Raw genomic sequence first — 56753 nt, forward strand, 5'->3', positions numbered from 1 at the left:
CAGGCTGAACATTTGCGCGCGTTGGAATGCGCTCATTTTGCCTTCCGGAGACAGCATGAAGACATTGACACCTTTTTTACCACGCAGGGCGTATTCGGCGGCAGAGCCAGTATCGCCGCTGGTGGCGCCCAAGATATTGAGCTCTTTGCCTTCTTTGTTCAATACATATTCAAACGCATTGCCCAAGAATTGCATGGCCATGTCTTTGAATGCCAAAGTCGGGCCGTTGGAGAGGGCTTGAATTTTGATGCCGTCTGAAAGTGTACGCACCGGAGTAATGGCTTTGGTGCCGAATACTTCTTCGGTGTAGGTGCGGTTGATGATATCGCGTAAATCATCAGCAGGGATGTCGGTGGCAAACAGGCTTATGACTTCAAACGCCAGCTCAGGATAGCTGAGTGTGCGCCATTGGTCTAAGGTAGCACGGTCGATTTGAGGGTATTGCTCAGGCAGCATCAAGCCGCCGTCTGGAGCCAAGCCCATCAATAAAACTTCGCTGAATTGCTTGCGTGCGGTTGCACCGCGGGTGCTGATGTATTTCATGGTTTCTTCTCTATATATTTAAAATTCAAATAGAAAGTCAAAACGAATTCAGACGGCCTCGATATTAAAAAAGGCCGTCTGAACGATTATTTGTAGAGTCGTTTGAAGCAGGCGGTAACCGTTTTCGCAGTAACGGAAGCAATGGCCTGTTCGCGGGTTGCCGGGCTCAATACCTGCATCATTTCGGTTGCAGTCAATTGATTTGGCGCTTCTTCGCTGGCGCAGCCGCAGATTTTATTTTCCCATTCGGCTTGTTTTTCCGCACTCATTGCCAAAGCAATGACACGCCATTCGTTACGTTTGTTCAATTCGGTACGGCATTGGCTGTCTACCGCCATTTTCACTACGCTGCTGCCGATACCTGTACCGCTGCCCAAACCGCTGAAAGATTCGCCGCCGGTAGCGCATGCACCCAATAAGAAAACTGATGTAACAGCTGCTAAAAGAGTTTTTGAAGTCATGATGTTTCCTGTAAGCAAGGCCGTCTGAAACGCCCGAAGAGTTCTCAAAATAGCATGTATTATACCGTAATGCGGCCCGATATGTGAGTTTGCGAAACTGCCGTATAATGCTAGCGAGTTTTCTTTTCAATCAGCCAGCACGAAAGCCACTATGTCCGACCTTTTCGCCCGTCAACCCGAAGCCCCTTTAGCCGAACGCCTGCGTCCGCATTCCCTGGACGATGTCATTGGGCAGCAGCACTTAATCGGCGAAGGTAAACCTTTGCGTGTGGCGGTTGAGGGTGGAAAGCCGCATTCTATGTTGCTGTGGGGGCCGCCGGGCGTGGGCAAGACGACGTTGGCGCGGATTTTGGCGCAGAGTTTCAACGCCCAGTTTCTGCCTGTTTCCGCCGTATTTTCCGGCGTAAAAGACATACGCGAGGCCATCGAGAAAGCTGAAATTGCCTTGCAACAAGGGCGTGCGACGATTTTGTTTGTTGACGAGGTACACCGCTTCAACAAAGCGCAACAGGACGCATTTTTGCCTTATGTCGAAAGTGGCTTGTTAACCTTTATCGGTGCTACCACGGAAAACCCGTCTTTTGAAGTCAATCCGGCATTACTCAGCAGGGCGCAAGTTTATGTCTTGCAATCCTTGTCTTCAGACGACCTGAAGAAGCTGATTGCCAAAGTATTGGCTTTGCCTGAATACCAAGAGTTTACAATTGAAGCGGATGCGCAAGAATTGCTCGTGAATACCGCCGATGGTGATGCGCGCAGATTGTTGAACTTGATCGAGCAGCTTTTACGCGCTGCTAATACACGCCGTCTGAAAACCCTGACTGCTGAATTTCTCGCCGACAGCTTGGGCGCGCAAATCCGCCGTTTCGACAAAGGCGGTGAGAGTTTCTACAACCAAATTTCTGCGCTGCATAAATCCGTGCGCGGTTCGCATCCCAATGCGGCATTGTATTGGTTCTGCCGTATGCTCGACGGTGGCACCGACCCGCGCTATCTCGCCCGCCGCATTGTCCGCATGGCATGGGAAGACATCGGTTTGGCCGATCCGCGTGCTTTAACGATTGCCAATGATGCCGCCGCGACTTATGAGCGCTTAGGCTCGCCCGAAGGCGAACTCGCGCTGGCGCAAGCCGTGCTGTACCTTGCCGCCGCCGCCAAATCCAACGCAGGCTACAAGGCATACAACCAAATGCGCCGCTTCGTCAAAGAAAACGCCAGCGACGAAGTGCCCGTCCACCTGCGCAACGCCCCGACCAAATTGATGAAGGAATTAGGCTACGGACGCGAATACCGCTATGCCCACGACGAACCGAATGCCTACGCCGCTGGCGAAAGCTATATGCCCGACGGCTTGGACGAACCCGATTTCTATCAACCTGTCCCGCGCGGGCTGGAAATCAAAATCGGCGAAAAGCTGAAATGGTTGAAATCCTTGGATGAAGATGCGCTGGATGATTAAAACAGTAAATGTGTCTCAAGTTTCAGACGGCCTTTGGCCATTCTGAGCGTAATAAATTGTTTAATATTGGCATTATATCTTTAATTTCGCTATAATTTTGTCATCCTATTTTCTTGCCGAATAATCGAATACATAAAAAATCGCGGCTGCTGAACCCGATTTCCGAAACAAAATTAGAAAGCAGATAATGGACAATTTAGATCAAAGTCGTAGCCGTGCATGGCGACGACACCAAGAGCAACGCCCCAGTCATCGTGTACATGGCAAAAATCCTTTGAAATATAAACCCGAAAAAAAGTGGGATTTGATGTATCTCCGCAGCAATAAAATCAAACGTGCACAAAAACTGGGTTTTATTTATCCGTTCAGACAGCATGAATTTGATGCTGAATGGTTTGACTAACTCAAAAGATACATTTTCGATTCAATCGAGATGGTTTTCACAAGGCGGATATTTTCCGCCTTTTTTAATTTTTATGAATGCACTTTTTATTTGTAGTCGTAACCAATGGCGCAGTCCTACCGCTGAAACCGTATTTCGACGTTATCCAAATGTACAGGCACGTTCTGCAGGGACCAGCCCCAATGCGCGGCATACTGTTTCCATAGACGACATCGCATGGGCGGATAAGATTTTCGTGATGGAACAAAAACATAAGAGCCGTCTGCTGGCACAGTTTCCTCGTGCTTTGCAATATAAGGAAATGATTGTTTTAGATATTCCTGATGATTACAGATACATGGATGAAGAGTTGATAGAAATATTGAAGGAAAGTGTCGTGCCTTATCTGTCTAGATAATGAGGTTTTCCTCAAGATTATCTGAAAAAAATATGACTTACTTCTAAGTAAAATTTATTCCAAAACATCATTTACTTCACGCATCACTGACAAATAAAACGCAAATCTAAGATCAAATTGAATTTTTCAGACGGCCTTTGCTGTTTGAATATTTTTAACCTATACCATACACACACTTTTTCATGAATATTTTTGAAGCCTTACTATTATTGTGCCTGCTGATTATCATTAGCGCGTTTGTATCCTGTTCCGAACTCGCGCTTGCCTCGGCACGCAAAATCAAATTGCAGGTCATGGCGAAAGACGGCGGCGATACGCGTGCGCTTGACGTAATCAATATGCAGCAGCAGCCGGGCAGTTTTATTACCGTTGTCCAAATCGGTTTGAACGCCGTCGCCATTCTTGCCGGTATCGTCGGCGAGGCGGCAATACGTCCGTATTTTGGCAAGCTGTTGGAGAACGCAGGCAGTTGGGGCAGCACAGTTGCCTCTTTGCTGACTTTCTCGCTGGTTACAGGCAGCTTTATTTTAATTGCTGACCTGATGCCTAAGCGCATGGCGATGACCCATCCCGAAGCGGTGGCGGTACGCATTGTGCGTCCGATGATGTTTCTGATTTTTATCTTAAAACCCCTTGTCTGGGTTTTTGACGGGTTGGCAAACGCAATATTCAAACTCTTCAAAATTTCAACCGTCCGTCAGGAGCAGCTCACCTCGGAAGATATTTATGCCGTCGTTGATGCAGGTGCGCAGGCTGGTGTATTGAAAGAACAAGAACACTATCTAATTGAAAACATTTTCGATATGCAGGAGCGCACGGTCACTTCCACCATGAGTACGCGCGAATATATCGCCTATTTTGACAAACATGACGACAGCGATACCGTGTTGGAAATAATGTCGGAAAAACCACACAATAAATTCCTCGTGTGCGACGGCGACTTGGAACGCGTTATCGGCTATATCGAATCGCATACGCTGCTGACTTTATTTTTAAAAGAAAAAGACGTCCGCCTGACCGACAAGCGTGTATTGCGTAAAGCCTTGTTCATTCCCGACACGCTGTCGCTTTATGATGTATTGGAGACCTTCAAAACTTCAGGAGAAGACTTTGCCGTGGTGGTGAACGAATACGCGCTGGTGGTTGGCGTGGTAACGCTGAAAGATGTGATGAGCATTGTAATGGGCGAGCTGGTCAATACTGAAGAAGAGCCGCAAATTATCCGCCGTACAGAAGACACATGGTTGGTGGACGGTGCCACGCCGCTTACCGATGTCATGCGTGCGCTGGATATCGAAGAGTTTCCCAATTCGGAAAATTACGAAACCATCGCCGGCTTTATGATGTATTCACTGCGCAAAATCCCGAAGCGTACGGATTTTCTGGTTTATGCCGGTTATAAGTTTGAAATCATCGATACCGAAAATTTGAAAATAGACCAACTTTTGGTTTCTAAACAAGGAAATATGGCGGGGAAAATATAACAAGTCGCTGGGAATACTTGAAAAGAAAATTAAAAAATGAATAAAAAGGAAAAAATATTATGACGACAACCGAACCTCAAAAATACGCCCGCAGCCTGCACGCGCCCATCAGCCTCGGCACGACTTCAGACGACCGCTTTATGCCGCGCGGCTTTCTTTCATATTTTGCCTCATTGCCAAAATTGGTTTTAACCGAAAAATTAGATGGGCAAAACAACTGCTTTGCTGCGCACGGCCTCTATGCCCGTAGTCATGCTGCACCTACTCAGCATCCTTGGGATAAACCTTTGCTACAACGATGGCAGCAAATTAAAGATGATTTAGGCGATCTCGAACTTTTTGGCGAGAATATGTATGGCATTCATTCAATTGCCTATTCTCAACTGGAAAGCTATTTTTACCTGTTTGCAGTCCGCCGTAGTGGACATTGGCTTTCATGGGAAGAGGTTAAATTTTATGCGCAGCTGTTTGATTTTCCGACTGTGCCGGAAATACCCATTGTCCAGCCGCTTGCAGATTTCACTCAAAAATACTCCAATGAAGATATTGCTTTAGCGCAATGGCTTGCCGCTAATTTGGAAGAGCCGTGGACAGACAGCGTACAAACTGCCGGTAAGCTTGGCGGCTACGATCCGAAAACAGGAGCAGCATGCAGTGAAGGTTTCGTTATCCGGAACGCCGCTGATTTTGCCACCAACAACGGCAACCTGCCTGTTCAATTCAATGAATTTGATAATCTTTTCAAATTGGTGCGAGCCAAACACGTTAAAACCGACGTTCATTGGACGAAAACTTGGAAGCCTGCCCATCTTATCGATTACGACAAATATCATTGGCAAAGCTGGCAGTTTCAGACGGCCTGAAGTCCAATTATCCAATAATAAGAAAGACAATTATGTGGACATTCCCATATTACATACCCGGTCAACTTCCTGATTGGCAAGCCTTAGAACGTCGTTTCAGCTGGTTTACCGATATGAAGGACGTTCCGCAAGACCCTGAGTGGCATGCCGAAGGCGATGTATTTACGCATACCAAAATGGTGTGCGAAGCCCTTTTACAACTGCCCGAGTTTCAAGTGCTTGATGAACAGGAGCAGCATATTTTGTTTGCTGCCGCCATGCTGCATGATGTGGAAAAACGCAGTACGACCAAGCGTGAAATAGAAAACGGCAAAGAGCGTATCGTTTCGCCGCATCACGCAAAAAAAGGTGAGCATACCGCCCGTACTTTGCTGTATACCGAACTTGCCGCTCCATTTGCCGTAAGAGAAGCAATCGCCAAACTCGTGCGCTTGCACGGATTGCCCTTATGGGCGATTAACAAACCTAATCCTGAGCGAGCCGTCATAGCGGCCAGTTTGCAGGTCAATACGGCGCATCTTGCCATGCTTGCTAAAGCCGATGTACTGGGTCGTATATGTTGCGATCAACAGGATATTTTACTGCGCATTGATTTGTTTCGTGAACTCTGTGAAGAAAATGCTTGTTGGGGTAAGGCACGTACTTTTGCCAGCGATTACGGACGCTATCTCTATCTTAACGGCCGTAGCGAAATGCCGGATTATCAGCCATTTGATGATCAAACCTTTGATGTGTACGCCATGTGTGCCATAGCAGGTAGCGGTAAAGACAGTTACATCAGGCAATATCTTGCCCATCTTCCTATGCTGTCGCTGGATGAGATTCGCCGTGAGCGTAAACTCAATCCCGCAGATTCCAAACATACCGCCGAAGCAGTGCGTTTGGGTAAAGAGCAGGCAAAAGAATACCTGCGTGCCCGTACGTCATTTGTCTTTAATGCGACCAATCTTAACCGCGACCTGCGCAGCAAATGGCTGCCGATGTTTGCCGATTACGGCGCACGCGTGCATCTCATTTATTTAGAAGTGCCTTACACGCAATTACTATCGCAAAACCGTAACCGCGAACATTCTGTTCCGAATGATGTGTTGCACCGCATGATAGAAAAGCTGGAAATCCCTGATTATAGTGAAGCGCATACGGTAGATTTTGTGGTCTCTTCTTAAAAAGTAAAGGGTTTTTGTAAGTAGGCCGTCTGAAACAATCCAATGTTTCAGACGGCCTTTTTATAAAATCAAAAATTGCTAGAGCTAAGACAGAAGTCTTTATTCGCAGCTCAAGTTTTTTGTTTTTTCGGCGAATGTATCCATGGCAATTTGGCACATACGTTCACGTTGGCCTACGTCGGCGGCAGGCAGGATTTGGCGCAGGTATTTTGTGTTGTCGCGTTGGAATGATGCTTTATCGCCTGCTTTTTGATAACACGCATCCGCGCGGGTAAAGTATTGCTGGCAGATTTTTGGCAATTCTTCAAAGGACAAGGGTTTGCTTTTGTGCATGCCGTGTGCGGAGACGGATAGGGAGGAAAGGGCACACAGTGCGATGATTAAGGTTTTTGAAATGGTTTTCATGGTAAGCCTGTTTATTGAAGTTGTTTAAATCAATTGTTCGCCCCAGTGCAGCTTTTGACGTAGGGTTTTGAAGTATTGGTAATCGGTGGGATGGAGGACGCGCAAGGGATTGTGATAGCGGCGGATGATGATGCGGTCGAAGTTTTGCACGTCGATATGGGATTGCCCGTCAAAGTGTGCGCGTGCGTCGCCGCTTTTGGTGATGAGGATTTCGATCACGCTGGTGTCGGGGATGGCAATCGGACGGTTGGTCATGGATTGCGGGCAGATAGGCACGAGTGTGAAGGCGTGCAGGCCGGCCTGCATGATGGGGCCGCCGGCGGCAAGCGCGTAGGCGGTTGAACCTGTCGGTGTGGAAATAATCAGGCCGTCCGAACGTTGGGTATAGACAAATTCTTGATTGATAAATACTTCAAATTCAATCATTTGGCCTGCACCGCCACGAGACAGTACGGTGTCGTTGAGGGCGAGGGCGCGTTCGATGGTTTCGCCGTCACGAATGATGCTGGCTTCGATGAGGATGCGTTCTTCAGGCAGATATTTGCCTTCCAGTACGGGGCGGATGCCCTCAACCATGGTGTCGCGTGAGATTTGGGTAAGAAAGCCCAAGTGGCCTTGATTGATGCCGATGATGGGGACGGCGCGCGGGGCGACTTCGCGGGCGGCGGAGAGGAAGGTGCCGTCGCCGCCGAGCACAACGACGAGGTCGCAATATTTGCCCAGCTGGGCTTTGTTTACGGTTTCGCAGTAGGCGGAATCTTGGATATAGACGCAGTGTTCTTCTACGCTCAATTCATCCAGATAGATGGTGAAGCCGTTTTCGCGCAGAAAAGAAACCAATGTGTGGACGGTATCTTGAATTTCGAGCGTATTGGGACGTGTAACGATACCGATGTTTTTAAATGGGCTTTTCATGATAGTAGGCCGTCTGAAATTAAGTGTCTAATCTATCCAGATATCGCGCTCGAGGCGGTCGAGGCGTTCGTTTAGGCGGGCAACGTCGTCACGCAGTTTGTCCACTTCTTCCAACCATGCGGCAAGCGTGGCTTGGTCGATAACAGGGGATTCGGGTTCGCGTGAAAAATCGCTGATTTGCTCGGCAATACTTTTGCCGATTTTTTTCATGGTGCGGCCGATGTCGCCGGCGCGCGAGCTGATGCTTTCTGCGGCCACATGACCGAATACACGCGCCAAATCTTCGCTCGGATAATAGCGCAGTCCACCCAAAATAGGAAGGACGGACATGCCCAATACCAAGTCGCCTTCGAGGCTGATGTCGCCCACGCCGGGCTGACCGCCTTGGAGGATTTTTTGGATGGCGCTGTTGTGGAATGTGATGTTGGTGTCGGCGGTTTCATTTGCGGTTTCAAGAAAACCTTGTTCGCTGATGCGTCCGGTCAGTCTGAAACCGGTCAGGCTGATGCAGATGATGCTGCCTGCAAATTCAGACAGCTCGCGCTGTTGCTCTGGATTTTGCTGTATCAGGTGGTTGATAAGGGGAAATAGGGCGGACATGGTTTACTCTAAATGCCGTCTGAAACGGATTAATGGGTTGAGTCGCAATTTTACAGGCTTAGCCCGTCTGCGCAAACGGTATTTACAATTTTGCCGTTGCTTTTGTCATCAATGATGAAATCAGGAGCCGGTAGGCCGAGTTTGGCTGCTTCGGCAGTATAAAATTCAGCCCGGCTTGGGTGGCGGGGTTCGACAATATTGCGGATACGCTTGCCGTCAGCTTGGCAGGCCGTCTGAAAAAGGATTTGGACGGCCAAGTCTTTATGAAGAATATTGACGGGTTGATTGCCGTCTTGAATGCGTGTTTTTTGAACCAGCTTGGTAACGGGATGACGGTCGGCAGAATAAAGTCCGCCCAGTCGCAGTATGTCGATATGGGGGACGGCGCTTTCAAACAAGGCTTGTTCAACCGCGAGGATTTGACGGGCGGATTCGGTTTGCGGATCGGGCGGCGTGGTTTCATCGCATATGCGTGCTTGGTCGCCATACACGCTGGTACTGCTGGTAAAGATGATGTGTTTTACCTTGGACTGCTCGGTAAGTTGAATCCATTTTTTCAGGGTATCGGCGTAATGGTTTAATGACGAAGGCGGAAGCAGGCAAAACCATGTCGGCTTGTTGATATGGTTTTGCCACAAGGCCGAACTGTGAAAAATATCGTCTTGATTTAAATCGATGATGTCGAGTTCAATCGGCAGATTGATGTCGTCAGAGGTCAGGGTGCGTTTGATGGCGGCAACCTGACTGCCTTGCTCATAACATTTTTGCGCCAGCGACAGGCCGAGATAGCCTAAGCCGAGAATGGAAATATCAGGAAGGTGCATAAATAAAGCATCCGAAAATTAACAGGCCGTCTGAAAATAGCTTTAACTTGGTTAAAGCTATTTTCAGACGGCCTTTGTATGGAAAAATTAATGGTTGCTGCCGATTTTTTGGTCGAATTCGGCACGGTGTTCCGGCAGGAGGTAAGGGCGCAACAGGCTGAGTGTGCGGCTGATGCCACGTACTTTGGAATCTTCGGTCAACTTGGCGCGACCTCGCAGGGAGCTGTCGAAGTCGAACCAGTATTTCGTCACCATCCACATATTGACGGCAAGGTCGTTCATGGCGGTTTGGTCTGCGCTGATGATGTTCAGGCCGTTGAGCTGGGTCAGCAGGTTAACCAACAGCGGGGAAACTTTGGCTTGGGTAAAGGTATTGTGTTCGCCCAATAATTCGGCACTGCGGGCAAGCAGGGTGTTCACATCACTGAAAAGGAAACGGTATTCCCACATCACATCATAAATACCGGCCATGTAGTTGATGGAGTCTTCCACATTAGACGGCAACACGGCTTCGTTGAGGTAGGCAAGCAGGGCTTCGCTGTAACGCTTGAATAATTGGACGATGATTTCGTCTTTGTTGCGGAAATGGTAGTAGAGGTTGCCCGGGCTGATGCCCAAGTGGGCGGCAATGTGGTTGGTACTGATATTGCGCTCGCCTTCTTCGTTGAACAAGGCGAGGCTGGCATTGATGATTCGTGTGTAAGTGTTGACTTTAGCAATGCGCGGCATGGGATACACTCCTTTGTTTTATAGGCTGTATGAAGTCGGCAGCCAGTTGGGTTCTGCGTGTAATTCTACCTGAAATTGAGTAAATACTGTATTACAAACATATTGCGCCAGCTGGTGGACATCTTGAGCGGACGCATTGTTTTTATTCACCAAAACTAAAGCCTGTCTGTCATGCACAGCCGCACCGCCGATCTGATGGCCTTTCAGACGGCATTGGTCAATCAGCCAGCCGGCCGCGAGTTTGACCGAACCGTCAGGCTGCGGATAGCGTGGCATATTAGGGTATTGCTGCAACAAATCGGCAGCTTTTTCAGCGCTGACAACAGGGTTTTTAAAGAAACTTCCGACATTACCAAGTATGTTAGGATTAGGCAGTTTACTGTTGCGGATTGAACACACTGCATCGGAAACATCTTTGGCCGTTGCTTCTCGGCCTTGGCTTAGTTCGGCAACCGCAGCCGCCAAATCGCCATAGCCCAAGTTCGGTACAAAATGCTCTTTCAGCGCAAATACAACTGAAACAATTACATAACGTCCCTTGCCTTCCTGTTTGAACAGGCTTTCACGATAAGCAAAATCGCAATCGGCATTGGAAAGCTCGACAAAGGTTTCCGTATCCAAATCGAAGCAGCGCACGCTATGGATAACATCTTTCGCTTCAACACCATATGCACCGATATTTTGTACCGGAGACGCGCCGACCGTACCCGGAATCAGGCTGAGGTTTTCCAGCCCGCTTAAACCCAGTCCAACCGTATGCAAAACAAAATCATGCCAAATTTCCCCGGCCTGCGCTTCGATATAAACCAGGCCGTCTGAACGCTCAATTTCGCGTATTCCCTTGTTTTCCATATGCACAACCAGACCGGCATAGTCTTTCATCAAAAGGATATTGCTGCCGCCGCCGAGCCATAAAACAGTATCTCGGTTGAACTCGGGCAGCCGGACGATGTCGCACAACTCGTCGGCATGTTTGAGTGCAACAAATGCTTTGGCTTGGGCTTTCAGGCCGAAAGTGTTGTAAGGGGTAAGGTCGGTTTGGTATTGGATGGGTTGCATGGGTTTAACTTTAGGAATAGAGGAGTGGGTAATGGGGTTCTTATTCACTATTTATTGAAAATAATAAATATTAGATAGGATTTATAAATTATTTCAATGATCTAGTAGCAATAGTTCCAATTAATACATTCCTATTGGTTTCCGCTTTTCTATTGGTAAAGTGAACTGCTCTGTAATAATTTTTCCTGTTTTTTTGTCAATGAGGTGTAGTGAGCAACCAGCAAAAAGGGAAGGAACTTTTTTCTTAGCAAACAATAATTTGGTTTCTGTTGGTTCAAATTCTGTTTCCGCCTTTAAGATATATTCCTCGTTTGATTTAAGGGTCACGTTAATAGAGTTTTCGCACCAGATAGGCCAATCATCAAACAAATCTCTTAATGAGAGATGGTTATATATAAGTGTTATGGATTGATTTGCAGGAAGTTTATTAATTTCTTTTAACACCCGATCTTTAAATTGCATAGAAATAGTATGCGACTTGGGAGACGAACTATCTTTTATATAAATATCGATTCTCTCAGAAAAGCCTTTTTCCGAACCATTATATGGATCAGAAAATGATGTTGGATTTATATCATAGGTTAAGGTGGCAGTAGGGGCTCCCTCAGGAGGTTGGTAAGGTTTTTCAATCGTGGCTATGCTACATCCACTTGCGATCAATAAAACGCTACTATAGGTAAGTAAAGGTTTAAGCAAAGACAGTTTCATGGTTTTCTCCAATAATATAGTTACGAATATATTTAATTAAATTTTCAGACGGCCTTATATGATTTGACCATCTCTTTACTGCAAAGCTCCAAGCACCATACCAATGCGATGGCAGCAATCGTCAGTGAAACGGTCAGCGCGGTCCAGAAGCCGTAAATGCCCATATCGACATGATAGGCAAGCAGGTAGCCGGGCAACAGGCCGCAACCCCAGAAAGCCACGGCATGGATGAACATTGGCATTTTGGTCACTTTATAGCCGCGCAGCGCATATGAAGCGATACATTGGGTGGCGTCTGCCAGTTGGAATAGGGAGGCGAAAAATAAAACGGTCGCGGCAATGCCTAATACTGCCGCATCGTTGGTGTACATACCGGCCAACTGAAAGCGAAAGATGACCAAGAGCAGTGCGGTGCAGGTGGCAAGTACCCATCCCAACACCAGCGACACGCCTGAAATATAACGCGCCCGCAAAAACTCGCGGCGTCCGAGCGAAAAGCCTACGCGTACCGTACTTGCTGAGCCGACGCTTTGCGGAACCATATACAAAATGCCCGACAGGCTGATGACGACTTGTTGCGCGGCGACATAATCTTCGCCGAATGGCGCCACCAAAAAGACGATAAACGAAAACGCGCTGGCTTCTAGAAAATAAGACAAGCCGATTGGGGCGCCGATTTTCCAAATCTGTTTGAAAGCCGCCAAATCGGGTCTGCCGATTTTTGCTGTCAAGCCAAACGGACGGAAGAATTTTTCTTTGGCGATATAAAGCCACAAAGCCAATGCGCTGAACCAAAATACCGCCGCCGTTGCCACGCCGCAACCTGCGCCGCCCAAAGCAGGCATACCGAATTTGCCGTAAACGAACACATAGTTCAGTGGCACATTCAACACAAATGCCGCGAAGCTGACCAACATAATTGCGCGTGGGCGGTTCAAGCTGGAGGCATAAGCGTGCAGGGCGCGGTGTATCATGGCAGCCGCCATAGCCAAGCTGGTAAAGAACATATATTGCGCCATCGTGTCTTCGACATAATCGTTCAATGTTAGCCAATGACGGAAAGGCGTAATCATCGCCCACATCAACAACATGCCGAATACGCCCAAACACAAGCCAAACCAAATGCCCTGCATTCCTGTTTTGCCGACTTCTTCGGTTTTACCTGCGCCGTACAACTGGGCAATCATCGGGTTCAACGCCGCCATTACGCCCATAAAGGTAATGTAAATCGTGGAAAACGCGCTGCTGCCCAAAGCCACCGCGGCCAAATCTTCCTTACCTGCGCCACCGGCCATCACCGTATCGACAAAACCAATGCCCACTTGCGCCACTTGCGCCAATAGCATAGGCAGGGTGAGGGCGGTAAGCAGGCGGGTTTCTTTTAAGAAAACAGGAAAGGCAAAGCGGTTGAGGTTCAGTAGCATAGGTGTGTGTGGATTGAGGATAAAGGCTGTCTGAAACGGAAACGTAAAATTATAAAGGGTGATGCTGATAAGCAGGCAATATGTTGTTTAATCGCTAAATTTTTCAGACGGCCTTAAAAGTCGGATGTCTTTTTACTGCTTCCAACCAGCTGTCCGGCGTTTGAAACTGCATTAGGCCGTCTGAAAGCGACACTGCGGCTTGGGTAGTCGAGGCGCGGGTCAGTTTTTCATTGGTTTCGGCATCGTAAATGGTGTAATCGATACGCAGGCAGCTTTCGATCTCGACGATGTCCATATCAACGCGGATTTTTTGGCCGAAACGGGCAGGGCGGATGTATTTGAGGTTCATCTGCACGATCGGCCAGCTGTACCCCTGCCGTCCCATTTCGTTGTAGTCGTAACCGATGGAAGACAAAAAAGCACAACGTGCGGTTTCAAGGTATTTGACATAGTTGCCGTGCCACACGATGTGCATGGCATCTACGTCAAAAAAAGGAACTTCGGTTTCAAAGCTGTGTTGGCAGTAGATGTGTTTTTTCATGGTTTAAAAGAGTAAGTGTGATGGTTTCGGACGGAGTCTTCGCCCCAAAAATCATAAAAATTGAACCATTGTAGCGGATTTTGCGCACATTCTTGCGCCAAAATGTCGGCAAAACGCTGCATTGCGTCTTTGACGGCAGCCTCGCGGTTGCCGCGTTTCCAGCTGGAAGTATCGGTAAAGCGGCGCAGTTTCAAATGATAGCGGCCGTTTTGTTTGACGCAAAACAGCGTGTTTACCTGTGTTCTTAAAAGCGAAGCCAATAGCCATGCGCCTTGCGGCATAGGGGCCGTGTGGCCTAAGAAATTAATGTCGGCGGTTTTCTCGCCGCGTACAGGCACGCGGTCGGCTGCGATGGCAATCCATTCGCCGTTTTCGATACGGCTGTTCAATTCCATCATCAGGGTGGTGTCCAAATCCGTCACCTGAATCAGACGGATATGATCTGCGCCGGCTTTTTGCAATGCCTCGTTAAATGCCTGCGCGTGTTTGCTGTGTACCAATACATTGAGTCTGAAATCTTTATGGTGCGACACCAGCGCACGGCAAACTTCGGTATTGCCCAAGTGCGAACAGGCAAAAATCTGGCCGCGTTCGTTACGCTTGACTTGCGAATAGATGTCGTCTGGATCTTCAATCACCAAATCTTCATAACGGATTTTGCGTTGCCACACGGCAAAACGGTCGCAAACCGCTTCGCCAAATGCGACGAATTGTTTGAATACGCTGTGTTTCGGCAGGACGGTATGGGGAAAGGCCGTCTGAAGACGGATTTGGTAGCGTAAGACATGACAGCGCGGTTTGGGCGCGGTTGCATAAAAATACAGCACCACAAACCAAATGCACGGCCTCATGAAAAAAGCCGGCAGATAGCGCACCATCAATGTGGTCAGGGCAAGAAACAGGCGGCTGCCGCGTTCGGGCTGCGCCGCCCAATGGGTTTGTTTATTGTCGGTCATGGTTTCAGACGGCCTTTCCAAAAACTTTACCCAATCGGTGTTTCAACATACCGAAAAACAGCCGTGTGTGCATTTTGCTGATGCGGACATTGTCGGCAAAGGCATCGAAATGGGACACGCCGTCGGCGGCGTATTGGACGGGCGTTTTAATCCAAACCGGCTTGACGTCGCGCCAGTACAGACGGATAAGGATTTCTGTATCGAAGTCCATACGGTCGCCTACGGTTTCTTCGCGGACAACGGATAGCGCGGGTGCAAGCGGATAGAGGCGGAAGCCGCACATGCCGTCTTTGATGTCGCATGACCAAGTGTGCAGCATATTCCAAAAGTCGGTAATTTTTCGTCCGTAAAGTCGTGCTTTGGGCGCGTCATCGCCGTATTGCGGCCAGCCGCAAACAACGGCTTCGGGATTTTGTTCTGCTGCGGCGAGGAGTTTGGGAGTGTCGTTCAAGCAGTGTTGGCCGTCTGCATCGACCTGCAAAACGTGGGTATAGCCATGTTCTTCGGCGTATTCCAAACCGGTTTTGACTGCCGATCCTTTGCCGCCGTTGATGGGGCGGTAAAGGACATCAATGCCGTCTGAAACCAAAGCCTGCAATACAGGTTTGCATTCTTCGCGTGAACCGTCGTCCACGATTAAAACGTTTAAACCAAAGCCACGCATGGTTTGGGCAACGTGGCTGATGGTGGTCGGATGGTTGTAATGTGGAATAAGGGCCAGGGTATTCATAAATATTTTTTAGACGACGTTAACACAATGCAGAGTATAGCAAATAAACATGCCATGGCGTTTGAAAAGGCCGTCTGAAACGGTGAGGACAAAATCGTTTGATTTCGTTTCTCACTGTTTCAGACGGCCTTTTATATGCCATTAATTCAGCATTGTACATGACCGACATCGAGGCATAAATCATGGAATTCGTTGAGTGTGCTGCGGTGGCCGATACTGATGATGATGCTGTTGGGCAGTTTGTGCTTTAAGGAGCGGTAGAGCATGGCTTCGGTCGGTTCGTCCAAGGCGGCGGTGGCTTCGTCGAGCAGGATGACTTTGGGCTGCGAGAGCAGGGCACGGACGAAGGCGACGCGTTGCAGTTCGCCTGGGGAGAGTTTGTGTTGCCAGTCGTCGGGTTTATCCAATTTATCAACGAGATAACCTAAGCGGCAAGTATTCATGGCTTCGGCTAACTCGGGATGCTGTTTGTCGATGTCGGGGTAACAAATCGCATCGCGCAGGCTGCCTTGCGCTGTGTACGGGCGTTGCGGCAGAAATAGGATGTCTTGAAGCGGCGGATGGCTGACTTTACCGCTGCTGCCGAAAGGCCAAAGCCCTGCCAGCGCGCGCAGCAACGAAGTTTTGCCGCAACCGCTTGGGCCGCGTATCAGCAGGGAATTGCCGCTTTTGAGGTTGATATTGATACCGTCTAATAAAACTTCGCCGTTATGGCGGTATAGGGCAACGTTTTCCAAGATCAGGCCGTCTGAAACTTCGGTAAGGTCGGGTTGTCGCGCAGTGTGTTTTTCTTCCGTACTCAGCAAAAAGCCGTACAAACGCTCCAATCGGGCGCGGTAGGCGGTGAATTTGTTGTAGAACATCCGGAAGAAAGACAGCGCGTTTTGCAGTCGTGCGAAGGCTTGGACGGTCTGCTGGATGTCGCCGATTTTGATTTGTCCGGCAAACAGGCGCGGAGCTTGCAAAATAATCGGGAAGAGTTTGATGCCGTTGGTGAACATATCGTTAAAGCCGCTCAGGCAGACGCTTTGCCGCGCAATGCGCCAACGGTTGCGGATAATGGCTTTAAAGCGGTCGGAAAGCTGGTCGTGTTCGTGTTTTTCGCCGCTGTAAAACGCCACGCTTTCGGCGTGGTCACGCACGCGGATAAGGGAATAACGATAGTCGCCGTTGAGCTTTTCGTTTTCATAGTTGTAACGAATCAAAGGGTTGCCTATCCACATGGCGATAAAGGTCGCCAAAATCACAAACATATAGACAAACCAAACGATGCCGTGCGGAATGTCGAAACCGAACACGGTCAGGATGCCTGCCAAGCCCCACAAAACAACGGCAAATTCCAAAGAGGTAACGACCGAATTGACCATGCCGCGCACAAATTCTATGGTCGAGGCGATGAAATCCTGCGCGTCTTGTTGGATACGCTGGTCGATGTTGTCCGGCGCGTGGCGGCGCATTTGCAGGCGGTAGTAGTTTTTGTCGGCAAGCCAGCGTGTCGTCAGCACTTCATTGAGCCGTTCCGACCATTTAATCGCCAAGCCTTGATCGAGAAAGTCGTTGACGACATTGTTAAACGCCCGTATCAACACCACGCCTGCATTCATCGCTGCAAACATCCAAAACGCGGAGGCATTCAAATCCTGCATCGAGTCGTAAAGCCCTTTGGACATAAAGGTACTCAACACATTCAGCCGTACTTCGGTTAACAGCAGCGTAATCATCGCCGTAATCAGCAGCAATACTTTAACTGCACTTTTCGGTGTCAAACACAGCCGCAGGATATAGCTAAACTCGCGCCCGAAGCGTGTGTTGCGTGCAAAAAACAGAATGACCGCTGAGGCTGCAGCGACCATCAATAAGGTCTGCAACAGCCAAGACGGCGTGGAATAAAGCTCGATTTGCCATTTTTGCATGGGGTGTTCTCTGAAAGGAAGTAAAGGCCGTCTGAAAGGACGGCAAATTTATTTGACTATGGTAACTGTAATAATAGTTTTCTGAACTGTTGTATTTTTTGTGTTTACAAACGGTTCTTATTTGTTTTTGTGGAAAGCGGAAATCTTATCAAATATAATCGCAAAACCAAATTACTTTGTAATTTTTTACCCGATATAAGAATTATTAATATTTCAAATCAGAAGGTATTTTATGAACAGCAAATTAGCCCTGATGCCGCTTTTGATTATGAGCGCATTTTCTTATGCCGCCGATGAAGCGACACCCGAAACCCCCGTGCAACAGCAGTTGCAGGAAGTCAATGTCCGCGCTGACGCCAAACGCGTCAAAGCCGCCCGTTCTTATTCCATCGCCAGCGACGGCGACTTGCGCGACCGTGTGAATTTGGGTGTGTTGGGTAAAGCGAATGCCTTTACCGCTCCGATTACTGTGGTCAATTACGACGAACAAGCCCTCAACAACACCGAAGCGCGTACTTTGGTGGATGCCGTAGCGAAAAAAGACGCTTCCGTTTGGCAGTTCGGCGGCGAAAGCAACACATTGACCGGCCTGTATTTCCGCGGTTACCAACTTGATGCGCGCCAATTCAGCGTCAACGGTTTGGCAGGTATGTACGGCACACAAGGTACGGCCAGCGTGCAAGTCGGCTCCGCGCAACTGATTAAAGGCGCATCCACTGCCGTAAACGGCATGGACCCTGAAGGCGCGGTATCCGGTTCCGTCAATATCGAAACCAAAAAAGCCGCCGATGAAGGCAACCGCAAAATCGGTTTGGGCTGGTTCAGCAACAACCGCGCCCAAGGTACGTTCGATTTAGGTCAACGCTTCGGCGAAAACAAAGAATTCGGCGTGCGCGCCAACGGCAAACTGCGCCACGGCGACACCCCGCGCCACGGTTACAGCGAAGACAACAAAGAATTTGCCTTGAATGCCGACTATCGAGGCGAAAAACTGCGCGTGGCGTTCGATTCCATCTACGCGAAACGCAAAACCAACGGCGGCCGCGCGCGTATGCAGGACATTCAAAACGCCAACGGCCACTTGTTTGACGCACCTGAAGGCAAAGTGAATTTGGCGCCGAGCTGGCAGGCTCAAAACACGCGCGGTCAAACGAATATGCTGACCTTCGAATGGGATGCATTTGAAAATGCCCAAATTACAGGCGGCATCGGCTACAACAATGCACGTTATTACGGTAATTTCGCCTCTCCTACAGTTACAAGCAGCGGTTTGACCTACAATTCAGGTCGCGCGCGTTTGACTGACCAGCGTTTCAAAACACTCAGTATGAATCTGACTGCGCGTGGAGAATTTGAAACCGGTCCGGTAAGCCACAACTGGAGTACCGCATTTGACCGCATCGACCGCAAACGCACTACTTATCAAGGCGCACGTCAAACAAGAAGTAGCGTTATCGATCCGAGCATCGACATTCCTACTCAATTGGCAAAATTGGATTCCAACTTAGGCAGCGCATGGAATACAACACCTTCATTGGATACCGTGATCAAAGTAAACAGTTTGGTAGTTTCCGACACGCTTGGTTTTGCCGACAACAAATACCGCCTCACTTTGGGCGGACGTTTCCAAGCCGTCGAGCAGAAAAACAAATTAAACGGCCGCAAAGCGGATGCGAACCGTTTCAGCCCGATGTTGATGGCGGCATGGGTTCCGCAGCCTGATTTGGTGGTTTACGGAAACTATATGGAAGATTTGGAGCCGTCCGACATCCGTACCGATGACGATGGTCATGTAACGATGGCAGATCCGCGCGTCAGCCGCCAATTTGAAGTCGGCGTACGCAAAAACTGGGGCGACTTTGTCACCACTTTAAACGCGTTCCAAATCAAACGCCCGGGCTACTGGCGCGGCAACACGACTTCAGGAACTGATTTCGCAGCGCGCAAAAATGCAGGCTTGGCTTATAGCGGTTCGGAGCAAGGCATAGAACGCAGCCGCGGTATCGAATTCAATACCTATGCCAACTTGTTGAATAAAACCCTGCGTCCGACGTTTGGTCTGATGTATCTGCAATCAACCGTAAAAGATTATCCGAATTTTGCCGACAATTTGGTTAACGGCGTACAAGTCGCCAACCCGCGCGTGATTGCCAAAGCAGGCGTGGAATGGGACACACCGTTTGCCAAAGGTTTGACTTTAAACGGAAACGTTTCGTATTTCGGCAAGTCTTACCAAGACACGCAAAAACAATACGCCTTCCCGTCCTATACCTTGGTTGACGTAGGCGCGCGCTACAAAACCAAGCTCGGCAAAAACACTCTGACCGTCAGCAGCTCGGTAGAAAACCTGTTCAACAAAAACTACTGGCAGGTGCAACGCGGCCAATACGACCGCAGCTTCGCCGTTGTCGGCATGCCGCGTACTTATTGGCTGAAAGCGGAGTTGGATTTCTAATCTGATTTCGGTTTGACCGTAATAGCAGGCCGTCTGAAAGGGAATGATAAAGAGCAAGAATCCCTTTTCAGACGGCCTAATTTGATTGCCTTATGTTTTTTGCTTGAAAAATCTTACATGTTTTTTATGGATTTCACGCGAAACAAGGTTAATATTCCATTTTCACAATACATCATTCGAGAAGACATATGAAAAAATCAATCAAACTGACTCTGTGCGCCCTCGCACTCTCACTTTCCGTGCAAGCGCAAGCGGTTACCCATGCCGTGATTGAAACCAATATGGGCAACATCCAACTGGAGCTGGATGAAGTCAAAGCGCCGAAAACCGTGGCAAACTTTGTTAATTACGCCAAAAAAGGTTTTTACGACAACACAATTTTCCACCGCGTTATCGACAATTTTATGATTCAAGGCGGCGGATTTACCGAGAAAATGGTTCAAAAATCCACCGATAAAGCCATCACCAATGAAGCATACAACGGCTTGAAAAATAACGTCGGCACCATAGCCATGGCGCGTACCGGCGATCCAAATTCAGCAACCAGCCAGTTCTTTATCAATACGGCCGACAACGACTTTTTGAATTTCAAAAGCAAAACCCCTCAAGGCTACGGCTATGCCGTTTTCGGTAAAGTCACTTCCGGCATGGACGTCGTTCGTAAAATCAGCAAAGTGAAAACGGCGACACGCGGCTATCATCAAGACGTTCCAACCGAAGCCGTGATTATCCGTAAAGTCAGCATCAAATAATTTTGATTGCTTGAATCCAAACAACAGGCCGTCTGAAACATTCAGACGGCCTGAATTTATTTATTTGATAATAAGCGGCAATTTGGGTGATAATTCAGCATCCACAATTTAAGGAGTCGATTATGCAAACCCGCCTGCCTTTTTTCGGCGTTGTCCGTGTCAGCGGCGAAGACAGAGCTTCATTTCTTCATGGTCAATTATCCAACGATATTAATAATTTAGCTATCGGTCAGGCATGTTATGCCACATACAATACGCCTAAAGGCCGTGTGTTGGCGAATATGCTGGTCGTCAATCGCGGAGAAGATCTACTGTTGGTCATGGCGCAAGATTTGACCGAAGCCATCGTCAAACGCCTGAGAATGTTTGTCTTGCGTGCAAAAGTCGTCTTCGAGCTTATGCCTGATTTGGCAGTCAGTGGCAAGTTGGCAGACAATGCAGAACCTCATCCTGCTACCGAACCGCAACTGTCTTTCCCAGTTCAAATTCAAGAAAACACCGTAGAAATTGCCTTGCCGCACACAGGCCGTCTGAAAATTTCAGCAGCCAAAAACGCAGCCGAATATCAAGCAGAAGCCGAAAACGCGTGGAACCTGCACGAAATCCGCAGTGGCTATCCGTGGATTTGCGCCGCAACCAAAGAAGCAGCTGTTGCCCAAATGCTCAACCAACACATCATCGGCGCCGTCCATTTCCGTAAAGGCTGCTACCCCGGCCAAGAAATCATCGCCCGCGCCCAATACCGAGGCCAAGTCAAACGCGGTCTGGCCGTATTAAGCGGTGATTCTTTAGAAGCCGCCGGTATTGCCGTCAAAGTCGGCGAAGAAGAAGCAGGCGTCATCCTTAACACTGCACTCACAGAACAAGGCAGCCTCAGCCTCGCCGTTATCAAGTTTTCCGTAACAGAAGCAGCATTGACCGATGCAGACGGTAATGCTTTGAAACAGGAAGAACTGTTTTTTACGGTTGAGAAAGATTGATGTTAGATGATTGAATAAAAAGATTAAATTTAAGGATTAATCAGCTTGAAATGAAAACAGAAAGGCCGTCTGAAATTCAGACGGTCTTTGATATTGAGTTTTGTTGGTACATGACCCAAGCTACGGCTTGCTACACCTTAATCTTAAGGTTTGCGTCACCCACAGGTAGGGTGTGTGGCGTAGCCACGCACGCGGTTAGAGGAAATGCAGGCTACGGCTTGCTACACCACAATCTTAAGGTTTGCGTAGCTCATAGTGGTAGGGTGTGTGGCGTAGCCTCGCACGCGGTTGATCAGGATGCATGCTACGACTTGTTAGTTTTTATCGATGAATGAGTTAAATATAAATCATTTTTATTTTTGTTATTTTCATCAGTTTTATTTTTCAATACTTCGTTTTTAATTTCATCACTTATATCCGTATCCCTACCGACAGATTGCTGAATAAAATCTTCAGTTTTTTCTTTAGTTTCGCTAAATGAACTGTCTAATCCTTTTACAAATTCATTATACTCACCTTTAAAATCATCAACTTTACTGTTTAACTTCTCCCGTTTTTCATCTATTACACTCAGTTTTTCATCTACTTCCCTCAGTTTTTCATCTACTACTTTCCTCAGTTCGTTATCTATTTCCTTCAGTCTTTCATCTAATGTATTATATTGTTGATTTATTGTACTATCTAATTTTTCTTTAAAATTATTAATATCATCCAACGCCTTATCAATTCTTTGAGATTCTCGCAATGAGAAAAATATAGAAATTACAGTTATTAATACAGCGTATAAAGAAACTGAAAATGTTAGAGAGTTAATTATTTTATCTTGGTTATCTATTTTTAGTTGTATCTTTTCTATATCTCCCCTATAAATATCATCCTTAATTTGCTGAAATTTTCGTTCTATAGCCCCGCATTCTTTTCTGTTTTTGCAAGAAATTGTTGTATTTTCGAGTAAGTTTTTATCTAAATAGTTTTTACTACTGCTTTGTATATTACTTGATTGATCAGATAATTTGGGGATTATAAACATGGTAATAGATATGGTAACAAATAAACCGAATATGATTAGTAACCAAAAACCATTCCAAATAATGTTCCAATTATTCTTCCCAGTTTTTTTATCATCTTGAGATGCGGTATTAGTATTTTTAGACATAATTAAACACCACTATTCAAAAGAGAATAAATCTGATAATGCAACAATACTGCTTTGTATGATCTGCAATGCACGCTCAATTTGATTATGTGAAATTTCTTCTTTATAATCAATCAATATATCAACTGAACAAACAACATTCTTTTCTTCATCAGCACTCCATTTAATTAACTTTTTCTCTAGATTTTCTTTAAGTAATCTTTGTTGAAAGTCAGGGACATTTGGTTTTAATTTTAATAAGGAAAAAAATTGTATAAAATCACCACCTTCTTGAATAGAGATTGCTAGTTTAAATTTCATATCCTGCTGCACTTTAACCGAAAAACCTAATATAAAACCATTAACTTCTTCATCATATTGATATTTTAATGAGTTTTTAATTAAATATGCTGTAATTTCTTTCTTTGTTGATTCAGTATTGGCTGCCATAATAATTTCCTTGCTTGTTAAGATTGTTTTTAAATTTAAAACCGAATATAGAATAATTCTTCTACATAACTTTCCAATGTATTAAAGGAAAGCTTAAGTGAAAATAACTTTCTGACAAGGAATCGTCTGAAAAATTTTCAGACGACCTTCTCTACTTAACTTAATACATCACTTATCAAACCAGCTTGCTGTTTACCCAACCTTCCACGCTTACCAGCATTTCAGGCAATTTGTCGGCATCGCTGCCGCCGGCTTGCGCCAAGTCAGGACGGCCGCCGCCTTTACCGCCGACTTGTTCGGCTGCAAATTTAACCAGATCGCCTGCTTTGACTTTGCCAGTCAACGGTTTGGATACGCCGGCGCACAGGGAGACTTTGCCGTCGTTTACTGCGGCGAGCAATACGATGGCTTGTTCTGATTTTCCAGTCAAGTCGGTCACGATTTCGCGCAGGGCTGCGGCATCGGCTTCGATTTGTGCGGCAACGAGTTTGGCTGCGCCCAGGTCTTTTGCATCGTCCAAGAGTTTGGCGCCTGCGTGGACGGCGAGTTCGGCTTTGGCGCGTGCCAATTCTTTTTCCAATGCTTTGGCGTGTGTTGCGCCTGCTTGGATTTTCGCCAGTACGTCTTTTTCGGTTTGGGCTTTGGTTTCGGCAATAATGTCTTTCACCAAACGCTCTTGTTCTTGCGCCCATTTGAGTGCGTTCAGGCCGGTGATGGCTTCGATACGGCGCACGCCTGCGGCAATACCGCCTTCGCTGATGATTTTGAAGAGGCCGATGTCGCCGGTGCGTGAAACGTGTGTACCGCCGCACAATTCGGTAGAGAAACCGCCCATTTGCAATACGCGCACTTCGTCGCCGTATTTTTCGCCGAAGAGCATCATGGCGCCGGTTTTTTGGGCATCTTCCATGCTCATAATGGCTGCGTTGACGGCAACGTTGGCCAAAATGGCTTCGTTGACGCGGCGTTCTACTTCGGCGATTTCTTCGGCAGTTACCGCTTGAGGATGGGAAATATCGAAACGGGTGGATTCAGCGGTAACCAAAGAGCCTTTTTGTTCAACGTGTTCGCCCAATACATCGCGCAGGGCTTTGTGCATCAAGTGGGTCGCGCTGTGGTTGCGCATATTGGCATTGCGGATTTCGTCATCCACTTTGGCGGTGACGCTGTCGCCGACTTTCAGACGGCCTGAAGTTTGTACGCCGAATTGGCCGAATACGGCCGCTTTGATTTTTTGGGTATCGTGTACTTCAAAGCGGTTTTCGCCTGCAAAGATATAGCCGACGTCGCCGACTTGACCGCCGGATTCTGCGTAGAATGGGGTAAAGTCGATTACGATGGCACCTTCGTCGCCTTCGTTCAATTCGTTGACTTGCTCGCCGTCTTTGTAGAGGGCGAGGACTTTGGATTCGGTTTGGCGTTCGCTATAACCTTTAAACTCGGTATCTTGACCGTCGTAAGGCAGTTGGGCGTTGGCTTTGAAGCTTTGTGCGGCGCGTGCGCGTGCACGTTGGGCTTCCATTTCGCGGTTGAAGCCTGCTTCGTCCAGTTCGATATTGCGTTCGCGGCAGATGTCGGCAGTCAAGTCGTATGGGAAACCGTAGGTATCGTAGAGTTTGAAGATGATTTCGCCGTCGAGTTTTTTGCTGCCTTTAGCCAACGCGTTTTCCAACAAAGCCATACCGGTTTCCAGAGTTTGGGCAAAACGGCTTTCTTCGTTTTTCAACGCTTCTTCGATTTGAGCTTGTTTTTCTTTCAATTCAGGGTAGGCATCGCCCATCTCTTTGACCAAATCGGCCACCAGTTTGTGGAAGAATGGTTTGCTTTGACCCAGTTTGTAACCGTGGCGCACGGCGCGGCGGATAATGCGGCGCAATACGTAGCCGCGGCCTTCGTTGGAAGGCAATACGCCGTCTGCGATCAGGAATGAGCAGGAGCGGATGTGGTCGGCGATGACTTTCAGGCTTGGTTCTTCCATGCTGAAAGCTGCGCCGGTTTCGCGGGCAACGGCTTTGAGCAGGTCTTGGAACAAGTCAATTTCGTAGTTGCTGTGAACATGCTGCATGACGGCGGCCATACGTTCCAAGCCCATGCCGGTATCAACGGATGGTTTAGGCAGCGGATTCATATTGCCTTGTTCGTCGCGGTTGAACTGCATGAATACGCAGTTCCAAATTTCAATCCAGCGGTCGCCGTCTTCTTCAGGGCTGCCTGGAATGCCGCCCCAGATTTCTTCGCCGTGGTCGTAGAAAATTTCGGAGCAAGGGCCGCAAGGACCGGTGTCGCCCATTTGCCAGAAGTTGTCGGATGCGTATTTCGCGCCTTTGTTGTCACCGATGCGGACGATGCGCTCGGCAGGCATACCGATTTCGTTCAACCAGATGTTGTAGGCTTCGTCGTCTTCTGCGTAAACGGTCGCCAAGAGTTTGTCTTTAGGGATGTTCAACCATTCAGGGGAAGTCAGGAATTCCCAAGCGAAGTGGATCGCGTCGCGCTTGAAGTAGTCGCCGAAAGAGAAGTTGCCCATCATTTCGAAGAAGGTGTGGTGACGGGCGGTATAGCCTACGTTTTCCAAGTCGTTGTGTTTGCCGCCTGCGCGTACGCATTTTTGCGCGGTCGTAGCGCGGTTGTAGGGGCGTTTGTCAAAGCCGAGGAATACGTCTTTAAATTGGTTCATGCCTGCGTTGGTAAACAGCAGGGTCGGGTCGTCGTGTGGTACGAGCGAGGAGGAGCGGACGATGGTGTGGCCTTTAGATTCAAAGAATTTTAAGAATTTTTGGCGTAGTTCGGTGGTTTTCATAATGTCTCGATAAATTTTTTACAAGGATTTCAGACGGCCCAGACGGCGCGTTGTGATTAAAAACGAATGGGTGTTATCTTACCGCAAAACCATATTTCAAGCTATCGGCAGAAAGGTTTTAAGTTGGCTGCAATCTGTCTTTCAGACGGCCTCAAGCGGGGCGATATCTTTTAACAATGAAGCCTATCCGCTCGGGCTTGCCTGCTTTATAATGCCTCTCTATTTTCAACCGGATACGCAAGGAATGATAATGACCAAACATCTGCCCCTCATCGTACTGACTGCGCTGGCACTGGCCGGCTGCGGCGGCTCGGACAAAACTTCTACCGACAAGGCGGCTCAAACCGATAATCAAAAGGTATTGAGCATTTACAATTGGTCGGAATATGTTGATCCCGAGACGGTTGCCGCGTTTGAGAAAAAACACGGTATCGCAGTAACTTATGATGTATATGACAGCGATGAAACGCTGGAGAGCAAGGTATTGACCGGCAAGTCGGGTTACGACATCGTAGGTCCTTCCAATGCGTTTGTCGGTAGACAGATTAAGGCAGGTGCGTATCAGAAAATCGACAAATCCCTGATTCCCAACTATAAAAACCTGAATCCTCAGTTGATGAAACTGATGGAAGGTGTCGATCCGAATCACGAATACGCCGTTCCATTTTATTGGGGAACTAATACTTTCGCCATCAATACCGAGCGTGTGAAAAAGGCTTTGGGTACGGACAAACTACCGGACAATCAATGGGATTTGGTGTTTAACCCCGAATATACGTCCAAACTCAAGCAATGCGGCATCAGCTATTTGGACAGCGCAGCAGAGATTTATCCTATGGTATTGAACTATATGGGTAAAAATCCAAACAGCAGCGAAACGGCGGATATTAAGGCGGCTACGGAAGTTTTGAAGAAAAACCGTCCGTACATCAAGCGTTTTACCTCGTCTGGTTTTATCGATGATTTGGCGCGCGGCGATACTTGCGTAACGATTGGCTTTGGCGGCGATTTGAATATTGCCAAACGTCGTGCCGAAGAAGCGGGCGGCAAGGAAAAAATCCGTGTGATGATGCCGAAAGAAGGCGTGGGGATTTGGGTAGATTCGTTTGTGATTCCGAAAGATGCCAAGCATGTGGCCAATGCCCATGCGTATATCAATGATTTCTTAGATCCTGAAGTTGCGGCTAAAAACGGCAATTTTGTTACTTATGCGCCGTCCAGTAAACCGGCTCAAGAGCTGATGGATGAAGAGTTTAGAAACGACAATACGATTTTCCCGACTGATGAGGATTTGAAAAACAGCTTTATCATGGTACCTATCCAACCGGCGGCGTTGAAATTTATGGTGCGTCAATGGCAAAGCGTGAAAGCAGGGACATAAGCTGATTTAAACGTATTAAGGCCGTCTGAATGGTGTAATCGAAATCCTTGATTTCGTTTTACGTCTGTTCAGACGGCCTTTGTTTTGTGTCAGATTGGCTTGGAAGATTTAAAAACAAAGGGCGTGTGTATCAATCACGCCCTTTGTGTTTGTTTCAGACGGCCTTAGAATTTCACGCCTTTATGCAAGGCAACAATGCCTGCGCTCATGTTGTGGTAATCCACGCTGTCGAAGCCTGCATCCAGCATCATTTGTTTCAAGGTTTCTTGGTCGGGGTGCATACGGATGGACTCGGCGAGGTATTGGTAGCTGTCGGCATCTTTGGCAATCAGTTTGCCCATAATCGGCAACAGTTTGAAAGAGTAGAGGTCGTACACGCCTTCCAAAGGTTTGTACACTTTGGAGAATTCCAACACCAGCAAGGTGCCGCCCGGTTTCAACACGCGGTACATCTCTTTCAGCGCGGCATCTTTGTGCGTCATGTTGCGCAGGCCGAACGCGACGGAAACCAGATTGAAATAGTTGTCGGGGAATGGCAATTTTTCAGCGTCTGCCAACGATACGGGCAGAATCATGCCTTCGTTGAGCAGGCGGTCGCGGCCGACCGTCAGCATGGAGGAATTGATGTCTGTCAGCCAAACTTCGCCTTCTTTGCCCACACGTTTCGCCCAGCCTCGGGACAAATCGCCTGTACCGCCGGCGATATCCAATACTTTGTCGCCTTTTTTCAGGCGGGCGGTATTGATGGTGAAATGTTTCCAAACACGGTGCAGACCGCCGGACATTACGTCATTCATAATGTCGTAGTTTTTTGCCACGGAGTGGAAGACTTCGGCAACTTTGCCTGCTTTTTCGTCTTCGTCAACGGTAGAGAAGCCGAAATGGGTTTTGTGGTCGCTCATAGTGTCTGCCTTCTTAAAAAATACGGATTCAGATATCGAATACGTCGAAATCGCCAACCACTTTCGACGCGGGAAATATAGTTTGTGCCTGCCGCTCCAGCATCAGGCATTGCTCTTCTTCGGTATAACGTGCGCTGATGTGGGTCAGGTAAAGTTGTTTCACATTGGCTTGCAAGGCCAGCTTGGCGGCATTGGATACGGTTGAACGGAACACTCGTTCCGCTGTCTCTTCATCGCCTGCCGCAAAGGTTGCTTCATGCACCAAAACGTCTGCGTTTTGCGCGGCGCGCATTGCCTGCGGACAGGCTTTGGTATCGCCGAATATGGCCGCTACCCATCCTTTTTTGGGCGGGGAAAGGAACGCTTTGCCGTCAATAATCCTGCCGTCGTCCAATGTTACGGACTCGCCTTTTTTTCAGACGGCCTTTCCACTGCAACCGCCGCTACCGCAGGAATGCGTGTGTTTGGGTTTCAAATCTTCGGCACTTGGCGTTCTGGACGCGCCTGCTTTCTCGAGGCGGTCGAGATAGTCTTGCCAAAGCGCGTCTTGATTGTGCGCCAGTCGGTAGAGATAGTCCCAATCGTAAAGGCCGCTGTCGTGGCCATCTGAAAAAGTAATTTTCAAGGCGTATTGGCCGACGGGGTCTAAATCGGTAATGCTGACTTCGGCTTTGCCTGTTTGCAAAACATCTTGGCCGGCACCGTGTCCGCGCACTTCCGCGCTGGGCGAGTACACGCGCAGGTATTCGGCAGGAAGGCTCTTGGCACCGTCAACATAGACCAAAGTCAGTACGCGCCGCTCTTGCTGGAGGCGGATTTCTTGTGGGATTTTATCGGCTTGGGTCATGTCATGCTCCGTTCTTTTTACGCAAATAGGCAACGCGTACAGAAAAAATACCGCCAAGTACGGCAAACAGCACGATTGTGTAGAGTGAAAACCGTATCAGGCTTACTTGCGTGTCCGCCGTCAGCCCCAAAGGCAGCAACATCACGGCAACGAACAGTAAAAACGCGGCCAACATGGCGGCAATGCTGGCAAAGGCATAGCGGGTATTGGCTGCTGTTTGCGGATGTTTGGTCATATTGGATAGCTTGCCGTAGGGTGGTGAGGCGGTATTTTATCAGCTTTTTGGTGCTTCATGCCGTCTGAAAACGGCTTTATTTCCATAAATAAAGTGTAATGGCGCGCCTGTCTTCGCCTTCGGGCATTAAGCGGATGCTGCTGCCTTTGCTTCCGTTGACACGGATAATGATGCCGCCGGCCTGCCGCTCGATAATGTCGATTTGGGTGTCGCGGTTCATGCGGTAGTTGTAGCGTTCGCATTGCTTCAAGCACCAAAAATCCTGCCAATGGATAAAATATTTTTGTCCGGATTCAATGGCCAGCGTTTCGCCGCCTTTGACGATGAAATAAGGATAATCGGGTTTTTGCGTGCTGAATGTCCATTCGGCCGTTCTGTCTTTTCCGTTTTGACGGTATTCGAACACGGCACGGTAGTCGGTGTCGTATTCCAATGGCTGTAAAGGAAACAGCGCAAATTGGCGTTCGGTCAGGAGGCGGTTTGGGTCATTATCTTTATCTAAGATTTTGACGTCTCTGATTTCTTTTGTGTCCTGATACAGTTTGAACGAGCGCATTTTGACCGGAGGCGATTGTTCTGAGAACGCGATGCTGACAGGATTGCCGGTCATTTCATAATGCGGCATAGGGTCGGGACGTTCGCCATGGAAAACCGGCGAAGCGAAGTTGCCTTGCGGATAGGTGATGTAAGGCTGGAATTTGCGGTTGGAGATTTCATCCGCATAAACAATGGCATGACCATGGCAGGCATCTTGATAAAACGAGCGGCTGAGGTCGGAGAGGGGGCGGTTTTTTTGGCAGAGGCTGTTGAATCTGCTGTCGCCCTGATTGATGCTCAGCGCGATTTGTTTGCCTTGTGATTCAAACGCCGCTCCGGCCTCGTCGATATTTTGATCGAGTAGGGAGAGACGGTGGTAAATCGCCGTCATCAGATTGTCCAGTTGATGTTGGGCAGGTAGATGGTCGTTGATTTTTTCGTTTGGCGGATGCTGGCCGGTGCTGACGTTTTCGTGCACGCCTTTATAGGCATAACCGGCTTTGCGCGTGCGGTCTGATGGGCGTGGGCCTGTATAAAAGGGATTGCGTGTATTTTTTTCGTCATGTCCGTCGTCAGGGTTTTGCAGCAGATAGCGGGCATGATTGCGCGCGGCGCGTTCGAGTGTGGCTGAGTGCGCCAGTGCGGGCAGATTGGCTGAGGAGCGGAGGAAGTTTAAATACGCCAAGGCATCAAAATCGGCAACGGCAGTACGATTTTGCGGCGGTTGGGCGTAGATAAGCTGGTCTTCGGAATAGCGATGGGTTTCGTAGTATTGGAATATGCCGAGGGCGATGGCAAAACCACCCAGCCAGTAAAGAATGTGTTTCATTATATGTACTGCGTTCAGACGGCCTTGAGTATGTAGATGTTTCCCCTTGAAACTCATGCTGTTAAATGATTATTTTGATAGCGGCTTGACTTGGAATGCTTCAGGATGGGATTTGAAATATTCGACAGCGATAAATCCGCCGCCAATAATAATCAAGAGGGCAATGGCCATGCCGATCATCGCTAAAATGAATTTGTCCATATGTGTCCGTTTGAATGAAGGCCGTCTGAAACACTTGAAAGCGTTCAGACGGCCTTAAAGTCAGGTTAATTAACGTTCGATTTGCGATACGTCGCGTACTGCGCCTTTGTCGGCGGAAGTCGCCATCGCGCCGTAGGCACGCAGGGCTGCGGAGACGTAGCGGTCGCGGTTTTCCGGTTTCCAAGCTTTGCTGCCGCGTGCTTCCATTTCGGCACGGCGTGCGGCAAGCTCTTCATCGGAAATGACAAGGTGGATGCTGCGGTTTGGAATGTCGATTTCGATGGTGTCACCTTCGTGTACCAAACCGATTGCGCCGCCTTCTGCCGCTTCAGGCGAAGCATGGCCGATGGACAGGCCGGAAGTACCGCCAGAGAAGCGGCCGTCGGTCAGCAGGGCGCAGGCTTTGCCCAAACCTTTGGATTTCAGGTAAGAAGTCGGGTACAGCATTTCTTGCATGCCCGGGCCGCCTTTAGGGCCTTCGTAGCGGATGATGACGATATCGCCAGCCACAATTTGATTGCCCAAAATGCCTTCTACTGCGTCTTCTTGGCTTTCAAATACGCGGGCGCGACCGGTAAATTTGAGGATACTCTCGTCCACGCCTGCGGTTTTCACTACGCAACCGCGTTCTGCGATGTTGCCGAACAATACTGCCAAGCCGCCGTCTTGCGAGTAGGCATGTTCAACATCGCGGATACAGCCTTTTTCGCGGTCGAGGTCGAGGGTTTTCCACATACGGTTTTGCGAGAACGCCTGAGTAGTGCGCACGCCGCCTGGAGCCGCTTTGAAACGCTCGATGGCATGGGTGTTTTCAGGGTTGGTCACGTCCCATTTTTCAATCGCGTCTTTCAGTGTCGGCGCGTGGATGGTGTACACGTCGGTGTGCAGTTTGCCTGCTTTGTCCAATTCTTTCAGGATGGCAAAAATGCCGCCTGCGCGATGCACGTCTTCCATATAGTAGTCGTGGTTGTTGGGCGCGGTTTTGCAGATGCAAGGCACAACGCGGCTCAGGCGGTCGATGTCGGCCATTTTGAAATCGACACCGGCTTCGTTGGCAACGGCGAGCAAGTGCAAGATGGTATTGGTAGAGCCGCCCATGGCAATGTCCATGGTCATGGCGTTTTCAAACGCTTTTTTAGTGGCAATGCTGCGCGGCAATACGGTTTCGTCGTCTTGCTCGTAGTAGCGTTTGGTGATTTCGACGATCATGCGGCCGGCTTCGAGGAACAATTCTTTACGGCCTGCGTGGGTCGCCAAGTATGAACCGTTGCCCGGCAGGGAAAGGCCGAGTGCTTCGGTCAGACAGTTCATGGAGTTGGCGGTAAACATGCCGGAGCAGGAGCCGCAAGTCGGGCAGGCGTTTTGTTCGACTTCTTCGACTTGTTTGTCGCTGATATTGTCGTCTGCCGATTCGATCATGGCGTCAATCAAGTCCAAACGGCGTTCGGGTTGAATGTTGGCTACACCGATAACTTTACCGGCTTCCATAGGGCCGCCGGAAACGAAGATGGTCGGAATGTTCAGGCGCATGGCGGCAATCAGCATGCCCGGGGTGATTTTGTCACAGTTGGAAATGCACACCAGCGCGTCGGCGCAGTGGGCATTGACCATGTATTCGATGGAGTCGGCAATCAGGTCGCGGCTGGGCAGGGAGTAGAGCATACCGCTGTGGCCCATGGCGATACCGTCATCAATGGCGATGGTGTTGAATTCTTTGGCAATGCCGCCGGCTTTTTCGATTTCACGGGCAACCAGTTGACCCATATTGTGCAGGTGCACATGGCCTGGGACGAATTGTGTGAAGGAGTTGGCAATGGCGATAATCGGTTTGCCGAAGTCGGTTTCCATGACGCCGGTCGCACGCCACAATGCGCGCGCGCCTGCCATATTGCGGCCGTGGGTAGAGGTTTTGGAGCGGTATTCAGGCATTTTTGTTCCTTTATTTTATGCTGAGGCCGTCTGAAATAGGCTGAATATTGTGGCGGCCCGTTGTAGAAATAACTCGGTATTTTATACCAATTACGAGCGATGAAGCACGCTATTTTGTAATAAAACTAAACTGTGTTTGCTTCACCTGAATTTACCGCTCACTTCTTCAGACGGCCCGAAGTTTTCTTAGGATGAAACGTTATCTTTCTCATTTGCAAAAGATGTTGGCATCAAAAAGTGATATGATAGGGAACTTCTCACATTTCTAAGGATAAGACGATGAAAAAAATCATGTTTGCATTGTGTTCGGCCATGTTGGCTTCTGCTGCGTCTGCCGCTGTTTATAAAGTGGACGAATTTCATGCCAATGCCCGCTTTGCCATCGACCATTTCAACACCAGCACCAACGTCGGCGGTATTTATGGTTTGACCGGCAATTTGGAATTTGATCGTGCCAAACGCCAAGGCTCTATCGATATCGTATTGCCTTTGTCCAAACTGCAAACCGGTTCTGATCACTTTACTCAACATTTGAAATCTGCCGATATTTTCAATGCAGACAAATACCCTGAAATCCGTTTTGTATCCACCAAATTCAATTTCAACGGCAAAAAACTGCTTTCCGTTGACGGCAATCTGACCATGAACGGCAAAACTGCGCCGGTAAAACTCAAAGCCGATAAATTCAACTGCTACCAAAGCCCGATGTTAAAAGCAGAAGTATGCGGCGGCGACTTCAGTACCACCATCGACCGTACCAAATGGGGCTTGGATTATTTAGTGAGTGCCGGTATGAGCAAAAAAGTAAACATCAATATCCAAATCGAAGCAGCCAAACAATAATCCTGCTTGATTTCAAAATAAAGGCCGTCTAAACAGGTAAGGCAGAAATCGTTGATTTCGTTTATCCCTGTTCAGACGGCTTTATGATTAAAGACGTTTAGGATTCTTTATTTTTATCGGCTTTGGCTGCCCAATAAGTTGCCAGGAGCGAGCCGGAGATATTGTGCCACACGCTGAACAATGCGCTGGGAACGGCAACAATCGGCGCGGCGGCAAAGTGTGCGGCAGCAAGGGCGGCGCCTAAGCCTGAGTTTTGCATACCGACTTCGATGGCCAGCGTTTTTTGTGCATCATAAGGCAGACCGGTCCATTTGGCGGCAAAGAAGCCGAGCAGATAGCCGATGCCGTTGTGAAGTACGACAACTGCGAAAATCAGTAGGCCGCTTTCAATAATCTTGCCTTTGCTGGCGCCGACTACCGCGCCGATAATCAGCACGATGGCGGCAACGGAAACCAGCGGCAGCGCATCGGTCAGTTTTTCAGTTTTGTTGCCCAATACCTTATGGACAATCAAGCCCAAAACGATGGGGAGCAAAACTATTTTGACGATGGACATCAACATGCCGCCCGCTTGGATTTCCAGCATTTCACCGGCAAGCATCAAGAAGATGGCAGGAGTCAACAATGGGGAAATCAGGGTGGAAACCGACGTAACGGCAACCGACAAAGCCACATTGCCGCGCGCCAAATAGGTTATTACATTAGAGGCCGTACCGCCCGGGCAGCAGCCGACCAAAATCACACCGACCGCGATTTCGGCAGGCAGGTTCAACAGTTTCGCCAGCAGATAGGCAGTCGCAGGCATGATGGCGAATTGGGCAATCACGCCGATAATGACGGCTTTGGGGTGTTTGAACAAAATATCAAAGTCGGAGGGTTTGAGGGTCAAGCCCATGCCGAACATGATGACGCCCAGTAGCCAAGGAATGTAAGGGCCGACCCATTTGAAGGTGTCGGGTGCGAAAAAAGCGATGCCGGCAAAGAGCGCGGCCCAGAGGGAAAAGGTCTTTCCGATAAAATTACTGATTTTGTTGAGGGTATTCATGATGATATGTTGTGAAGTTGTTTTTAAGGGAGACTAAGGATACACGCCTTAACCTTAATTTGCAAAATGGCTTAAAATAAATAAGGCCGTCTGAAAATAAGGATTGATTTTCAGACGGCCTGTGATTTGTATTTGCTATATAGACGGCATTATTCTTTTGATAAAATATTGCGCAGCCATCGGGCGGCAGGTGCGACTTCTCCGGCAAGCATGCCGGTTTCGATTTGGCTGCTGTGTTTGATGACATCGGCCGCCGCACCATGCAGCCATACGCCGGCGCAGGCGGCTTGGAATGTCGGAATGCCTTGCGCCAGCAGGCTGCCGATGATGCCGCTCAAGACATCGCCGCTGCCTGCAGTGGCCAAACCGGCATTGCCGCTGGTGTTGGTATAGACTATGCCGTCTGCCGTAGCCACTAATGTGTGATGGCCTTTCAATACGACGGTCGCGCCATATTTACGGCTGATTTCGGTCACGGCTTTCTGTCTGTCGGCTTGAACTGATTGGGTATCGGTATCAAGTAGGCGGGCGGCTTCGGCCGGATGAGGTGTCAGGACGATATGTTTGTACAATTTGAGGTGTTCGGCTAATTCGGAAGAACGGGCAAGCAGTGTCAAAGCATCGGCATCGAGCAATAAAGGCTGGTCATGGTGTGTAGACAGGATTTGGGGCAGAAGCTGCTCTGATAATCCGTCCAAACCAAAGCCGCAGCCGATTACCCGTGCGCTGACATCGTTGCGTTCCGTCAGCTGGGCCGCAGTGGCGAGCATGATTTCTGGGCGTTCCGGAATAATGGCAAAAGGCAGCGTGGCTTGGTTGAAGCCTGCCCAAACCTTGCCGCACCCTTGATACATTGCGGCTGTGGCTGCCAAAACCACCGCACCGCTCATTCCTGTTGCGCCGCCGATAATGGCAAGCGTGCCGTATGTGCCTTTGTGTGATTCTTGGGCGCGGGGGCGGAATACGTCGTGAAATGCTAAGGCCGTCTGAAAAGCTTGAAGCGATTCGGGAAGCGTGTAGATGGGCTGCATGGCGTAACCTTCCAAGATAAGAAATTTAATTTTAAATCAGAAAGTAAAAGGTAATGAAGCAAAAAATAAAAGTTTGGGACGCACCTACGCGCCTGTTCCATTGGCTCTTGGTGTTATTGATGGGATTCATGTGGTACAGCGCAACCCAAGGCGGCGATATGCTGGTATGGCACTTGCGCGGCGGTTTGTTGATGCTGGCTTTGGTGGTTTTCCGCTTGTGTTGGGGGATTTGGGGCAGCGATACGGCAAAATTCAGCCGATTTGTGCGTCCGTTTTCCGAAATCCGCCGCTATACGCAAGGCCAAATGTCTGAAGACGAATTGGTCGGCCACAATCCTTTGGGCGCGCTGATGGTCATCGCTTTATTGGCCGCCTTGGTTTTTCAGACGGCCACAGGCTTATTTGCCGCCGATGAAAATACGTTTACCAATTCCGGCTTTTTGAATCATTTTGTCAGCGAACACGCCGGTACGCTGGCGCGAAAAATCCATGTCAATTTCTTTAATGTTTTAGCTGTTTTGGCGGGCGTACATATCGCGGCCGTTTTGCTGTATCGCTTTGTGAAAAAACAGGATTTGATTACGCCGATGATTAATGGCTTTAAAACCATCGATGCCAAGCAGCCTAAATTGGCCGGAATGGGGCAACTGTTTGCCGCTTTGTTGGTAGCGATTGCGGTAGTGTGCGCAGTATGGATGTTGCGCGGCTGATTCATTAAGGCTGATACCTAAAAACAAACCGACCCCGATAGTCGAAATGGCTGTTGGGGTCGGTTTCTTTTTAGGGTTTAAAAGATGATGTTCAGACGGCCTTAACGCAGCGCAAGATGCTATGGCCGCGGCCGATGCCGTCTGAAACTTCCGCTACTTTCAATCCGGCTTTTTCAACGCAACGGATCAGGTCTTCAGAGTGGAAGATTTTGCTGTTGCCGTTGGCCATGGCAGTGAAATACAGGCTAGTCATGGTCAGGCAGTAGGCGGCGGTTTCGTAGCGTTGTCTGTCCCAGAAAGGCTCCATGATATAGAGGCTGGTGTTTTTGCTCATAGACGCAGCGGCGCGTTGAAGAATGCTGGTGGCTTGTTCTTCGGTGAAACAGTCTAGGAATTGGCTCATCCAGATGGCGTCAAAACCGGTTGGGAACGGAATTTCAGGATCAAGCAGGTTGGCAGGGTGGGCGTGGATACGGTCCGCGCCGTTTTTGCCTTTGGTCGCTTCGCGCATTAAGCCGATTTGTTGCGGCAGATCCATGATGGTTACTTCGACTTCGGCACTGTGGTTGACGCATTGCTCCGCCCAGCGGCCGGTGTTGCCGCCGACATCGAGCAGTTTTTTAACCGGTTTGGCGAACACGGTGTTCAGTGCTTCGGCGAAGGAGTTGTCGGAATAATAATGGTCGAATGCAAACCATTTTTCCTGCGCGATGTTTGGCAATGAAGACAAGCCTTCGTAAATGGTCGGCCAGTCGCCGAATACTTTCAGGCCTTCGGGCTTGCCGGTTTGCAGGGTTTTTTCCAGATCAAACATGCCTTGGTAGCAGATTTCCTGCGTGAAATCCATGTTGACGCGGGCCATTTTGTCTTTGAGGACAAACCAACCGGCCTTGCTGATGAAATAGCGGTTGTCACGAGTCAAGACAGTGCCGATAGACAGCGAAGCTTCCAGCAGGACTTGTGCCGCGTAGTTGCTGATTTTCGCTTTTACAGCGATTTCGGCTTGAGTGAGGCCGTCTGGATGGTCGTTCAGCAGGTCCAGAATGCCAAATTTCACCATCAGGCGGGAAACTTGGAAAACAATCGGTGCAAAAGCGATTTCTTGAGCCAGACGTTGAGCCTCGCCTGCGGACTGGTGTTCGTGAGAGTAGCGTTGTTCTAGGGCAGGGAAGAGTTGCATATTGTTGGTTTTCCACTAAAAAGTTAATAAGTATATTCAGACGGCCTCAAACACAATCCGTCCTGATGCACACGGATGCTCTCCGTTGTTGATTTTAAAACTCAGTTTATTTTTACTTTCATCAAATTTCAGCTCTACCGATACTTCATCGTGAGGACGGATAAACTGCTGATATTTTAGATTTTCGATGCGGATGACGCGCTGTTTACTCCATGGATGCGGTGCGATCAGGTTACGCACCCATTGCAGCTCGACCACGCCGGGAACCAGCGGGAAGGTGGCAAAATGGCCGCCGAAATAAACCAAATCTAAAGGCACGCGCCCGATAAAAGTTTCGGTATTGGTCCCATCGTCAGATGATGTTTTCGACCAAACGGGCGAAGTTTGGGCAACGGTAAAGGCCGTCTGAAAATCCGCCGCGGCGATTTTGGCTTGGGCATTGCGTGGCAGGCTGTCGGTAAAACGCCAGTAGCGCGGCAGGGCGATGGTGTCCTGCGTAGCGGCCAGATGGCGTTTGAGCGTATCGGCAACCGCAGCACGGCCTTTCTCGCGCAAGGCAGCGATACCGTCTGTGTTCAATGCCGCCCATATGGCAATGCGTTGATGCTGCGGATGGCGGCCGCAGTGGGCGTCGGCAATCCAAGGGTGTTGTAAAAGTTCGTGTTCGATTTGGGTCAGCGACACGCGTTTGTCCTCAAATTTAATAATGCGGTCTTGGCGACCGAGTAACAGAAAACCGTCATCTTGCGGCTCGATCAAATCGGCGGTTTGGCGGCGCTCGGGCGACCAAGGCGAAGAAGCCCACAGCACGCCTTCTTCGTTTTGCCCGATTTCCACGCCCTTGAAAGGCTGCCATTCTTGGCGTTCGCAACGAGAGGCAATCACGCCGGTTTCGGTACTGCCATAAACTTCAAACGGGCGGACGGCAGCCTGTTGCAGCAAATCCGCCGTGGCTGCGGGCAATGCGCCGCCGGCCGAGACAATGCCTGCAATTTTATGGCCGATACTCTGCCAGTTGCGGTTTTCACCCAAGCGGTTGAGTACGGCCGGGCTGGCAATCCAAACCACTTTATCATGTGCTGCCGTGCTGGAAAGCAGGTTTTCCGGATAAACCGCCTGCTGTCGCTCCATAGTCCAACCCATTGTCAGCGCGAGTGCGAAGCGGAACGTGAAGCCGTAAAGGTGTTGCGGAATCACGCTGCCGACCACGGTTTCACCGTGTTGTCCAAATGGCAGCGTATTTGCCAAAGTCAGGGCTTCTGCCTGCATTTGCGCGGCGGTTTTCACAATAATCTGCGCTTCACCGCTGGAACCTGATGTTTTCAGCCATGCTTCGGCATGGTCGGGAATCAGATGGTTTTCAGGATAGGTGTTCAGTCCTTTCGATTCTGTTTGAGTCAATACATCAGGTATGTGCCAGATGTTCAGGCCGTCTGAAGACAGCTTTTTATCTGTTGAATCTGTTAAAAACGCTTCTGCCGTTTTCCCCCATTCCAAATTGTCTTGCGCCAAATTGGGCAACAATAAAACCTTTCCGCCCGAATGCCACACTGCCAACACGGCACAGGCAAACAGCGCGGCATCGTCAAACCACAGCGCGGTAGTTTGCACGCCTGCCTGTTTCAGATGGCCTGACAGTTGGAAAACCGCACGGTTGAAATCAGCACGCGTCCAAGTGGGGAAGGTGGCGATGAGATCAGCGGGATCATGGGCGGGGGATAGGATTTGAGTTAGATTCATGAGAATAATTTAAAAAATCCGTAAGAATATGGCTTATATGTAACATATCACTGATAAAAATTACTTCTAAGCTGAGTAATAGTAATGGTATGTAATATGGGAAAGTGCCGGAAATTATTATGATTGATTTCTTTAAGAAGCGAGATAAGCCAGTAATTTTATAATCTCTTTTCATTTCAAGCATTGCTGATAAATAATCTGTTCTTGAATGATTTTCTGTATCTGTTACTATAGCAGAATATCTTTTTTCAAATTCTTCTAAAAGCTTTTTGTTTTCCTCATCATTATTTTGAGAGTCTGTAATTAATCTATTTAGTTCTCGATTTAATTCCTTTAATTTATTTCCGCACTGAGTTAATCCTTCTGCTCTAACTTCGTATTTGGCTGTTCCGATAACCACAGAATAAACAAGAACGGATACTGCTAAAAAAATTGACATCATGTTTAAGACATTTGGTTTGAAAGCCAAAGATATTCCAGAATTTTGCATTAGAGGAATAAAAATAAGCCCTAACGATAAAGTAATATTTGTAAAAAATGCAAATTTCCCCTGTCTGGATAGACGAATTGCGGCATTGTATCGACATTTGGTAGTTGCTCTGACACTCATTTGGAACTTTTCAATTGCATTCTTTTTAGGTCTATTAATTTCTCCCTTAGAGAATAACCAGTCAATTAAATTTTTGAAGCTCATTTTTAAATTAGGCCTAGGTAGGTAAGAGTTGAATTAAAGGGTAATTTTCAAGAAATCTTGTATTTTTCAGTCTTTGTACAACAACTTATTTTAGATTGTCGTCATTCCCGCGCAGGCGGGAATCCATTAGCAGAGTTTGACTTATTGAATTAAATCAAATGTTTTTTACTATCAATGAGGGATTCCCGCCTGCGCGGGAATGACGACAGAAAAGGTAATACGATTTTGTGGATCGGTAGATATATTTTAGACGACCTACACCTTCAATACAGCTTTCCGATAAATCCACTCTCCGGCAAACAAAAGCCCCATTAACACATAAGACACGATGCCCGTATAAGCCGCCCACCAATCGTAATATTGCAAGCCTGCCAAAATGGCGGCAGTCGCGCCGTTGAAGACAAAGAACGCGCACCAGATTTGCGTAACGCGCCGAGTGTGGTGCACACCTTCGAGCGGCAGGTCGGGGTGTTGCAGTCGGGCGAGGCGTTCGATGACGGTTTGTTTGGCAAACAGGCTGCCGCCGAAAACGGTAAGCATCAGCGCGTTGACGGCGACAGGATACCAATACATCGAGTCAGGCCGTCTGAAAACCAGTACCGCCGCAAAAAAAGTAGCAAGGATAATCGCCGTAATGCGTTGGGCTGTGGTTTGCGGCATGGCGGCGCGTATCAGCCATAACACACACATGGCCGCGGCAAGCCAGAAAAATGCGCCGTTTTCCCTGCCGTAATACCATAGGAGCGGATAGGCGAGGCTGGCAAGGGTCAGTAGGAGTTTTCCTAGTATTTTCATGGTTGCGATTGATTTTCAGACGGCCTTGCCGATTGACAAGGCCGTCTGAAAATATGCTGATTCAAAGCGGAATCAGGAATCTTGTTGTACTTTCAAAACCGCTTGAACCACGTCTTCTACGGTGCGCACATTGCGGAAGTCTTCGGCTTGCAGTTTGCGGCCGGTTTCGCGTTTGATGTGGTCGATAAGGTCGATGGCGTCGATGCTGTCGATTTCCAAATCTTCGTAGAGGTTGGTTTCGGGTTTGATGCGTTCCGGTTCGATTTCAAACAGGTTAACCAGTGCATCGGTCAGCAGGGTGCGTACTTCTTGTTCGGTCATCTTCTCTCTCCCTTATGCTTGGCGGCTCTTGACGAACTCGGCCAGAGTTTTGACGTTGGCGAAGTTTTCGCGCAGGTTGTCGTTTTCACCGTCGAGCTGGAAGCCGAAGGTTTTTTGTACGGCCAAACCAAGTTCCAATGCATCAACCGAATCCAGACCCAGGCCGTCGTCGCCGAAAAGCGGATCTTCGCTGCCGATGTCGGCAACGGTAATGTCTTCTAAGCCTAAGCTGTCGATGATTAATTGTTTGATTTGGTTTTCTAAATTGCTCATGTGGTTTTCCTTGTAAAATAGTCTTGCAGGTATTCGTTTAAACGGCGTGCGGCGATGGGCAGGGGTTTTTCTGCCAGCCATTCTTCAGGCAGGATATCGTCGCCGACGGTAATTTCATAATGAATTTTTTGTGGCGGGATTTTGTACCACGGTTGCCCCTTTTTAAAATTGGGCGGCGTCATCTTGATGCACACGGGCGTGATGACTGATGCGCTGCGCAAACCGAGCGATACGGCGCCTCGGTGCATTTTAACCTGTCCATCCCAACCTGTGCGCGTGCCCTCGGGGAAAATCAGCAGACTTTGCCCGCTTTTGAACACGGCATCGATTTCTTCCAGCATTTCCATGCTTTCATCGTTGGGGATGTAGCCGGAAGCGATAATCTGGCTTTTCATGCTGGGGTTGTGCAACAGGTCTTTTTTAACCAGTACGTTCGGCTCTGAATAGTGGCTGATCAGCAAGACGACATCCAAAAGCGAGGGATGGTTGGCAAGAATGAGCTGACCGGGTCTGCCGAGTTTTTCCAAGCCGTTGAAGCGGACGCTCAATACGCCCGACCATTGCAGGTAGCCGACGAAGAAACGCCAAACTTTGCCTATCATGCGTCTTGCTTCAAGTTGGCGTTTGATGTCGCCTTTGGTCGATTTGAGCGTATAGGGCAAAAGTGCAATTTTGAACAATACGCCTGCAACGCCGAAGAGGATGAAGCCGAAGAGTGTGGCAAAAAAGCGACGGAAATAGTCTAAAGTCTTCATGCGTTTTTCTGCCAGTGCCAGTTTCTACCGATATATTGTTGCGTATGTTGTCGGTCGTCTGAAAGCAGGAAGCGTACCCACTCCAAGCTGCTCCAATAAGGCTCGACTGTTGTATCGTTAGGGTTTTCAGACGGCCTTGCGGATGTGGTTTCCAAGCTTAAGGTATAGTCTTCGCCCTTTGTGATGACCAGTGCCAATGCATAGGCAAACGGCGCACGTGTAGCCAGGACGGGATAGTCTTCAGACAACGGATCATCGGCGACAATTACTAAAACAGATGGCGCGCCGTCTTGCAAAAGCGCGAATGCCTCGGTCAGCGCGGTTTCAAAGGAATCGGCGGCAACGGCCAACGCGGTATGTTCGCTCATGTCTTTGCGCAACATCGACCATTGCCCAATCGTCGCGTTGTGAACGGACAGGCCGAATGAGGTTGGCGAGACGGTATGCGTGTTCAAAAGCTCTTGCCACAATTCAAAGCTGCGGTTGCTTTCGCCGTCGTGAGAAACGTACACCGGTACGCTTTCAGGATATTGGTCGGCCAGATTCCATGCGGCATCACAAACCAAGCGCGCCGCTTTCCCCAAGCGGCGGCGTTGCATAGGCGGCAAAAAGGAGAGCGCGGGTTTGTACTCCGGCAGGGAGGCGGTATCGAGTTTTCCCTGCGCCCAGTCCTGCCATTGCTCCGGCGTACTGATCTTGCTGGAGGAGGCCTGCCATGCGGCAATATTGAAGCTGAAACGGCAAACGTTTTGAGGCATGATGTCTTTCAATGTTTTACATTTTCATACATTGTAATGAAATGGGTTAGTAAAAGCTAGGCTCTGTTATAATGCATATTGTAACGTAATTTATTCCCAGATGATATTTTATGCCTTTAATACCGAGTGCCCCGATTTATGATGTGGCTTCGCTGCTTCCGCACAGCGGACATATGGTGCTAATCGATTGTGTGAAAGAATTTGGCGACGACTACACGGTTTGCCGTGCGCCGGTTGGCGACAAGCATATTTTGCTGCAGGACGGCGTGTTGTCGTCTATGGCTTATATGGAATTGATGGCGCAGGGCATAGGCGCGTTTGCAGGCATTGAGGCTTTAAAGGCCGGAGAGCCTGTACGCTTGGGTTTTTTATTGGGAACGCGCAAACTGGATTTGTTTGCCGATTCCGTGCCTGTCGGTACTGAGCTGGAAGTCAGGACGCATGTGTCCATTCAGGATTTGGGCGGCATGGGCGTATTTGATTGCGAGTTGCGCTGGACGGATGCGCCGGAAGATGTGAAGTATCTGTTGCCGCCGGACGGTTTGCTGGCAAAAGCTTCTTTAAATGTGTACAGTCCGAAAGACGGTCAAATCATTTAAACCGTTTACAAGGCCGTCTGAAAAGACAAAGATTCAGACGGCCTGTCGATATAGTGAGAAAACGTATGAGTGAAACTATTTTAATTACAGGGTCTAATCGCGGTATCGGCAAAGCCGTCGCGCTTGGTTTGGCTCAGGACGGCTTTGATATTGTCGTCCACTGCCGCAGCCGTCGCGATGAAGCGGAAGCTGTTGCAGAAGAAATCCGTGCATTGGGTAGAAATGCGCGCGTGTTGCAGTTTGACGTGTCCGACCGCGAAGCCTGCCGAGAAATTTTGACTGCCGACATTGAGGCAAACGGCACATATTACGGCGTGGTGTTGAACGCCGGCCTGACGCGCGACAATGCGTTTCCTGCTTTTGCAGATGATGATTGGGACTTGGTGCTGCGTACCAATTTGGACGGTTTTTATAATGTGTTGCACCCTTTGACCATGCCGATGATCCGCCGCCGCAAAGCAGGACGGATTGTGTGCATGGCATCGGTGTCCGGTTTGACGGGCAACCGCGGTCAGGTCAATTACAGCGCGTCCAAAGCGGGTTTGATCGGCGCGGCAAAAGCCTTGGCGGTTGAGTTGGCAAAACGCAAAATTACCGTTAACTGCGTGGCGCCGGGCCTTATCGATACCGATATTATCGATGAGAACGTGCCTGTCGAAGAAATCTTAAAGGCCGTCCCTGCCGCGCGTATGGGATTACCCGAGGAAGTGGCGCATGCGGTACGCTTTTTGATGGATGAAAAAGCGGCGTACATTACGCGCCAAGTGATTGCTGTGAACGGAGGTTTGTGTTGAATACCAGAAGAGTCGTAGTAACAGGTATCGGCGGTATTACCGCCTTCGGCCGTGATTGGCAAAGTATTCAGACGGCCTTTAAAGCCGAAAAAAATGCCGTCAAATACATGGACTGGAGAGAACGCTTTCCTGAATTGGAAGCGCAACTGGGTGCGCCGATTGAAGGCTATTCTCCTCCCGAACACTGGACGCGCAAGCAGCTTAGAAGCATGGGTCGCGTATCGCATTTGTGTGTCGATGCGGCGGAGCAAGCCTTGACGGATGCGGGTTTGCTGGGCGATGAAAGCATTACCGACGGCCGTATGGGCGTAGCGTGCGGTTCGTCTGTCGGCAGCACCAAAGACATCGGCGATATGGGCGAACTTTTGATAACAGGCACATCGCGCAATTTCAACGCCAATACTTATGTGCGCATGATGCCGCATACGACTGCCGCCAATATCGGCATTTTCTTCGGTTTGAAAGGCCGCATCATCCCGACATCAAGCGCGTGCTCTTCCGGCAGCCAAGGCATTGGTTATGCTTACGAAGCGATTAAATACGGCCTGATTGATATGATGCTGGCTGGCGGCGGCGAAGAATTTTGTCCGTCCGAAGTGTATGTTTTCGATTCACTCTATGCCGCCAGCCGCCGCAACGGCGAACCTGAGCTGACGCCGCGCCCTTACGACAACGCTCGAGACGGCTTGGTCATCGGCGAAGGCGCAGGCATTTTCGTATTGGAGGAATTGGAACACGCCCGTGCGCGCGGTGCGAAAATCTATGCTGAGCTTGTCGGCTATGGTGCCAACAGCGACGGCAGCCATGTTACCCAGCCGCAAAAAGAAACCATGCAAAAATGTATGGAGCTTGCGCTGAAAAACGCCGGTATTACGCCTGATAAAGTCGGCTATGTCAGCGGCCACGGTACGGCGACCGAAAAAGGCGATATTGCCGAAACATTAGCCACTGAAGCGGTGTTTGGTTTTATACCGATGAGTTCGCAAAAAAGCTACCTCGGCCATACACTCGGCGCGTGCGGCGCATTGGAAGCCTGGTTTACCATCGAAATGATGAACAATGGTTGGTTTGCGCCGACCGTCAATTTGGAAAACATCGATCCGCGTTGCGGCAAGGTAGATTACATCCAAACTGGCGGACGCGAGATTCAAACCGATTATGTGGTCAGCAATAACTTTGCTTTTGGCGGCGTCAATACTTCGCTGGTGTTCAAACGTTGGCAAGAATAATCATTGCTTGATGTTATGATTAAAGGCCGTCTGAAACTTATCTGGAGTTTCAGACGGCCTTTATTTTATTTAGAGCTTGAGATGCTTGCGAATTTTATTCGTTTGTTTTCTTCTGATTTAAATCCACCAGCCTTGTTCCAGCCAAGAAGTCGTAGAGGAACTGGCGGTCGGGATGGAACAGGGAAAAGCCCCATGGCAGGATGAGCCAAATGAGCGCGGCGCCGAATGCGCCTTTGGGTGGTATATTGAGCAGATGACGCAATCCGGCGTAGGCAAACAGGGGAATGAAAACAATAAAAATGCTTGCCCAAATAAAGCGCAGGCGCAGTTGTGGTAGTGGCGGCTGGGTGTCGTTTTTATCGGCCAAACCGATTTTCCATGTCTGCATGGCGAGGGTTTGGCCTTTTTTGTGCCAGTTGGCGCGAAAGTAGAGCCACCATGCGTAGAACAGAATCAGGCAGGTTGCCAGCATGGACAGGCGTGTGGAAACGGGATTGAGAAAGATGGCGACAATACCGGCTGCAAGGGCGGCAATGCTGGTCACGGCGCCGGCCAGCAGAAGTTCGTAAACCAGTGCGGCGAGGCGGCGTTTGAGAGGGGCGGTAGGAAGACGGGTCATAATGCGATGGAAACGGAAATGGGTTTGATGGAAATAAAAACAGGCCGTCTGAAACGGGATAGGATGTTCAGACGGCCTGTTACTGTCGGGATTAGCGATGTGGACGTTTTTGACCGCGTGCCTGTTGGGCAGCCATTTGGTTCATTTCCTGACGGGTCGGACGTTTTTTGAAGATGGCGTGCGCTTCGTCAACGGAACATTTTTGTGACAGACAAACCAGGGTAATCGCGTCTTTTTGATGTTGGCCGCCACTGTGGTACATGCGGCGCAGGTTGGCTTCGTTGATACGGCCTTTTTCCGGATCGATGTCGAATTTTTTCAGGCGCTCGAGGAATTGGCGTTGCTGACGGCGTGAAGTCCAAACGAAACCGCCTGCGGCAGCGGCTACGATGATGACGGCCAACAGGATGGCCAGCGGCCATGAATCGACGATCAGAACGATGATGAGGCTTAATACGGCAGTGGTCAGCAGGGCCATACCGCCGATGCGAAGTTTGGTTTTATTATCCATATGGGTGGTGTTTCCTTGTTTTTTGCTGGAAGAGGCCGTCTGAAATGCGAGGTTCAGACGGCCTGAATTTGAGTTTACGCTATTTTACAGTATTTTCTGTTTTTGGGGCGTATTGCGTGCAAGTTTCTTGACGCGCGGCAACGGTTTCAAGCGGCCAGCGAAGTGACGAGTTGTTTGAACTCGGTCCATGCATCGCCTTCTTCCGCACCTTTGATGATGCGGTCGATTTTGGCGCAGGTTTTGAGCGCATCGAGCAGGCGGTTGATGGAAATGCGTTTGGCCGCCATCGGTGCAAGGGTCTGCTTGTCGCCCCATAAGCGCAGGCTGTTGCGCAGGCTTTGGATGTTTTGTCCCAGCTTGAGTGCGGCAGTCAAGCGGATTAGGGTACGGATGTCTTCGGCAACCGCCCACAACAGCAAAACCGGCTCTTTGCCTTCTTCTTCCAAACCGTCCAGCAAACGGGAAACGCGCAGGGCATCGCCTTTCATCCATGCGCCTGCCAGTTGGAATACATCGAAGCGGGCGACGGTGGCAACCGCGGCCTCTGCGTCGGCAATATTGATCAAATGGCCTTGGGGATGGAGCAGGGCGAGTTTTTCGATTTCCTGACGGGCGGCCAAAAGATTGCCTTCGACGCGCTCGGCAAAAAGGGCGAGTGCTTCAGGTTCGATATCCAAACCTTGCTGCTTCAGACGACCCTGTATCCATTGCGGCAAAGCATGTGGCGCAACGGCTTTGGCTTCTAAGACGATGCCTTTGCCTGCCAATGCAGAAAACCATTTGGACTGGATTTGCGCTTTTTCAAGCTTGGGTAGGAGGATAAGCGTAACCGTATCTTCGGGCAGGCGTTCGGCGAAAGTTTGCAGGGCATCGCCTCCGTTTTTGCCGGGTTTGCCGTTGGGAATGTGGATTTCCAGCAGTTTCAAATCGGCAAACAAACCTGCGCTGCCGGCACTTTGCAACAGCTCGTTCCAGTCAAAATTGTTTTCGGCGGTATAGACTTCGCGGTTGAGATAGCCTTGTTTTTTTGCGGCTGCGCGCAGCGTATCCAAAGCCTCGATGCGCAACAAATCCTCTTCGCCGTGAATAATGTACAACGGTTGGAGCGGCGTATCGGGGCGCAGGCTCTCAATGGGCGCGGCAGCCATTATTGCGCCTTCAGGAAAGTCAGGCGGCGGACGATTTGATCTGCGGCGTCGATACGCATTTCAGACCAAATGGTTTCTTCCTCTTCCTGTTTACCCAAAACTTCGCTGTCGGCGTAGTCCATGGTGCGGTGAACCTTAACTTCCATCGGTTCGCCAACCGGCTCGCCGTTGCGGAAGGCTTGGGCTTTAACGGTCATGACCAGCAGGTATTCGTTGATTGCGGCGGCGCGGGTGATGGTGTAGATATCGCGGCGTTTTTGAAAGTCGACAACGCGTAGGGTAATTTGTGATTCGGCTTCGCTAACCGGATGGCCGTCGGCACGGCGTAAGGCATTTTCCAGCGCTTTTTGCATGACGGCTCCGCCTTCTACATGCCAGTTTTGATAAGGCAGCGGCTGGGAAGTCACGCCTGTACCCTTCAGGTGGAAACCGCAAGAGGCAAGCAATAGGGCGAGTACAGGCAATAGGATTTTTTTCATTGGATATTCTTTCGTTGAAACCGGTTCCGGTCGGTATCGTCGGATTATAACGAATAATGTTTAGGCCGTCTGAAACTGCAAACGGAAAGTCTTTCAGACGGCCTTGTCTTTGATGTCGCGAATCTTATTTTTCCAACCAAATCAGGCTGACCATGCGGCCGGTTTGTCCGTCGCGGCGGTAGGAGAAGAAAGTATCGCGTTCCAAGACGGTGCAATGGGTGCCGCCATAAATCATGTTCACGCCTTCGCGGTGCAGAACCATGCGCGCCAAAGCGTAAATGTCGGCAAGGTATTTGCCGCCGCCGATGTCTTTAAACGCATCGACAGCTTCCGGCATAGGGGTGCAAAACGCATCAAATACATCTTGCCCTACCTCAAACGCATCAGGGCCGATGGCAGGGGCGAGATAGGCCATGATTTCCAACGGCTCGACATTCATTGCTGCAATGGTGTTTTGCAAAACGCCGCCGGCCAAACCGCGCCAACCTGCATGAGCCGCCGCAACGACTGTCCCTGCTTTGTCGCAAAACAAGACAGGCAGGCAATCGGCAGTCATCGAAGCGCAAGCGACTGTTCCCGTTGTATCCACCGAGGCATCGGCGTCGGGTGTTTTGCCTAATGTTTCGGCGGCATTTACAACAATGGTGCTGTGGATTTGATTGAGGTAGGCAACGGGCAGGCCGACTTGTTCCTGTACGATTTCGCGGTTGCGGAGCACGGCTTCCAGATTGTCGCCGACGTGCGAACCGACATTCAGGCTGCGGTACACGCCTTCGCTGACACCGCCGTTGCGTGTGGTAATAAGCGTTTTAACATTGGCAGGGGCAGGCCAGTCGGCAGTCAAAAAATTCTTGCCTTGCGGGGCGAGGTTTAGGGTATCTGTGATGGTTTTCATAATCTTTGAATCGCTGAATATTGGAACGGATTGATTTCAGACGGCCTCAAATAATATTTTAGGCCGTCTGAAAAATGGGTTTAATCCCTTACATAAACGACTTCGACATCGTAGTCGTCTTCATTCCAATCGTCGTCATCGTCCATGCCGAATTTCTCTTGCCATTCTTCCTCGTTGCTTAGGGACGAATCCAAACCGGCTTCCAGACGCAGGACGGAGAGCAGGTGGTACATATCGTCAGGTATAGGCGCTTCAAAGGAAACGGTTTCGCCGGTTTTCGGGTGTACAAAGCTCAAGCGGTAGGCGTGCAGGGCTTGGCGCGCGCCAAGGGCTTTGATGGCTTCTTTAACTGCGTCGCTGCATGGATGGCGCAGGTTGCCGTAAACAGGGTCGGCGGCCAGCGGATGGTTGGCTTCGCGCATATGAACGCGGATTTGGTGCGTGCGGCCAGTTTCGAGCGAGCATTCGATGTAGCTGTGTGCCAGATAACGTTCCAACACTTTGACGTGGGTAATGGCAGGTTTGCCGCCAAATTTGACGACTGCCATTTTCAGGCGGTTGTGCGGGTCGCGGCCGATTTGGGTTTCGATTTTGCCGTCAAAAGGAACAATGCCGTTGGCGACTGCACGGTAAATGCGTTTGACTGTGCGCTCTTGAAGCTGTTGAACCAGTGAGTTTTGCGCCGGCAGGGTCTTGGCGACCACCATCAGGCCGCTGGTTTCCTTGTCCAAACGGTGTACGATGCCCGCACGCGGCACTTGGCTTAATTCGGGACAGTGCGCCAACAGGCCGTTGAGCAGGGTGCCGCTCCAGTTGCCTGCGGCAGGATGGACGACCAATCCGGCCGGTTTGTTGATGACGATGACGGTATCGTCTTCATAAATGATGTCCAAATCCATCGGTTCGGGCGTGAACGCGAGGTTTTCTTCGCTCGGACGTACCGTAACGGCAATCAATTCACCGCCTATCATTTTATCTTTGGGTTGCGCCGGCTTATCGTTTACAATGACTGCACCCTCTTTAATCCACGAACTCAGGCGGCTGCGCGAGTAGTCGGGCATGAGTTTGGCCAATACGGCATCCAGTCTTCCGCCCGCCATTTCGAGCGGAACGGTCAAATTAACACAACTTTCTGTTTCAGGGGATGACGGAAAGTCTAAATCATCGCTATAATCGGCTTCGTTATCAAAGGAAGTATTCTGCATGAAAAAAATTCTTTTAGTAGTTTCTTTAGGTTTGGCACTGAGTGCCTGCGCAAATAAAGGCACAATCGATAAAGACGCCCAAATTACTCAAGATTGGAGTGTGGAAAAGCTTTATGCCGAAGCGCAAGACGAATTGAACAGCAACAATTATACGCGAGCTGTCAAGTTATACGAAATTTTAGAATCCCGTTTTCCAAACGGCCGCTATGCCCAGCAGTCCCAGTTGGATACGGCGTATGCCTATTATAAAGACGATGAGCCGGAAAAAGCCTTGGCTGCCATTGCGCGCTTCCAACGCCATCATCCGCAACATCCGAATATGGACTACGCGCTGTACTTGAAAGGTCTGGTCCTGTTTAACGAAGATCAGTCTTTCTTGAACAAGCTGGCTTCCCAAGACTGGTCCGACCGCGACCCGAAAGCCAACCGCGATGCTTATCAGGCGTTTGCCGAGCTGGTGCAACGTTATCCAAACAGCAAATACGCTGCCGATGCAACCGAGCGTATGGCCAAGCTGGTGGACGCTTTGGGTGGTAACGAGATATCTGTGGCGCGTTATTACATGAAACGCGGTGCTTATGTCGCAGCGGCCAACCGTGCGCAAAAAATCGTCAGCCGTTACCAAAATACCCGTTACGTCGAAGAAGCTTTGGCGATGATGGAATTGGCATACAAAAAACTGGACAAGCCGCAACTGGCTGCTGATACACGCCGTGTTTTGGAAACCAACTTCCCGCAAAGCCCGTTCTTGCAACACGAATGGCGATCTGACGATATGCCTTGGTGGCGTTACTGGCGCTAAGCGTCGGGTTGTTCAGGCATGAATTAAGGCCGTCTGAAAATGATGCAGCTATGCATTTGGTTTTCAGACGGCCTTTGTTTTTAATGTTTTTTTACGCTCTCTGTAAACAGGGTGCAAAATTCGTTTTAATATGGTAAAGTCTGATTTTAATAACTCGACGGTTTGAAGCCGTTACTCAGGGGCTGTTTAAATTTAAAATCAGTTTTGTTGAAGCCGCATCGGATTTGCCGTTGATGCATTCAGGAAAATTTCAGTCGTCAGGCTGATTTGGTTTTAAATTTAAGCAGCCCTTTATGTTTACAAAAAAACAGAGGTAGATTCTCATGAAGTCTTGGCAGCTTCCTGAACACGTTGCCGACGTGTTACCGACCAATGCCCGACAACTGGAAAGCGCCCGTGAGCGGCTGTTGGCTTTGTTTCGCGTGCATGGTTATGAATTGGTGCAACCGCCATTGATGGAATACAGCCATTCTTTATTGACGCATATCGATGCCGGTTTGTCTTTGAAAACCATTTTGGTCGTCGATCAGCTTAGCGGCCGTCAGCTCGGTATCCGCGCGGATATTACGCCGCAGGTGGCGCGTATTGATGCCCACTTGCTTTCTGCCAACCAGGGCATCAACCGTTTATGCTATGCCGGTTCGGTGCTTCATGCGCGGCCTGACGGATTGCTCAATATGCGCGAGCCTTTACAGGCAGGTGCGGAAATGTATGGCTTGGAAGGCATTGAAGCGGATATTGAATTGATTGATTTGATGCTGAAAAGCATGAAGATTGCCGACATGGGCGAAGTTTTGCTTTCGTTGGGCCATATCGGCGTATTCCGTGCTTTAGCAAATGCCGCGCATTTAGATGAGCAGCAATCGGCAACCCTGCTGTCATCGATGCAGGACAAAGATGCCGAGGTTGTCAGCCAGTTGGTTAAAGAGTGGAAACTTGACGGTATGTGGGCAAAAGCGTTTTCATTGTTGCCCCGACTGTACGGTGGTCGTGAAGTGCTGACTGTGGCTCGTGAGAAATTACCGGAATTGTCCGCAGTCAGTGCGGCCTTGGATGAATTGCAGGCAGTATGCGATGCGTTCCCAAATCAAAAAGTGCATATCGATTTGTCGGAACTGCGCGTTGACAATTACCACACCGGTTTGCTTTACGCGGCTTATGGTTCAAACCGTCATGATGCCGTGGCACGTGGCGGCCGTTATGACGGATTGGGCGGATACTTCGGACGAGCGCGTCCTGCAGCCGGATTCAGTTTTGATTTGCGCAGCTTCATCGGCCGCCTTCCTGCTATCGGACGGGAATCCGTGGTGGCTGTCGATGTAAAAGACATGCCCGCAGCTCAAGAAGCGGTAGATGCTTTGCGCGAACAAGGACAATGTGTCGTTATCGATTACGGTATCGGCTATAACGGTTCGGAAGAGGTTACAGGCCGTCTGAAACAGGTAGACGGCGTTTGGAAAGTAATCGCTTTGAACGATTGAGTTTTATTTTGAAATTTTGTATCTGAAATAAGGTTAGATGGCTATGGCTAAAAATGTTGTCGTAATCGGTGCCCAATGGGGTGATGAAGGCAAAGGTAAGATTGTTGACTGGCTGGCGGAAGAAACCAGCGGTGTAGTACGTTTCCAAGGCGGCCACAATGCCGGCCATACTTTGGTCGTCGGTGGCAAAAAAACCATTTTGCGCCTGATTCCAAGCGGCATTTTGCACGAGACTTTGGACTGCTTCATCGGCTCAGGCGTTGTCGTTTCTCCTGAAGCATTGTTGGGTGAAATCGACGAATTGAACGCTGCCGGTGTGAAAAACGTTGAAGGCCGTCTGAAAATTGCGCCGACCTGCCCATTGATTCTGCCTTACCACATTGCGCTTGACCAAGCTCGCGAAGCTTCCCGCGGTAAAAGCAAAATTGGTACAACCGGTCGCGGCATTGGCCCAGCCTATGAAGATAAAGTTGCCCGTCGCGCGATTCGCGTGGTGGACTTGTTGCACCCTGAAAAACTGGTTGAAAAACTGGAAGCTGTTTTGGCTTATTACAATGTTCAGTTGCAACACCTGCACAATGCCGAGCCGGTAAAAGTTGAAGACGTGATGGCGGTCATTGAAAAAGTTGCACCGCGCATTACGCCGATGATTACCGATGTTTCCCGTGTTTTGAACGAGAAAAACCGTAAAGGCGAAAGCCTGTTGTTTGAAGGCGCGCAAGGTACGTTGCTGGACATCGACTACGGTACTTATCCGTTTGTAACTTCCTCCAACTGCTTGGCTGGTGCCGCTTCTGCCGGTGCAGGCGTAGGTCCGCAAATGCTGGATTACGTTTTGGGTATCGTTAAAGCCTATACCACCCGCGTGGGTTCTGGTCCATTCCCGACTGAATTGTTTGACGAAGTGGGCGCAGGTTTGGCTGAGCGCGGCCATGAGTTCGGCTCCGTAACCGGTCGTGCGCGTCGTTGTGGCTGGTTTGACGCAGCTGCTCTGAAACGCTCTATTCAAGTTAACGGCATTTCCGGCATGTGCATTACCAAGCTGGACGTGATGGATGGTATTGAAAACATCAATATCTGTGTAGGTTATGAATTGCCTGATGGCGGCAAAACCGACATTCTGCCTTGCGGCTCTGATGCGGTAGAAACCTGCAAACCGATTTATGAAACCATGCCGGGTTGGAGCGAGTCTACTTTCGGCGTGAAAGAGTACGACAAGCTGCCTGAAAACGCTAAAGCTTATCTGAAACGTATTGAAGAAGTGTGCGGTGCGCCCGTGGCTATTGTTTCAACCGGTCCTGATCGCGAAGAAACCATTGTTTTGCATCACCCGTTTGCTTGATTGATTAAGTGAATAAAAGGCCGTCTGAATTTTCAGACGGCCTTTTATATAAATGCAATAAACATTCAGCCCTGAAGGACGTCTGTCTTCAGGGCTGAATTTTGTATTTTACGCCGTTTTTTAACGCGAGTGTTTGGAAACTGAGATGTAGTGACAAGTAACGATTATTCTCATTGATGTAAGTCAAGGAAAGGCTAGTCTGTAATTTTATTTCAAGAAAATCCCTGTAAATGGAAGGGTATTAGTGCTATCCTTTCAGAAAATTTACGGTCTATATTTTCAATAAAATTAGGAGCTTGATATGTCAAATGATGTTCAGCAACGTCCAGCCGCTTGGGAAGGTTTTACTGGTGGCAACTGGGAAACCAACGTAGATGTTCGCGATTTTATTCAGAAAAACTACACGCCTTATGAAGGCGATGCCTCTTTCTTGGCACCAGCAACCGAAGCCACAACCAAACTGTGGGCGGAAGTGATGGAAGGCATCAAGGTTGAAAACCGTACGCACGAGCCGTATAAAATTGACGCGCAAATCGTCTCCGGTATTACCAGCCATGCTCCAGGCTACATCAACAAAGATTTGGAAACCATCGTCGGCCTGCAAACAGACGAGCCTTTGAAACGCTCTATCATGCCGTTTGGCGGTTTGAAAATGGTGCAAGATGCGTGCAAAGTGTACAACGTTGAATTGAATCCAGAAGTCAGCGAAATTTTCACCAAATACCGCAAAACCCACAACCAAGGCGTATTTGACGTTTATACGCCCGATATCCGCCGCTGCCGTAAATCAGGTGTGATTACCGGCCTGCCGGATGCTTATGGCCGCGGCCGTATTATCGGCGACTACCGTCGTGTTGCATTGTACGGTATCGACTTCTTGATGAAAGACAAACTCAACCAGTTCAACTCACTGCAAGCCGATTTGGAAAACGGTGTGGACTTGGAAGAAGTGATCCGCCGTCGTGAAGAAATCAACGAACAATACAAAGCCTTGGGTCAAATGAAAGAAATGGCGGCTTCTTACGGCTACGACATTTCCGGCCCTGCAAAAAATGCACAAGAAGCCATCCAATGGACTTACTTTGCCTACCTCGCTGCCGTTAAATCTCAAAACGGCGCAGCGATGTCCTTCGGCCGTGTATCTTCATTCTTGGATATTTACATCGAACGCGACCTGAAAAACGGTGTGATTACCGAAACCCAAGCGCAAGAATTCATTGACCACTTGGTGATGAAACTGCGTATGGTCCGTTTCCTGCGTACGCCGGAATACGACCAACTCTTCTCCGGCGACCCGATTTGGGCAACCGAATCTATCGGCGGTATGGGTTTGGACGGCCGTACCTTGGTAACACGCACCAACTTCCGCGTGCTGCATACCCTGTACAACATGGGCCCGTCTCCTGAGCCAAACATCACTGTATTGTGGTCAGAACAACTGCCGCAAGGCTTTAAAGAATTCTGCGCCAAAGTATCCATCGATACTTCGTCCATCCAATACGAAAACGACGATTTGATGCGCCCTGACTTCAATAGCGACGACTACGCCATTGCCTGCTGCGTCAGCCCGATGGTGGTCGGCAAACAAATGCAGTTCTTCGGCGCACGTGCTAACTTGGCTAAAACTCTGCTGTACGCAATCAACGGCGGCGTGGACGAGAAATCTAAAGAGCAAGTTGGTCCGAAAACCGAGCCGATTCTGGACGAAGTTTTGGACTACGACACTGTCTTTGAGCGCATGGACAAATTCATGGATTGGTTGGCAACCCAATACGTTACCGCGCTGAACATTATTCACTACATGCACGACAAATACAGCTACGAAGCCGCGTTGATGGCATTGCATGACCGTGATGTGATCCGTACGATGGCATGTGGTATCGCCGGTTTGTCTGTGGCTGCCGACTCATTGTCCGCCATTAAGTACGCCAAAGTGAAACCGATTCGCGATGAAAATGGCATTGCCGTCGACTTCGAAATCGAAGGCGAATACCCACAATTCGGTAACAACGACGACCGCGTTGATGATATCGCCTGCGATTTGGTTGAACGCTTCATGAAAAAAGTGGCAACCCACAAAACTTACCGCAACGCTACTCCGACTCAGTCTGTGTTGACCATTACTTCCAACGTTGTTTACGGTAAGAAAACCGGTAATACTCCGGACGGCCGCCGTGCAGGCGCTCCGTTTGGTCCGGGTGCAAATCCGATGCACGGCCGTGACGTCAACGGTGCAGTCGCTTCATTGACTTCCGTAGCCAAACTGCCATTTGAGTTTGCAAAAGACGGTATTTCTTATACCTTCTCCATTATTCCTGGCGCGTTGGGTAAAGACGAGCATTCTCGCGAACGCAACCTTGCCGGTTTGATGGACGGTTATTTTCACCATGAAGACGGTATTTTGGAAGGTGGTCAACACTTGAACGTCAACGTTTTGAATCGCGAGACTTTGGAAGATGCGATGCACAATCCGGAGAAATATCCGCAGTTG

Annotated in this window: 59 protein-coding genes (2 of these 59 running past the window's edge); 19 read left to right on the forward strand and 40 right to left on the reverse strand. The window is 49.3% G+C overall.

Translation table 11 applies throughout. The features are described from left to right. Nucleotides 1–543, reverse strand: the beginning of a protein-coding gene (gene thrC, locus DBY97_RS04715; protein WP_107857623.1) for a threonine synthase. 867 nt of this gene lie to the left of the window's left edge; only the first 543 of its 1410 coding nucleotides appear in the window; it begins with the start codon at nt 541–543; its stop codon lies beyond the left edge, outside the window. Between the two features lie 86 nt (nt 544–629). Next, nucleotides 630–1004: a hypothetical protein gene (locus DBY97_RS04720; protein WP_107857624.1), complete on the reverse strand. Its 375-nt coding sequence runs from the start codon at nt 1002–1004 to the stop codon at nt 630–632. Between the two features lie 151 nt (nt 1005–1155). Between DBY97_RS04720 and DBY97_RS04725 the strand changes: the two genes are divergently transcribed. The 6 genes from DBY97_RS04725 (at nt 1156) to DBY97_RS04750 (ending at nt 6776) form a co-directional block, all read left to right on the forward strand. Further along, a complete protein-coding gene (locus tag DBY97_RS04725) occupies nt 1156–2463 on the forward strand; it encodes a replication-associated recombination protein A (protein ID WP_107857625.1) in 1308 nt (435 codons plus the stop codon). A 187-nt stretch (nt 2464–2650) separates the two neighbouring features. Then, nucleotides 2651–2866 (forward strand): hypothetical protein, encoded by a 216-nt coding sequence (locus tag DBY97_RS04730; protein WP_004519973.1) that lies wholly within the window; start codon nt 2651–2653, stop codon nt 2864–2866. Next, nucleotides 2838–3263 carry a low molecular weight protein tyrosine phosphatase family protein gene (locus DBY97_RS04735; protein WP_234394521.1) on the forward strand — a complete coding sequence of 142 codons (426 nt, stop codon included), beginning with the start codon at nt 2838–2840 and terminating at the stop codon, nt 3261–3263. The genes DBY97_RS04730 and DBY97_RS04735 overlap by 29 nt, the downstream gene beginning before the upstream one ends. 182 nt (nt 3264–3445) lie before the next feature. Next, nucleotides 3446–4747 (forward strand): hemolysin family protein, encoded by a 1302-nt coding sequence (locus DBY97_RS04740; RefSeq protein ID WP_107857626.1) that lies wholly within the window; start codon nt 3446–3448, stop codon nt 4745–4747. Between the two features lie 59 nt (nt 4748–4806). Further along, on the forward strand, nt 4807–5610 hold the full coding sequence (locus DBY97_RS04745; RefSeq protein ID WP_234394522.1) for an RNA ligase family protein: 804 nt from the start codon (nt 4807–4809) through the stop codon (nt 5608–5610). Nucleotides 5611–5642: 32 nt separating this feature from the next. Next, the gene (locus tag DBY97_RS04750) at nt 5643–6776 is read left to right on the forward strand and encodes an AAA family ATPase (protein ID WP_107857628.1); all 1134 of its coding nucleotides are present in this window, start codon (nt 5643–5645) and stop codon (nt 6774–6776) included. A 99-nt stretch (nt 6777–6875) separates the two neighbouring features. Here the strand turns inward: DBY97_RS04750 and DBY97_RS04755 are convergent, their stop codons facing one another. The 12 genes from DBY97_RS04755 to DBY97_RS04810 all read right to left on the reverse strand — a co-directional run bounded on the left by DBY97_RS04755 (nt 6876) and on the right by DBY97_RS04810 (nt 17580). Next, nucleotides 6876–7181, reverse strand: a complete 306-nt coding sequence (locus tag DBY97_RS04755; RefSeq protein WP_070585645.1) for a hypothetical protein — start codon at nt 7179–7181, stop codon at nt 6876–6878. 24 nt (nt 7182–7205) lie between these two features. Beyond that, the gene (locus DBY97_RS04760; RefSeq protein WP_107857629.1) at nt 7206–8096 is read right to left on the reverse strand and encodes an NAD(+) kinase; all 891 of its coding nucleotides are present in this window, start codon (nt 8094–8096) and stop codon (nt 7206–7208) included. A gap of 27 nt (nt 8097–8123) precedes the next feature. After that, nucleotides 8124–8696: a ubiquinone biosynthesis accessory factor UbiJ gene (locus tag DBY97_RS04765; RefSeq protein ID WP_004519967.1), complete on the reverse strand. Its 573-nt coding sequence runs from the start codon at nt 8694–8696 to the stop codon at nt 8124–8126. Nucleotides 8697–8746: 50 nt separating this feature from the next. Beyond that, nucleotides 8747–9520, reverse strand: coding sequence for an NAD(P)-dependent oxidoreductase (locus DBY97_RS04770; protein ID WP_107857630.1), 774 nt, complete (start codon nt 9518–9520; stop codon nt 8747–8749). Between the two features lie 87 nt (nt 9521–9607). Continuing rightward, nucleotides 9608–10249, reverse strand: coding sequence for a TetR/AcrR family transcriptional regulator (locus DBY97_RS04775; protein ID WP_036491149.1), 642 nt, complete (start codon nt 10247–10249; stop codon nt 9608–9610). Between the two features lie 18 nt (nt 10250–10267). Beyond that, nucleotides 10268–11308: a UDP-N-acetylmuramate dehydrogenase gene (murB, locus tag DBY97_RS04780; protein ID WP_107857631.1), complete on the reverse strand. Its 1041-nt coding sequence runs from the start codon at nt 11306–11308 to the stop codon at nt 10268–10270. Nucleotides 11309–11428: 120 nt separating this feature from the next. Continuing rightward, entirely contained in the window at nt 11429–12016 is a 588-nt protein-coding gene (locus tag DBY97_RS11375; RefSeq protein ID WP_159069477.1) for a hypothetical protein, read from the reverse strand. A gap of 44 nt (nt 12017–12060) precedes the next feature. Further along, complete coding sequence (locus tag DBY97_RS04790) at nt 12061–13440, reverse strand: MATE family efflux transporter (protein ID WP_107857633.1); 1380 nt, start codon at nt 13438–13440, stop codon at nt 12061–12063. 103 nt (nt 13441–13543) lie between these two features. Further along, nucleotides 13544–13981 (reverse strand): acyl-CoA thioesterase, encoded by a 438-nt coding sequence (locus tag DBY97_RS04795; RefSeq protein ID WP_004519960.1) that lies wholly within the window; start codon nt 13979–13981, stop codon nt 13544–13546. Beyond that, on the reverse strand, nt 13978–14937 hold the full coding sequence (locus tag DBY97_RS04800; RefSeq protein WP_107857634.1) for a glycosyl transferase family 2: 960 nt from the start codon (nt 14935–14937) through the stop codon (nt 13978–13980). Before DBY97_RS04800 ends, DBY97_RS04795 begins: the two co-directional genes overlap by 4 nt. A 4-nt stretch (nt 14938–14941) precedes the next feature. Continuing rightward, the gene (locus tag DBY97_RS04805; RefSeq protein ID WP_107857635.1) at nt 14942–15667 is read right to left on the reverse strand and encodes a glycosyltransferase family 2 protein; all 726 of its coding nucleotides are present in this window, start codon (nt 15665–15667) and stop codon (nt 14942–14944) included. Between the two features lie 146 nt (nt 15668–15813). Further along, complete coding sequence (locus DBY97_RS04810) at nt 15814–17580, reverse strand: ABC transporter ATP-binding protein/permease (RefSeq protein WP_107857636.1); 1767 nt, start codon at nt 17578–17580, stop codon at nt 15814–15816. A 232-nt stretch (nt 17581–17812) separates the two neighbouring features. Here DBY97_RS04810 and DBY97_RS04815 point away from each other — a divergent pair, with 232 nt between their 5' ends. The 3 genes from DBY97_RS04815 (at nt 17813) to DBY97_RS04825 (ending at nt 21767) form a co-directional block, all read left to right on the forward strand. Beyond that, on the forward strand, nt 17813–20035 hold the full coding sequence (locus DBY97_RS04815) for a TonB-dependent receptor (protein ID WP_107857637.1): 2223 nt from the start codon (nt 17813–17815) through the stop codon (nt 20033–20035). A gap of 188 nt (nt 20036–20223) precedes the next feature. Further along, the gene (locus tag DBY97_RS04820; RefSeq protein WP_049332503.1) at nt 20224–20787 is read left to right on the forward strand and encodes a peptidylprolyl isomerase; all 564 of its coding nucleotides are present in this window, start codon (nt 20224–20226) and stop codon (nt 20785–20787) included. A 122-nt stretch (nt 20788–20909) separates the two neighbouring features. After that, the gene (locus tag DBY97_RS04825; RefSeq protein ID WP_107857638.1) at nt 20910–21767 is read left to right on the forward strand and encodes a YgfZ/GcvT domain-containing protein; all 858 of its coding nucleotides are present in this window, start codon (nt 20910–20912) and stop codon (nt 21765–21767) included. Nucleotides 21768–22071: 304 nt separating this feature from the next. Here DBY97_RS04825 and DBY97_RS04830 read toward each other — a convergent pair whose 3' ends face one another. The 3 genes from DBY97_RS04830 to alaS all read right to left on the reverse strand — a co-directional run bounded on the left by DBY97_RS04830 (nt 22072) and on the right by alaS (nt 26152). Continuing rightward, complete coding sequence (locus DBY97_RS04830) at nt 22072–22923, reverse strand: hypothetical protein (RefSeq protein WP_107857639.1); 852 nt, start codon at nt 22921–22923, stop codon at nt 22072–22074. Nucleotides 22924–22935: 12 nt separating this feature from the next. Next, on the reverse strand, nt 22936–23352 hold the full coding sequence (locus tag DBY97_RS04835) for a hypothetical protein (RefSeq protein ID WP_107857640.1): 417 nt from the start codon (nt 23350–23352) through the stop codon (nt 22936–22938). A gap of 175 nt (nt 23353–23527) precedes the next feature. Further along, nucleotides 23528–26152 carry an alanine--tRNA ligase gene (gene alaS, locus DBY97_RS04840; RefSeq protein ID WP_107857641.1) on the reverse strand — a complete coding sequence of 875 codons (2625 nt, stop codon included), beginning with the start codon at nt 26150–26152 and terminating at the stop codon, nt 23528–23530. Nucleotides 26153–26402: 250 nt separating this feature from the next. Between alaS and DBY97_RS04845 the strand changes: the two genes are divergently transcribed. Then, entirely contained in the window at nt 26403–27533 is a 1131-nt protein-coding gene (locus tag DBY97_RS04845; RefSeq protein ID WP_107857642.1) for a polyamine ABC transporter substrate-binding protein, read from the forward strand. A gap of 164 nt (nt 27534–27697) precedes the next feature. Here the strand turns inward: DBY97_RS04845 and ubiE are convergent, their stop codons facing one another. From ubiE to ilvD, 7 genes are all read right to left on the reverse strand, one after another. Then, nucleotides 27698–28435 carry a bifunctional demethylmenaquinone methyltransferase/2-methoxy-6-polyprenyl-1,4-benzoquinol methylase UbiE gene (gene ubiE / locus DBY97_RS04850; RefSeq protein ID WP_004519946.1) on the reverse strand — a complete coding sequence of 246 codons (738 nt, stop codon included), beginning with the start codon at nt 28433–28435 and terminating at the stop codon, nt 27698–27700. Nucleotides 28436–28463: 28 nt separating this feature from the next. Next, entirely contained in the window at nt 28464–28829 is a 366-nt protein-coding gene (locus DBY97_RS04855; protein ID WP_234394523.1) for an MBL fold metallo-hydrolase, read from the reverse strand. 21 nt (nt 28830–28850) lie between these two features. Further along, a complete protein-coding gene (locus DBY97_RS04860) occupies nt 28851–29282 on the reverse strand; it encodes a gamma-butyrobetaine hydroxylase-like domain-containing protein (protein ID WP_107857643.1) in 432 nt (143 codons plus the stop codon). A gap of 1 nt (nt 29283) precedes the next feature. After that, a complete protein-coding gene (locus DBY97_RS04865; RefSeq protein WP_070633530.1) occupies nt 29284–29517 on the reverse strand; it encodes a cytochrome b6 in 234 nt (77 codons plus the stop codon). A gap of 76 nt (nt 29518–29593) precedes the next feature. Further along, nucleotides 29594–30883 carry a CAP domain-containing protein gene (locus tag DBY97_RS04870; protein ID WP_107857644.1) on the reverse strand — a complete coding sequence of 430 codons (1290 nt, stop codon included), beginning with the start codon at nt 30881–30883 and terminating at the stop codon, nt 29594–29596. A gap of 69 nt (nt 30884–30952) precedes the next feature. Next, the gene (locus DBY97_RS11545) at nt 30953–31084 is read right to left on the reverse strand and encodes a hypothetical protein (RefSeq protein WP_256388404.1); all 132 of its coding nucleotides are present in this window, start codon (nt 31082–31084) and stop codon (nt 30953–30955) included. A gap of 69 nt (nt 31085–31153) precedes the next feature. Continuing rightward, entirely contained in the window at nt 31154–33013 is a 1860-nt protein-coding gene (ilvD, locus tag DBY97_RS04880; protein ID WP_003746398.1) for a dihydroxy-acid dehydratase, read from the reverse strand. 279 nt (nt 33014–33292) lie between these two features. On the opposite strand from ilvD, the gene DBY97_RS04885 reads away from it, so the two are divergent. Beyond that, on the forward strand, nt 33293–33856 hold the full coding sequence (locus DBY97_RS04885; RefSeq protein ID WP_070585678.1) for a YceI family protein: 564 nt from the start codon (nt 33293–33295) through the stop codon (nt 33854–33856). Nucleotides 33857–33953: 97 nt separating this feature from the next. On the opposite strand, the gene DBY97_RS04890 is transcribed toward DBY97_RS04885, so the two are convergent. Together DBY97_RS04890 and DBY97_RS04895 are read right to left on the reverse strand one after the other, a co-directional pair. Then, the gene (locus DBY97_RS04890) at nt 33954–34901 is read right to left on the reverse strand and encodes a bile acid:sodium symporter family protein (RefSeq protein ID WP_107857645.1); all 948 of its coding nucleotides are present in this window, start codon (nt 34899–34901) and stop codon (nt 33954–33956) included. Nucleotides 34902–35050: 149 nt separating this feature from the next. Continuing rightward, a complete protein-coding gene (locus tag DBY97_RS04895) occupies nt 35051–35932 on the reverse strand; it encodes an NAD(P)H-hydrate dehydratase (protein WP_107857646.1) in 882 nt (293 codons plus the stop codon). Nucleotides 35933–35985: 53 nt separating this feature from the next. On the opposite strand from DBY97_RS04895, the gene DBY97_RS04900 reads away from it, so the two are divergent. Continuing rightward, nucleotides 35986–36642 (forward strand): cytochrome b/b6 domain-containing protein, encoded by a 657-nt coding sequence (locus DBY97_RS04900; RefSeq protein ID WP_107857647.1) that lies wholly within the window; start codon nt 35986–35988, stop codon nt 36640–36642. Between the two features lie 91 nt (nt 36643–36733). Here the strand turns inward: DBY97_RS04900 and DBY97_RS04905 are convergent, their stop codons facing one another. From DBY97_RS04905 to DBY97_RS04940, 8 genes are all read right to left on the reverse strand, one after another. Then, on the reverse strand, nt 36734–37822 hold the full coding sequence (locus DBY97_RS04905; RefSeq protein WP_107857648.1) for a class I SAM-dependent methyltransferase: 1089 nt from the start codon (nt 37820–37822) through the stop codon (nt 36734–36736). Between the two features lie 36 nt (nt 37823–37858). Next, a complete protein-coding gene (locus DBY97_RS04910) occupies nt 37859–39562 on the reverse strand; it encodes an AMP-binding protein (protein WP_107857649.1) in 1704 nt (567 codons plus the stop codon). Then, entirely contained in the window at nt 39528–40256 is a 729-nt protein-coding gene (locus DBY97_RS04915; RefSeq protein WP_107857650.1) for an SLATT domain-containing protein, read from the reverse strand. The genes DBY97_RS04910 and DBY97_RS04915 overlap by 35 nt, the downstream gene beginning before the upstream one ends. Before the next feature lie 255 nt (nt 40257–40511). Beyond that, complete coding sequence (locus DBY97_RS04920; RefSeq protein WP_107857651.1) at nt 40512–41051, reverse strand: hypothetical protein; 540 nt, start codon at nt 41049–41051, stop codon at nt 40512–40514. A 72-nt stretch (nt 41052–41123) separates the two neighbouring features. Next, complete coding sequence (locus tag DBY97_RS04925; RefSeq protein ID WP_003680823.1) at nt 41124–41372, reverse strand: acyl carrier protein; 249 nt, start codon at nt 41370–41372, stop codon at nt 41124–41126. Nucleotides 41373–41384: 12 nt separating this feature from the next. Continuing rightward, nucleotides 41385–41645, reverse strand: coding sequence for a phosphopantetheine-binding protein (locus tag DBY97_RS04930; protein ID WP_003680822.1), 261 nt, complete (start codon nt 41643–41645; stop codon nt 41385–41387). After that, a complete protein-coding gene (locus DBY97_RS04935) occupies nt 41642–42400 on the reverse strand; it encodes a lysophospholipid acyltransferase family protein (protein WP_049344240.1) in 759 nt (252 codons plus the stop codon). Before DBY97_RS04935 ends, DBY97_RS04930 begins: the two co-directional genes overlap by 4 nt. Beyond that, entirely contained in the window at nt 42397–43158 is a 762-nt protein-coding gene (locus DBY97_RS04940) for a beta-ketoacyl synthase chain length factor (RefSeq protein WP_070873744.1), read from the reverse strand. Before DBY97_RS04940 ends, DBY97_RS04935 begins: the two co-directional genes overlap by 4 nt. A gap of 110 nt (nt 43159–43268) precedes the next feature. Here DBY97_RS04940 and DBY97_RS04945 point away from each other — a divergent pair, with 110 nt between their 5' ends. From DBY97_RS04945 to DBY97_RS04955, 3 genes are all read left to right on the forward strand, one after another. Next, nucleotides 43269–43757: a thioester dehydrase gene (locus tag DBY97_RS04945; protein ID WP_070873745.1), complete on the forward strand. Its 489-nt coding sequence runs from the start codon at nt 43269–43271 to the stop codon at nt 43755–43757. Nucleotides 43758–43822: 65 nt separating this feature from the next. Further along, nucleotides 43823–44551 (forward strand): 3-oxoacyl-ACP reductase FabG, encoded by a 729-nt coding sequence (fabG, locus tag DBY97_RS04950; RefSeq protein WP_070873746.1) that lies wholly within the window; start codon nt 43823–43825, stop codon nt 44549–44551. After that, entirely contained in the window at nt 44545–45780 is a 1236-nt protein-coding gene (locus tag DBY97_RS04955; protein ID WP_107857653.1) for a beta-ketoacyl-ACP synthase, read from the forward strand. Before fabG ends, DBY97_RS04955 begins: the two co-directional genes overlap by 7 nt. Nucleotides 45781–45874: 94 nt before the next feature. Here DBY97_RS04955 and DBY97_RS04960 read toward each other — a convergent pair whose 3' ends face one another. The 6 genes from DBY97_RS04960 to rluD all read right to left on the reverse strand — a co-directional run bounded on the left by DBY97_RS04960 (nt 45875) and on the right by rluD (nt 50637). Next, on the reverse strand, nt 45875–46399 hold the full coding sequence (locus DBY97_RS04960; protein WP_107857654.1) for an RDD family protein: 525 nt from the start codon (nt 46397–46399) through the stop codon (nt 45875–45877). A gap of 91 nt (nt 46400–46490) precedes the next feature. Further along, complete coding sequence (locus DBY97_RS04965) at nt 46491–46910, reverse strand: hypothetical protein (RefSeq protein ID WP_107857655.1); 420 nt, start codon at nt 46908–46910, stop codon at nt 46491–46493. 146 nt (nt 46911–47056) lie between these two features. Further along, entirely contained in the window at nt 47057–48058 is a 1002-nt protein-coding gene (gene holA, locus DBY97_RS04970; RefSeq protein ID WP_107857656.1) for a DNA polymerase III subunit delta, read from the reverse strand. Continuing rightward, the gene (gene lptE, locus DBY97_RS04975) at nt 48058–48537 is read right to left on the reverse strand and encodes an LPS assembly lipoprotein LptE (RefSeq protein WP_107857657.1); all 480 of its coding nucleotides are present in this window, start codon (nt 48535–48537) and stop codon (nt 48058–48060) included. Before lptE ends, holA begins: the two co-directional genes overlap by 1 nt. Nucleotides 48538–48661: 124 nt before the next feature. Beyond that, nucleotides 48662–49432 carry a peptidoglycan editing factor PgeF gene (pgeF, locus tag DBY97_RS04980; protein WP_107857658.1) on the reverse strand — a complete coding sequence of 257 codons (771 nt, stop codon included), beginning with the start codon at nt 49430–49432 and terminating at the stop codon, nt 48662–48664. An 80-nt stretch (nt 49433–49512) separates the two neighbouring features. Continuing rightward, nucleotides 49513–50637, reverse strand: a complete 1125-nt coding sequence (gene rluD / locus DBY97_RS04985) for a 23S rRNA pseudouridine(1911/1915/1917) synthase RluD (RefSeq protein ID WP_049332554.1) — start codon at nt 50635–50637, stop codon at nt 49513–49515. Between rluD and DBY97_RS04990 the strand changes: the two genes are divergently transcribed. The 4 genes from DBY97_RS04990 to pflB form a co-directional block, all read left to right on the forward strand. Continuing rightward, nucleotides 50636–51439 carry an outer membrane protein assembly factor BamD gene (locus DBY97_RS04990; RefSeq protein WP_003680807.1) on the forward strand — a complete coding sequence of 268 codons (804 nt, stop codon included), beginning with the start codon at nt 50636–50638 and terminating at the stop codon, nt 51437–51439. The genes rluD and DBY97_RS04990 overlap by 2 nt on opposite strands. Nucleotides 51440–51762: 323 nt before the next feature. After that, a complete protein-coding gene (locus tag DBY97_RS04995; protein WP_107857659.1) occupies nt 51763–52920 on the forward strand; it encodes an ATP phosphoribosyltransferase regulatory subunit in 1158 nt (385 codons plus the stop codon). A gap of 43 nt (nt 52921–52963) precedes the next feature. After that, nucleotides 52964–54262 carry an adenylosuccinate synthase gene (locus DBY97_RS05000; protein WP_199900735.1) on the forward strand — a complete coding sequence of 433 codons (1299 nt, stop codon included), beginning with the start codon at nt 52964–52966 and terminating at the stop codon, nt 54260–54262. Between the two features lie 301 nt (nt 54263–54563). Beyond that, nucleotides 54564–56753: the 5' portion of a formate C-acetyltransferase gene (gene pflB / locus DBY97_RS05005; protein WP_107857661.1), read on the forward strand. 96 nt of this gene lie beyond the right edge of the window; the window shows 2190 of its 2286 coding nt (coding positions 1–2190); its start codon is at nt 54564–54566; the stop codon falls past the right edge of the window.

The organism is Neisseria subflava, from assembly GCF_003044645.1.
Classification (GTDB): Bacteria; Pseudomonadota; Gammaproteobacteria; order Burkholderiales; family Neisseriaceae; genus Neisseria; species Neisseria subflava_B.

Coding starts and splice junctions, on each gene's coding strand:
- DBY97_RS04915 (WP_107857650.1), bottom strand. CDS start 40,256: ATGAGCTTCAAAAATTTAATTGACTGGTTATTCTCTAAGGGAGAAATT.
- DBY97_RS04760 (WP_107857629.1), bottom strand. CDS start 8,096: ATGAAAAGCCCATTTAAAAACATCGGTATCGTTACACGTCCCAATACG.
- DBY97_RS04965 (WP_107857655.1), bottom strand. CDS start 46,910: ATGGATAATAAAACCAAACTTCGCATCGGCGGTATGGCCCTGCTGACC.
- DBY97_RS04825 (WP_107857638.1), top strand. CDS start 20,910: ATGCAAACCCGCCTGCCTTTTTTCGGCGTTGTCCGTGTCAGCGGCGAA.
- DBY97_RS04870 (WP_107857644.1), bottom strand. CDS start 30,883: ATGAAACACATTCTTTACTGGCTGGGTGGTTTTGCCATCGCCCTCGGC.
- DBY97_RS04750 (WP_107857628.1), top strand. CDS start 5,643: ATGTGGACATTCCCATATTACATACCCGGTCAACTTCCTGATTGGCAA.
- DBY97_RS04740 (WP_107857626.1), top strand. CDS start 3,446: ATGAATATTTTTGAAGCCTTACTATTATTGTGCCTGCTGATTATCATT.
- DBY97_RS04890 (WP_107857645.1), bottom strand. CDS start 34,901: ATGAATACCCTCAACAAAATCAGTAATTTTATCGGAAAGACCTTTTCC.
- DBY97_RS04930 (WP_003680822.1), bottom strand. CDS start 41,645: ATGAGCAATTTAGAAAACCAAATCAAACAATTAATCATCGACAGCTTA.
- DBY97_RS04935 (WP_049344240.1), bottom strand. CDS start 42,400: ATGAAGACTTTAGACTATTTCCGTCGCTTTTTTGCCACACTCTTCGGC.
- DBY97_RS04775 (WP_036491149.1), bottom strand. CDS start 10,249: ATGCCGCGCATTGCTAAAGTCAACACTTACACACGAATCATCAATGCC.
- DBY97_RS04765 (WP_004519967.1), bottom strand. CDS start 8,696: ATGTCCGCCCTATTTCCCCTTATCAACCACCTGATACAGCAAAATCCA.
- DBY97_RS04905 (WP_107857648.1), bottom strand. CDS start 37,822: ATGCAACTCTTCCCTGCCCTAGAACAACGCTACTCTCACGAACACCAG.
- DBY97_RS04730 (WP_004519973.1), top strand. CDS start 2,651: ATGGACAATTTAGATCAAAGTCGTAGCCGTGCATGGCGACGACACCAA.
- DBY97_RS05000 (WP_199900735.1), top strand. CDS start 52,964: ATGGCTAAAAATGTTGTCGTAATCGGTGCCCAATGGGGTGATGAAGGC.
- DBY97_RS11545 (WP_256388404.1), bottom strand. CDS start 31,084: ATGGACAAATTCATTTTAGCGATGATCGGCATGGCCATTGCCCTCTTG.
- DBY97_RS11375 (WP_159069477.1), bottom strand. CDS start 12,016: ATGAAACTGTCTTTGCTTAAACCTTTACTTACCTATAGTAGCGTTTTA.
- DBY97_RS04940 (WP_070873744.1), bottom strand. CDS start 43,158: ATGCCTCAAAACGTTTGCCGTTTCAGCTTCAATATTGCCGCATGGCAG.
- DBY97_RS04960 (WP_107857654.1), bottom strand. CDS start 46,399: ATGACCCGTCTTCCTACCGCCCCTCTCAAACGCCGCCTCGCCGCACTG.
- DBY97_RS04770 (WP_107857630.1), bottom strand. CDS start 9,520: ATGCACCTTCCTGATATTTCCATTCTCGGCTTAGGCTATCTCGGCCTG.
- DBY97_RS04885 (WP_070585678.1), top strand. CDS start 33,293: ATGAAAAAAATCATGTTTGCATTGTGTTCGGCCATGTTGGCTTCTGCT.
- DBY97_RS04995 (WP_107857659.1), top strand. CDS start 51,763: ATGAAGTCTTGGCAGCTTCCTGAACACGTTGCCGACGTGTTACCGACC.
- DBY97_RS04810 (WP_107857636.1), bottom strand. CDS start 17,580: ATGCAAAAATGGCAAATCGAGCTTTATTCCACGCCGTCTTGGCTGTTG.
- DBY97_RS04815 (WP_107857637.1), top strand. CDS start 17,813: ATGAACAGCAAATTAGCCCTGATGCCGCTTTTGATTATGAGCGCATTT.
- DBY97_RS04860 (WP_107857643.1), bottom strand. CDS start 29,282: ATGACCCAAGCCGATAAAATCCCACAAGAAATCCGCCTCCAGCAAGAG.
- fabG (WP_070873746.1), top strand. CDS start 43,823: ATGAGTGAAACTATTTTAATTACAGGGTCTAATCGCGGTATCGGCAAA.
- DBY97_RS04990 (WP_003680807.1), top strand. CDS start 50,636: ATGAAAAAAATTCTTTTAGTAGTTTCTTTAGGTTTGGCACTGAGTGCC.
- DBY97_RS04755 (WP_070585645.1), bottom strand. CDS start 7,181: ATGAAAACCATTTCAAAAACCTTAATCATCGCACTGTGTGCCCTTTCC.
- DBY97_RS04805 (WP_107857635.1), bottom strand. CDS start 15,667: ATGAATACCCTGGCCCTTATTCCACATTACAACCATCCGACCACCATC.
- DBY97_RS04910 (WP_107857649.1), bottom strand. CDS start 39,562: ATGAATCTAACTCAAATCCTATCCCCCGCCCATGATCCCGCTGATCTC.
- DBY97_RS04865 (WP_070633530.1), bottom strand. CDS start 29,517: ATGACCAAACATCCGCAAACAGCAGCCAATACCCGCTATGCCTTTGCC.
- alaS (WP_107857641.1), bottom strand. CDS start 26,152: ATGAAAACCACCGAACTACGCCAAAAATTCTTAAAATTCTTTGAATCT.
- DBY97_RS04920 (WP_107857651.1), bottom strand. CDS start 41,051: ATGAAAATACTAGGAAAACTCCTACTGACCCTTGCCAGCCTCGCCTAT.
- murB (WP_107857631.1), bottom strand. CDS start 11,308: ATGCAACCCATCCAATACCAAACCGACCTTACCCCTTACAACACTTTC.
- DBY97_RS04845 (WP_107857642.1), top strand. CDS start 26,403: ATGACCAAACATCTGCCCCTCATCGTACTGACTGCGCTGGCACTGGCC.
- DBY97_RS04830 (WP_107857639.1), bottom strand. CDS start 22,923: ATGTCTAAAAATACTAATACCGCATCTCAAGATGATAAAAAAACTGGG.
- DBY97_RS04800 (WP_107857634.1), bottom strand. CDS start 14,937: ATGACCGACAATAAACAAACCCATTGGGCGGCGCAGCCCGAACGCGGC.
- DBY97_RS04735 (WP_234394521.1), top strand. CDS start 2,838: ATGAATTTGATGCTGAATGGTTTGACTAACTCAAAAGATACATTTTCG.
- holA (WP_107857656.1), bottom strand. CDS start 48,058: ATGGCTGCCGCGCCCATTGAGAGCCTGCGCCCCGATACGCCGCTCCAA.
- ubiE (WP_004519946.1), bottom strand. CDS start 28,435: ATGAGCGACCACAAAACCCATTTCGGCTTCTCTACCGTTGACGAAGAC.
- DBY97_RS04745 (WP_234394522.1), top strand. CDS start 4,807: ATGACGACAACCGAACCTCAAAAATACGCCCGCAGCCTGCACGCGCCC.
- DBY97_RS04720 (WP_107857624.1), bottom strand. CDS start 1,004: ATGACTTCAAAAACTCTTTTAGCAGCTGTTACATCAGTTTTCTTATTG.
- pgeF (WP_107857658.1), bottom strand. CDS start 49,432: ATGAAAACCATCACAGATACCCTAAACCTCGCCCCGCAAGGCAAGAAT.
- DBY97_RS04795 (WP_004519960.1), bottom strand. CDS start 13,981: ATGAAAAAACACATCTACTGCCAACACAGCTTTGAAACCGAAGTTCCT.
- DBY97_RS04820 (WP_049332503.1), top strand. CDS start 20,224: ATGAAAAAATCAATCAAACTGACTCTGTGCGCCCTCGCACTCTCACTT.
- DBY97_RS04725 (WP_107857625.1), top strand. CDS start 1,156: ATGTCCGACCTTTTCGCCCGTCAACCCGAAGCCCCTTTAGCCGAACGC.
- ilvD (WP_003746398.1), bottom strand. CDS start 33,013: ATGCCTGAATACCGCTCCAAAACCTCTACCCACGGCCGCAATATGGCA.
- DBY97_RS04835 (WP_107857640.1), bottom strand. CDS start 23,352: ATGGCAGCCAATACTGAATCAACAAAGAAAGAAATTACAGCATATTTA.
- DBY97_RS04900 (WP_107857647.1), top strand. CDS start 35,986: ATGAAGCAAAAAATAAAAGTTTGGGACGCACCTACGCGCCTGTTCCAT.
- DBY97_RS04945 (WP_070873745.1), top strand. CDS start 43,269: ATGCCTTTAATACCGAGTGCCCCGATTTATGATGTGGCTTCGCTGCTT.
- DBY97_RS04790 (WP_107857633.1), bottom strand. CDS start 13,440: ATGCTACTGAACCTCAACCGCTTTGCCTTTCCTGTTTTCTTAAAAGAA.
- rluD (WP_049332554.1), bottom strand. CDS start 50,637: ATGCAGAATACTTCCTTTGATAACGAAGCCGATTATAGCGATGATTTA.
- DBY97_RS04925 (WP_003680823.1), bottom strand. CDS start 41,372: ATGACCGAACAAGAAGTACGCACCCTGCTGACCGATGCACTGGTTAAC.
- lptE (WP_107857657.1), bottom strand. CDS start 48,537: ATGAAAAAAATCCTATTGCCTGTACTCGCCCTATTGCTTGCCTCTTGC.
- DBY97_RS04895 (WP_107857646.1), bottom strand. CDS start 35,932: ATGCAGCCCATCTACACGCTTCCCGAATCGCTTCAAGCTTTTCAGACG.